Raw genomic sequence first — 57,671 nt, forward strand, 5'->3', positions numbered from 1 at the left:
TGAAGGCTTTCATCGAAAAATGAAACTTATCCAGCGAAGAGCATATGGATTTAGGAATTTTGAAAACTATAGACTACGTGTTAGAGTCCTTTGCGGATGATTAAAGCTGCCCCCGTTATTGGGAAAGACCCATGGTTTTGAGCTAAGTGCTTGATTTAATTGGCGCGCTCGGAGGGACTCGAACCCCCGACACCTTGGTTCGAAGCCAAGTACTCTATCCAGCTGAGCTACGAGCGCCTGGTGAGATTCGGGTAAAACTTGTGCTGATCTATATTAGTGGTCTGAAATGGTGGGTCGTATAGGAATCGAACCTATGACACAAAGGTTAAAAGCCTTCTGCTCTACCGACTGAGCTAACGACCCATTGGTTTGTCACTAATAGTTATTTGCTCTTTGGATTATCCACCAAAAATGGTGGGCCGTATAGGAATCGAACCTATGACACAAAGGTTAAAAGCCTTCTGCTCTACCGACTGAGCTAACGGCCCAAAGAGGCTGGAATAATAACGGATTAGGATAAAATTTCAAGTATTTTTTTGAATTATTTTTTAAATTAACGCCTCTCCGATATATAAATGATCAGTACTGGCAAGAATTACCCAACCCTCATGAGCCAGTTTAATTTTCTGTTCATTCAATTGCTCAGCCGCTACAACAATCAGTAACACATCTGCTCCCAAAGCTCCGCAGCCCTTTGCTGCGAGAACGCTTTTATCAGCTTTTAAGTCCATGATCTGCTGATGGCTATGTTCTGCCACTAATCCCATTTCCGACAAACGTTGATGATAAGTGTTAATCGCATCGATGAGACTTTGACTATCGTTGTGTTCAAAAGCTGTTTTTGCCTGTTCGACTATTGATGGCAGCACGTGAATGGCATCTGGTAAACTCATATCCTGTAAATGGTGATGGGTCGCCAGTTTTTTTCCGCTGTGCAGCAAAAGAAAGGCGATATCCGGAAATGGCCACTGGTAACAGCCCAGGGTATTTTGCTCACGATTGATGTAGACGCAGTGATGATTTGACTGAGCCAGCACATCATAACCGCTGGGGCGAAGTCCCTTGCCGTTCCAGGCGCATTCAAAATAAGCATTTAAAAGATTTTCTTGCGTCGGGCTAATATTTTGTAAATAGCAGCTCGCCAGATAAGCCCCCAGAAACTGAGCACTTGAAGCCCCTAAACCTCCCTGCCCCTGATAAGGGTCAACCCAGCTTAGTCCTGCCCCAGCCTGTTTTTGTCTGCTCCACCATTTTCCTGCCGGAGATTCAGGGTGAATTCCCTGGATTTCTTCCGTTGAATTAATTCTCAACTCAAAGCAGGGCGATGTCGTGAGAATAATAGCTGGTTTACCTATAACAGCCGCATATTCTCCAATCAGAAATGTTTTTGCAGGGATAGACCATTTCATTCTTTATTATCCTTTGCGGATCTCTGCCAATAGCTCCTGCGCATTTTTAAGACTAACGCGCTTATTTAATGATAGCCAGCTTTGCAGCTTATCTTTCAATACAGGCATTTCATCTTCGTTGGCTCCTGCAACTAATAATAGATTATCAATATGCAATTTCATATGTCCCTGAATAATGCCTTCGGTGCAAAGTGCCTTCATGGCCCCAAGGTTCTGTACTAAACCCACCGCCGCGATAACTCTTGCCAAATGATTGGCGGAGTCAATTCCCATCATGCGCAAACACATGCTGGCAGTGGGATGAAGCGCCGTCACTCCGCCGACCGTTCCTACTATAAGCGGCGCCGTTAATTGCCCGGTTAATTGACCATTATTGTAACGCCAGCGGGTAATAGCGCGATATTGGCCACTGTGAGCTGCATAGGCGTGAATCCCTGCCTCGACAGCTCTCCAGTCATTTCCCGTTGCAATTAAAACCGGATCGATGCCGTTCATAACCCCTTTATTATGAGTCGCAGCGCGGTAAGGATCCTTTTCAGCAAACAAAGACGCTTCCTGCAGGCGCTCGCCTAATTCGTCATCTACCTCATTAATTACGACACGAGCGGTCGTTAATTTCTGATCATTAAGATTGGACAAAATGCACATGGAAACTTGTTCACCGCTTAAGTTCTCAAGCGGCGTTTTCAGATATTCCAGTACCTGATTAATAATATTAGCTCCCATTGCGTCACAGCTATTCATCATCAGATGGATAATGGCCATATCAGCCCCGTCATCACGAACCAAATGACGCAAATGCAAATCTCTCACTCCGCCGCCGCGTTTTACCATATTGGTGGCAACATCCTCATTGGCTTTTTGGATTAGCATCTGCTTGTTTTGCTGAAACAAGGCTTCAAAACGGGGAAAATTTTTGACTTTGGCTAACTGAATTTGTCCAATAATGCATTCACCATCGACCCAGGTGGTAATTTCACCCTGTTGTCTTACCCATTTAGCAGTTTTTGATAAAGCCGCAATGATTGAGGTTTCTTCCACCGCGAGTGGAATAATATAATCCTGATGATCAATACGAAAATTGGTAGCGACCCCCAGAGGCAATTGAAAATAGCCAATCACATTCTCAATCAGTTTATCTGCGAGGCTAATGTCATTTATGCCCCCCGCTCTCAGGTAAGACACATCATCGCTAGTTAAAGCGCCTAATTCCAATAATCGATTAAATCGTTCCTCGCGATTCAATCTGGAAAAACCCTGAAATAATTGGCTGGCTTGATTACTAATCGGCATGCCTTCTCCTGTAAATCTGAAATAACTAGCGGTTAAACCAATAACATTAAAAAAAGGCAGACTTTAGCATAAACCCTTAGAAGATAACTATAAGATTAAAGGAATCATTTCTTGACCTTTTCCAATAAGGAATAAATTTCATTCAGGCGTGTATTTAAGCGTGTAAAAAAATACATCAGATTAAAAAATCCCAGGGATTTGCTTTCCAGTGTAGAAAATCGGGCAGGATCTGCTTTAATTGCCTTGGTCAATATATCAATGATGTTAATCGCAGGCAGCATCGGCGCATGAGTTTCTTTTTTCAGACGCTTTTTTAATGTATCCAGATTATTTATTGTGGTATTCACTGCCAGTAGAATTCGTTTTTTATCCTCTTCATTGATATAAGAGGAAAGCCAGGAATAAGCCTCTATCAGCCCCACTACATAGTGAGTACAAAAAGCGGTTTGCGTCAGTAAAAGATGAAAATCCTTGCGGTTAATGCGATGAAAAAGGACTTCATAACTAATAGATAATGCGTTTTTCCGTATCAACTGATACTCAAGATATAATTGCTGAACCGTAACGGGCTCTGAAGTAATTGGCCGATTCAGAAACTCATTGGACAACGAGGCCTGAATTTTTTCTATATAGCGCACAAACAAATCAACCACATTGGTTCTGACCGGCATACAATACGTGGAAACGGTCAATGCGATCGCAGCACCAAGCGCTGTATCCAGAATTCTTTCTCGCAGTAAATACAGATTCCAGTCGCCAAACATGGCAAATAAGTAAACTACAAAGCCCGTCAGGGCAATCATTGCAGCCAGATGAAAAATCTGAAAAAGATACACTGCGAAAAACACAAACAATAGCATGATCCCCAGAATTACATACTGGTTCTGCGGGGTTAGCCAATACAAGAGCGTACCACCCGCCCCGCCAAGAATTGTCATACTGACCCGTTCCAGCGAGCGTTTCAGACTCTCTCCCCAGGATTGGGTAGTCAATGCCATTGCTGTGAGGGTAATCCAATAGCCTCTTTCCAGATTCAGAAAGTAACTTAAAATTTCCGCGATGGTAATTGCTGCTGCAGCCTGCCATGCTATTTTAGTGGTATTGCGAAGCGCCATCTTGAATCCTTACCAGTTCAGCCATGTGCTGATTAAGCAAATTGAATGTTAATTTCAGATTGAGTAAAGCCATCACCAGTGTAGGCTCCGTCAGAAGCTCATGGCTCATGGATTCATCCAGCTGCCGCAGGGAAACCTTCACGCGCTCATATCGGATCACAAAATCCTTTCTCATTCGCACCGCATCAAAAAGCGCGGCGAGACGTCGATTAATGACGACTAAGGATAATCGAACGGAGCGAGGCAGTTGATAATCATAAATTTTTATAACATGGTAGGCTTCCACCATCATCGTGTAGGCGCTCACAAAAGCATACTGATGAACGAGAATTTCGCTGACTGTTGATTGGTAGCCATCAAATACATCGCTTTGCTCTATCGTTTGGTTGCTGTCGAGCAAGTGATTCATATTATGTTTCAATCGCACAAAGGACAATTTTTCAAAACTTTGAATAACATCGCGTTTAACCAGATAGTATCGGATTTCCCTCATTCCTCTTGCGAGTAATTTAAATAAACGATTTGAGTTTTTTATATATAATTTGGGATAATTTTCCGGAAAGATGAATATTGCCACCAATGCCGCAACTAAAAGACCAATAATCAAAGCATGCAAATGCATCCAGGCGGCATCCGGTGTATCAAAGGGCAAAATAGTAGCAAAAAAACACAGGATCCACGCCATCATCGGTGCCATACTGTTTTGCAGTCCAAAACGACGACAGTAGTTCACTGCAAATCCTAATCCAATTAAAACCAGTGCCGTCAGGTTGTGCGAATCCCTGACTTTCAATCCCAGAATGAAAACCATAAAATAAACCAGATCAAACACGATGACCTGAATAACCCGCAAAGCAAAAGACTTGGCAATGATTCCCTGCAGTGAGAATCCGCAGGCGATTCCGGCCATTAATTTTCCGAATAAAGGTTCTTTTATGCTCAGCGTCAAGGTAATCAAAATCGCCATGACCGTTTTTAATGCATGTTTGAGACGGAAATAGCCCGGATCTACCCCCCAAAGAAATAATCTTAACTTCCTGATCGGCGTCATTATTTAATTTTACATCCTTACTGCTGTACCGGCCTGACCTACAAGCAGGGTTCTTAATTAAAAGTCATCTCACAAATTCTCCAATTTCTCAAGTCTTCAGATCTGAATTTTGGAGAGTGTTCATTAAACTGTCATGCCATCTCAGATTTGGGAGATTTCTCACTACGTTCGAGATGACGGTGTGCCTGCGAGTAATGACACAGTTTAATGAACACTCTCGAATTTTATGATTGAAAAAAAATGCGCGCCTAGATACTCTACGTAAATAGTTTATTCGAGATAATTAAATGGCTGGCAGAACGCTTGTATTCTCTGCGTTAAACAATTCTTATAGCCAATGCAATCATGACTAAAGTACTCTCAGACGCCGGGCTTAAATATGACGAAGAGCATCAGCGATATGAATGCACAGGATCCTGGACCGTCTCCACTCTGAATGGCTTCATTGAGGCAGTGCAAAAAGAAAAGCTGCCAGAATCGGATAGCCTGCGTATCAATGGAAAGCAGCTTAAGCATTTTGATAGTGCAGGCGCATTAGCGCTGCATAATTTTATTTTATTTCTGAAACAGCACCACAAAAAAGCGGAGCTGGAAGACTTTAATACCCAGCAATCGGAACTGCTTAAACTGATTGCTGAAAAACAGGAAGTGCTTGATTTTCATGTGCCCCCAGCAAAACCTCAGCCCATTCTTGAGATGATTGGTCAGGAAACCATTCATAAAATTAATCAGGCTGACGGCTTTATTATTTTGCTTGGCGATCTGAGCACCAAACTGTTTGAAGCATTTGGGCAATGGCGGCGCTTTCAGTTCCCGAGCATTGTTTCCATTATAGATTCAGCTGGTATCAAAGCCCTTCCAATCGTGGCACTGCTTTCTTTTTTAATTGGTGTTGTACTGGCTTATCAGATGGGGCTTCAGCTGCAAACTTATGGAGCCAACATCTTTATCGCTTATTTATCAGGAATGGCGATTTTCAGAGAGTTCGCCCCGCTGATTACCGCCATTATCGTAGCGGGCCGCACCAGTTCAGCATTTACTGCCCAGATTGGCAGCATGAAAATCAATGAAGAAATCGATGCCCTTTATACAATGGGCTTATCCCCTACCGAGTTACTGGTCATGCCCAAAGTCATTGGCCTGCTGATTGTTTTTCCCTTACTGATTTTCTGGTCTGATGTATTCAGTGTGTTTGGAGCGATGTTCATGTCAAAATGGATGCTTGGCGTCAACCATTTCGACTATCTGGCCCGCCTGAAAGATTCAGTTGGCTTATCTCAATTGATGTTAGGCCTTTATAAAGCACCGGCCTTCGCCTTTCTGATTGCTTTGGTAGGCTGTTTCCAGGGATTTCAAGTGGAATCCAGTGCTGACAGCGTCGGAAGTCAAACGACCAAAAGCGTTGTTCAGGCCTTGTTCCTGATTATTATTGCCGATGCGGTGTTCTCAGTGGTTTACAGCTGGATGGATTTATAATGGCTGCCCCTGTAATTGAAGTAACTGGTTTAAAAAACAAACTGGGCGGGCATTGGGTCCATACGGATGTCAATTTAACTGTCAATCAGGGAGAAATTCTTGCGATTATCGGAGGGAGCGGCAGCGGTAAAACCACAATATTGCGCAGTTTGTTGATGCTTTTAAAGCCAACTGAAGGCGAGATTAAGATTTTTGGTCAGGATATATCGACCCTTTCTGTGCGTAAAGCCAATACCTTGCGTCAACGTTGGGGCATGTTATTTCAACATAGCGCCTTGTTTTCGGCCATGACTGTTTTGGAAAATATAACGTTTCCTATGCGTGAATTTACGGCCATGGATAAGCAGTTTATGGAAAAACTGGCCATGCTCAAGCTGTCGCTGGTCGGATTGCCGGAAGAATCAGCGAGCAAGTATCCTTCCGAGTTAAGCGGCGGTATGCAGCGAAGAGCAGCCGCGGCAAGAGCCATCGCTATGGATCCGGAATTATTATTTCTGGATGAACCAACAACCGGTCTTGATCCGCGAGGGGCGCGTCAGTTCGATGAACTGATTCTTTTTTTACGTAAAACATTAAACTTAACCGTTGTGATGATAAGTCACGACCTTGAATCCTTAAAATCAACCGATCGGGTTGCTTTTATAGGGAATGGAGAAGTGTTGGCAGTGGAGCCTTTAAAAGAATTAATGAAAAATCCGCATCCACTGATTGCTGAATACTTTAGTAAATTTTAAACTACTGGCATTTGCCATCGGAGCTAAAATTCCTTGGAAGCTAAAACAAATTACACTATCGTTGGGTTAACTGTTGTCATTCTTACTGCGGCTCTGCTGGCGTCAGCCCTGTGGCTATCAGTAGGTTTTGATCAAAAGAAATACAAAATATATGCAGTATATATCCATGAAGCAGTTTCAGGACTCAGTGAAGACTCGCCGGTGAAATACAATGGCGTGCCGGTGGGTTCAGTGGCTAAAATCGAATTAAGCCAGATCGATCCTCAGCAAGTTAAAATTTTATTGAATATTGAGGAGGGCACCCCCATAACCACCAGTACCACCGCCACATTAATTTCGCAGGGTATTACCGGTACAACTTACGTGGGTTTATCCGCCTCCTCCTCTGAACTCACTCCCTTGAAAAAAATTCCCAAAGAACCTTATCCCATTATTCCAGCCAAGCCTTCTCTTTTTTATCAGTTGGATAGCGTATTAAAAGAAGTCGCTGAGAATGTAAATGGCGTTACGGTCAAGATTAATAAAATTTTTGATGATGAAAATGCCCTGTACATTAAAAACACCTTAAAAAACCTGGAGGGCTTTTCTGATGTGGTGGCTAAAAATAACGAAACCATTAACAATACCCTGAAAAGCACAGACGTTCTGACCCGCAATCTCGCCCAAGCGAGTAAAGATTTGCCGGCGATTATCCGCGATGTGAAACAAGGGGTGGAAAAACTGAGTGTAATGACAGAACGAATTAGTGAAGCAGGGGAAAAAGTGAGCAGCGCTATGGATGCCGGCAAAACCACCCTGGATAAAATTTCACAACAAACCATACCGCCTGCCGTTGTTCTGATTCGCCGTTTAAATACGATTGCAGCTAATCTGGAACAAGTCAGTAACTTAATGCGCCAAAATCCTGCTGTGGTGGTTCGGGGAACTGCGACGCCCAAAGCCGGACCGGGAGAGTGACTTGAATAGATTAATCGGAAGCTTTGGCCTGATTGCCAGCATACTGTTTTTGCAAGGATGTGCGGTTAAACCGACAGTTACCAATGAATATAAACTGGAAAGCTTCAGCAGCGAGAAAGCTGCCAGTAAGCCGGTCCATGCTTCCATTCTGATAACCCATCCGGATGCTGCAACCGGCTATGACACCGAAGAGATGCTGTATACCGATAAGCCCTTTGAAATCAGCAATTTTGTCCATAATGCCTGGATGGGGCCACCCGCCGATATGCTATTACCTCTCATGGTGCAGAGCTTGCAGAAAAGCGGCTATTTCTATGCAGTCGCCTCGACTGCAACTTCGGAATTAACCGATTATCGTCTCGATACACAGCTATTGGAATTACAGCAGAGTTTTCTCAAAAAGCCCAGCCAGCTTGATTTCACGGCCAAAATTGTTTTAACACATGTTAGTGATAATCGTATTATCGCTTCAAGAATAATTGAATTGCATATTCCGTGTCCAAGCGATACACCCTACGGCGGTGTTATTGCCGCGAACCAGGCCACAGGATTATTTACAGCCGGGGTTACAAAGTTTGTATTAAATCATGTTAAAAATGACTCCCATTGAGCTTAAGCAATGTTTCTATCTTCCACCGGGGCTGCTGGCTTTTGCTGATTCAGCTCTCAAATCAGGAGCGCCGTCACCCACAGGAGCTTGTTGCTGCGATTTAATACCGTCAACTGCTACCTTATAATCCGTACAGGAAGGTATGCTCTTAACCTCTTCAGGGGGTAAACTATCCCTTAACTTGTCCAACACTGCTTTAGTCCTGCTTCCCTTACCCTTTTCTATATCAGGATATTTCTCCAACACTTTAACAAGCGCCCCACGCAATCCATATTCTGGTATCAGAGTAAGTAACAGATTAAGCCCTGCTTGTTTCTCGGCCTTAAGCCCCTTACTGGCTTTAAAAAATCGCGCTCTCTCGTCTCTCAAAATATCAATTTGTGCTTTAACGGCTGATAATAAAGGATCATCCAGACTCATTTCTGGTGGCACCCACTGTTTAGGGTAATTTTCCTCGTCAAAAAAATGCTCTATTTTACAGGAAATATGCTCTGCAGGGTGATTGTTGCGCAGCCCCTGAATCAATTCCTGATAAGCACTTATACTGGATGACTCCAACTGCTTAAACTCATTATACATCGCATTGAGGTTCATCAGAGCTGGCGAGTCGGCAGGCAATTCAATGCGCATAGTTTGAACATAGCGAACGATTGAGTTTTTAAAATTGTCGTGAACCGTATTCCTGACATTTTCAAATACATTATCAAGATACCAATTGGCATATGATTCGCTGCTTCTTGTGGCAAACGCCATAAAGTCTCGCGGGATCTCCATTGTTCTGACGTTTCCAAGATCAACATCTTTGGCCTGAGCTATTGAGAGAATTATCCACTCAGCCAAAGCCGCTGAACCTAATCGAATAGGCAGTATGCGGTACAACTCCCGATTTAAGACCGCAAGATTTTTATAAAAACCAGCAGGATCTTTTTTCACATCCCATTTAAGAAGTGTTTCAAAGAGCTCCTGAAGCTTTTGAATCTGCTCTGAAAGGGGCTTGGCATCCATCATAGGATAGGTAAAACTTACATACTGGGTATTTTTATATTCGAAGATGTGGACATTGAACTGATCACTCAGTTCCGGCTTTTGATCCCGACAGGTAGTCTTATACTTTACAGTTTCACCTTTTCCAAGTTCTAATTTTTGAGCTACGTAGTGTAAGGAAGGGGATATCAATTGGCGCCCGGTCTCTGCTTCCAATTCTCTGGAAATAAAATCCTGTGGGGCGAAGTCCTGCGCTAAACGCTGCATTATTGGATTGTAAAATTTACTATACGCAGTGTTTTTGGGCCCTATAAACTCAAGACAAATTTCCGTTGGTGATGATTCTTCGCCTCTTATTTTTCCATATTTTGGACGCTCGTCATCCGTTCCATGCTTCAATAAATCAGCCATAAAGGCTCGATGTTGACCCATTTCTTTTATCATATCGAGTAATTTGGTGTCTCTCCTCATGTTCATGGCAAAATGTTTGGCCACTAACATGGTATAGACATTCCAAATAGTTTGATTAGAACTTGTATGCCTGTCCACTAATTTATTTGAGTAGGTATTGTCAGCAATTTTGCTAAAGAAATCCTGAAGAACCCTTTCACTTGTTCCGAGCAACTCGTCCACAATCCAGTCAAAATGAGGCTCACCCGGCTTGAGACGGCGATTCTCCTGATGAACCATTTGTAGAAACCCGTCAATAAGTTCATTTTTGCTTGGCATCTTAAACTCTGCACTTTATTTTTAATTTTAGACCAGAGAGATTAATCTGCAGAGACTTAGCATTTGCTTACTGCAATACCTAAAGGAAAAATTGGCGACAGTTTGTAAAGTCTTGACGCACTTGGATTATAGTACACTTCAATCCACTCTTAAAATCATGGCGAAAATACAAAAACAATTGTACAATGGCTCGCCATTAGGGCGAATTAAATTTTGATCCCCCGAATAATATTTGTAACCAAGAATAAGAAGGAGAGAAAAGGATGAGAGCTAAGTCATTTTTAAAACTGGGACTGGTCGCAGCAAGCATCGTCCTGCTGGCATCCTGTTCAAAAACCCCAGGCAGCGCTGGTGATTACTCCGGCATGGGTGATACTGATGCTTCGGCACACGGTCTGGGCCAGTTTACTCGTTTTGCGGGTCAGGAACCAGGTGAATCCTATACCACTCAGGCGCCCCATAATCAGTTATACTTATTCTCTTACGATGACTCCACATTTGCACCTAAATACATGGCCTCTTTAAATGCGCAATCCGATTATTTAAAATCTCATCCAGGTGCACGCGTGCTTTTGGCGGGTCATACTGATGAGCGCGGCAGCCGTGAATACAATATTGCGCTGGGTGAGCGCCGTGCAAACACCGTCGCTGAGTTAATGCGTATGGCTGGGGTTAGCAGACAGCAAATTCGCGTGGTCAGTTATGGTAAGGAGCGTCCAGCTAATTTTGGCCACGACGATGCGTCTCACATGCAAAATCGTCGTGTAGAATTTATTTATGAGGCGACAAGATGATTCAAATGAAGCATCGCTTTCTCGCGTTGTGTTTCGCTGGTTTACTTCCATTACAGGCTGCTGCAGAAGCGCCTGTAGTGGATGACAGCGAAAACTTTGCGATTCTCGATGAACAGCAGGCTGATATGGAACAGCAGCCTGTTGCCAAGGCACAGCTTGACGATAGTTATCCTGAAGAAGAGATTGCTCTGGTCCAGGATAATGAGCTGACTCACAGTGAAAATGCAGAATTGCTGGATAAACTTCAGGGAATGAGGCAGGAAATACAGGAGCTTCGCGGTCAACTGGAAGTGCAGTCCCATGAATTAAAACAGCTTCAGCAACAGCAACTGTCTTTCTATAAAGATCTCGATTCAAGACTAAGCAACACGCTTCAGACCAAATCCATTGCCCGAAATGAAAATCCAGCTGAATTAAAGCTGGAAACCAAAACACCGCCGACTGCAAGCGTCAATCAAGCACCTTCTGCAGCCCCGACTGCAGTTAAATCAGTTCAGCAAAGCAATACGGCATTAACCGAAATAAATACTGCGGTAATCCCTTCCGCTAAAAACAATCCTGCCGATGAACAATTAAGCTATCTTGCCGCTTATGAATTAGTAAAGAACAAGCATTTTGACAATGCTTTGGCCGCAATGAATACTTTTGTTGCTCAGTATCCACATGGAGGCTACACAGCCAATGCGCATTACTGGCTGGGCGAATTATACATGGTCAAGAAAAATTACGCCGAAGCGATTAGCCATTTTGACCTGGTACTCAAACAATTCCCTTCATCCAGCAAAGCGGCAGCCTGCACCCTGAAAATGGGCTATGCGCTGGCGGCATCAGGCAGAGAAACCGAAGCCAAACAAAGCTTGCAGCAAGTATTAAAAAATTATCCTGACACTCCCACGGCACAGCTCGCTCTGGCTAAATTACATACTCTTAGTACCTCATGACCAAATTAAACAACCAGTTGCGTATCACTGAAATATTTCATTCATTACAAGGCGAATCAACCACTGTCGGCCTGCCGACAGTTTTCATACGGCTTACCGGCTGTCCTCTTCGCTGTCAGTATTGCGATACAGCCTATGCCTTTAATGGCGGGGAAAACACCGAAATTGCAGCTATTCTTGAAAAAGTGGCCAGTTTTGAATGCAGCCATGTCTGCGTTACCGGTGGAGAACCTCTGGCTCAGCCAGGATGTTTAACCCTAATGCAGCAACTTTGTGATGCGGGTTATCAGGTTTCCCTGGAAACCAGCGGCGCACGCAACATAGAAAACGTTGACAAGCGGGTCATGATCGTAATGGATTTAAAAACACCGGACTCCGGTGAATGTGCTAAAAATTTATTTAGCAACATTGACTACTTAAAACCTACTGACCAGATAAAGTTTGTATTATGCAGTCGTAAAGATTACGAATGGGCCAATCAGCTTTTGCGAGAACAACGTTTACATGAACGCACCCAGATTCTTTATTCTCCAAGCTGGAACCAATTGCCTGCGACCACTCTGGCGGACTGGATAGTAGCCGATCGACTGCCGGTCAGATTTCAGATTCAGCTGCATAAAATACTTTGGAATGACGCCCCCGGTCATTAACTGCGAGGAGAATAATTAATGCAATGGTTTGCTCAGGCCCCGTCAAATATAGCCCTGATAAAATACATGGGAAAAAAGGATGATAACAGCAATTTGCCCGCGAATCCGTCCCTATCCTATACGCTTCCCAATTTATTGAGCAATGTCACTCTCGATAGTCATTCTGGCAGACAGGATTTCTGGGAGCCACTGCATTTACCAGGCGCGATGCCCTTTGAATTATCGCTGGCTTCTCAGCAGCGCTTCTTAAAGCACCTGGCCTTTCTAAAAAATCATTTTGATTATCAGGGCTCTTTTTTAGTGCGTTCATCGAATAACTTTCCGCATGGCAGTGGCCTGGCAAGCTCTGCATCCAGTTTTGCAGCCCTGACCAAATGCGCCATCCGTGCAATTTGTGAACTGAAAAACATTCCTTTGCCGCCTATTGCACAAGCAGCAAATCTCAGCCGGCAAGGCTCGGGTTCCTCCTGCCGTTCTTTTTTTGCTCCCTGGGCTCTTTGGCAGGATGACAGCGTGCAGGCCATTGACCTGCCCTATCAGCAATTACTGCATCAGGTTGTGGTTATTAGCCGGGAAGAAAAACAAATCTCCTCAAGTGAAGCACATCGTCTGGTTAAAACCAGCAAGCACTATGCAACACGCACACAAAGAGCAGTAGAAAATCTCAAAGTATTGCTAAACGCCTTACAAGCAAAAAACTGGGCCGATGCCTATCAGATTTGCTGGCGCGAGTTTCATGATATGCATCAATTATTTGCTACCTGTGAAAAACCATTCACTTATATGACACCGAATAGCAAATCCCTGCTAAAATCTTTACAGATACTATGGGAAAAAGAAGGTGACGGTCCTATTGTCACTATGGACGCTGGCCCTAACATTCATTTGCTTTACCGACCCGATCAGGAAGAGCTGTCCCAGCGCTTTAAACAACAACACTTGGTTGGAAATTATGATGTTTTATGAATTTCAAACAACAACATATGGCAAATGGATTTTAGCGGGTGAACACGCTGTATTAAGAGGCCATGACGCACTGGTATTTCCAATTAAGGAAAAAAAGCTGATATTCAGTTATAAACCCTCGGATTCAGAGCTAAGCGCCAATTATGAAGGTCCCAATGGCGCTGACATGCACCTTTTATTCTGGAGCGTACTCGAACAGGGTCAGCAATTGCTGGGCCAATCTTTAAATCGTTTAACCGGACATTTTCACCTGCATTGCAACATTCCGGTTGGCGTGGGGATGGGGGCATCCGCAGCTCTTTGTGTGGCAATGGCACGCTGGTTCGCGGCTCAAAAGTTGATCACTCCTGAAACCACTTCCCTTTTTGCAAAAAATCTCGAAAATCTCTTTCATGGCAAAAGCAGCGGTTTGGATATCGCTGGGGTTTCGGCTGAATCAGGTATTGCCTTTAAACAAGGTCAGGTAAGCCCGATGGTGCAAAAATGGAAACCTGTCTGGTATTTATCATCTTGCGGGCAAATAGGCTTCACTTCGCACTGCATTAACCAGGTTAATCAGTTGTGGCAATCCGATAGCGCTCAGGCAGAAGGCATTGATTTATCCATGCAGGACGCGGTTGATAAATGTCGCAAGGCACTGAAAGAGGAGTACTCACCTGCCAGTTTAACCCTGTTGAGCGATGCGATTCAGCAAGCTGGGCAATGTTTTAAAGACTGGGGGCTGATAAGCGAGAATTTAGGTCATCATATTCAGAATCTTCAAAATCTTGGTGCCTTGGCCGTAAAACCTACCGGTTCAGGCGGCGGTGGTTATGTCATCAGTTTATGGGAAAGTCCTCCTTTGGTTCCTGCTAATCTGGAATGGATTCCTATTAGTTAGTCATGTAATCAGGCAGGAAATTACTCAATGAACTGATAATACACCTCATCATCCTTTACCATACCCAGCTCAAAACGCGCCTGCTCTTCCAAAGCCTGCTCGCCGCTTTTCAATTCGAGAATGTCAGCTTCAATAGCATGATTACGCGCCAGCAACTGCTCGTTCTCGATTGTTTTTTCAGCAATTTTATTATCCAGCTGACGCCATTGGCTAATACTACCCTCCCCGAGCCACAGTTTGTACTGCAGACCGATAAGAGCTACCAGTAATATGACAATAATTGAGCGCATATGCGTGTAATCAAATAAGCGGTTGTTCCAGTATAACTTTGCTTTATGGATTTGTGGAGTCCAGTTCAGCAAAGTTATAGCCCAAGTCCAGAATCGAGGTATTATGAAAATACATTACCAGCATAGGGTAATCCGGATTGCTCCTGGATTCTTATTAATTGATTGTATTTAGCCACGCGATCCGTACGGCAAAGCGAACCTGTTTTAATTTGCCCGCAACCTGTAGCCACCGCCAAATCAGCAATAAAGGTATCTTCGGTTTCACCGGAACGATGAGACATCACGCAGCGGTAGCCATTAGCCTGCGCCAATTGAATAGCCTGACGTGTTTCTGTCAGCGTGCCAATCTGATTTAACTTGATTAAAATCGCATTGGCCATCTTTTGAGAAATTCCCTCTTGTAAAATACGGGGATTGGTAACAAACAAATCATCACCCACCAATTGAATTTTATTTCCCAGCCGACGGGTCAGCTCACGCCATCCATCCCAGTCATTTTCATCCAGCCCGTCTTCAATACTGACGATGGGATAACTGGCAACCAGTTCTTCGTAGTAAGCAATCAAGCCAGCGCTATCGAGGGTCTTATTATCGGAAGCCAAATGATAGGAATTTTCTTTATAGAGTTCGGAAGCCGCAACGTCCAGTGCAAACACCAGATCCTTACCTAATTTATACCCAGCCTGTTCTACAGCCTGGGATAACATATCAAGTGCCTGACGGTTTGATTTCAGATCAGGTGCAAAACCTCCCTCATCACCTACTGCCGTATTCAAACCCTGCTTTTTCAAAACCGCTTTCAAAACGTGAAACACTTCGGTTCCCATTTGCAAGGCGCTGTAGAAATCCGAAGCCCCTACCGGCATCAGCATAAATTCCTGGATATCGACATTATTATCCGCATGCGCCCCGCCGTTTAAGACATTCATCATCGGAACCGGCATTGACATCCGCTGGCCTTGGTTAAGGCTCATGTAAAGAGGCTCTTTACGGGCACTGGCGAAAGCGCGTGCTGAAGCCAGAGACACCGCCAGTATCGCATTGGCTCCCAGGCGTGATTTATTTTCTGTGCCATCCAGCTGACAAAGTGTTTCATCAATCTGCTCTTGCTTTTCCACTGAAAAGCCTTGCAGTGCCTGATTAATTTCCTGATTAATAAAATTAACTGCCTTGCTGACACCTTTACCCGCATAGCGTGCTTTATCGCCATCCCGGAGTTCACAGGCCTCTCGACTACCCGTAGAGGCACCGGAAGGAACAGCAGCACGCCCCATTTCACCGCTCGCTAGTATTACGTCAGCCTCTACAGTAGGATTACCGCGGGAATCCAGAATCTCACGGCCTTTTATACTGATAATTTGCATGAATTTAACCTGATAATGTCAAATAATCCGCTATTGTTTGGTCAATCTCATGGATTGTCAAGGTATTAAATTTCCTGGCAATGACTTTGCTACTATACTGAATGAAGAACAAAAAACTGAAGATGACCACTTGGCAATCCCAATAAAACTAAAATCGGCCTGATACTATGAATGGATTCAAAAATGACTATTCACCTCTGATTAAGCTGGCCATCCCGCTGGCTTTGACCGGTATTCTGCAATCCGGGGTTTTCTTTTTTGAAACGGTTTTTCTTTCCCGCTTAGGTCCCGACATTCTGGCCGCCGGATCATTAGTCAGCTGGCTCTTTGGAACCTTTGTGGTCATTCTCTTTGGAACATTAAGTTCCATTAATATCCTGGTGGCTCATAAATTTGGCGCCAAAGATCATCAGGGGATTACGCGAGTGGTAAGAGACGGCCTTTGGCTTGCACTTATTCTGGTTATCCCCAGTTTTTTGATTTTCAGGAATATGGCGCCGGTTTTTCTGGTTTTGGGACAAAGTCCGGCGGTGGTTTCTTCAGCACAAGCCTATCTGCATGCCATCAGCTGGGGGCTTTTACCCACTTTTATTATGACCGCATTATTTGAAATCATTATTGGCCTTGGCCATGCCAGAGTCATTCTAAAATTCAGTGTGGTCTATGTCGCCATGAATATCCTTTTCAGTTATCTGCTGATATTTGGAAAATGGGGGCTGCCGGCACTGGGAATCGCCGGAGCTGGCTGGGGAATGACTATTGGTTACTGGATTACGGTAGTTTTGCTGGCATTTTATTTATTAATGGATAAATCCTACCATCCCTACTTTAAAAAACTGTTTAATGCCAGCAAGCCATCCTATGTGTTCGAGCTGCTGCGTATCGGTTGCCCAATCGGGTTTATGTACTGCATTGAAGTCGGCTTCTTTTTCACTCTGACCCTGATTATGGGCTTTTTTGGCAGTCAACTATTAGCCGCTAACCAGATTGCAATGCAATATCTTGGCACCCTGATGTCGGTTATTTTTTCAATTGCCCAAGCCATAACGGTTCGCATGGGCCATTTACTGGGCGCGGGAGAGACGCAAGCCGCTAAAAAAGCAGCAAATGCCGGGATAAACCTTTCTTTTGCTTTTATGTTTCTGGTGGCACTTTGTTACTGGTTCTTACCCTACATACTTATTTCTGTCGACTTTGACCTCAGCAAACCGGAAAATTACTCCATTATTCACGATGCTGCCAGAATCCTTGCCGTCGGTGCTTTGTTCCAAATGGCGGAGTCAGTGCGGATAGCCCTCTTTGGCGCCTTAAGAAGCTTAAAAGACACGCGGTTCACCTTGCTGATTTCAATCTTCAGCTTCTGGCTGCTTGCCTTACCCATCGGCTATGTTTTCGCTATGCAATTCAGTATGAAAACCACAGGACTTTGGTGGGGAATGATGATTGGAGCTTTAAGCAGCGTATTTCTTCTCTATTGGCGGTTTCAATACAAAATACAGCGCTACAATCATGGGGAAGATATTAAGTACAACAGTAAAACTGAACTGAAATAGTGCTATCAGGCAGGAGCGTACAGCAGTGGACGATTAATTTCTTCGATTTTATCGAGGCACGCTTTATTTAGATGACCAAGCGCTTCAATAGAGAAAACCCTCTGTAATTTATTCGCTTTCTCACTTAATCGGGTCAAGTCTATGATGTAATCCTCTTTATTTGGATAACCTCCCTCGGTCTCGATTCGTTTAATTGCTTCCATTGCCAAGTGATTTAATAAATCAGCTTTTGTAGTAGTCTCTATTGTAGAATAGATAGTCCACTCAGACGGGCGATTGCTATCGTAGTTCATTATGCAATAGAACAGAACTGTAAATAGCATATTTTCTATAGGAATTTCGCCATATACATTTAATGCAGAACCCAGCCCGGAGGACCGGTCCTGTTTTATTGTCTCTGCAAGATAGAGCCTGGATTTGTTCTCTGAGTTATAAATAAAATCTATCATGGAGTAGTTCATTGACGGGGCTGTATGCTCAGATTCAGTCGAAAAAAAACCACAATGACTCATTAAAAATTTAAGCATTTGCAATGTTGATCAGTCTTAAGATTGACCAAAATATTACCACAAAGGCCATTTATTTTCAACAAGCCTTATTTTTCTATCCCTGAACTGGACTTGCCAACCACTTTCACTTTAATGTAGAGCGTTGAATTTTGGGTAAACGGAGTACCGGCACGAATGACTTCGGTATTCTGATCAGCGGCCGGTTCACCTTGAGCAGTTCCCAGGGGCACCCACTCATTTAAAGGCAGCATTACAGTGGTCATGACCTGCTGCTGGTTAAAGCTCTGATCGCTAACTTGCGTATCCTGTTCGCGAATTCGCTTAACAGAGAGTCTGACTTTTTGCCCCTGCAGTAATGGCTCAACCATTAATCCGGTCTGAACAAGACGACGGTCATAGCTGACACCAGCACTCCAGAAACCAATCCCAACATTGCTGATTACTGGCTGATCTTCCCCGGTGCTGATAAATGCGGATTCGCCATTCATTACTTTGACTGACTGATAGCGCTGCTGGTTTTGATTGGACGAGGTACTGATGCTTATCGTATTAGAGTTTTGCGTACTCAGCCAGTCAGGGTCACCCTGGAATACGGCAATTTCAAAAGTCACTGGGGGCTGATCCAGTTTATGAAGCACTTCACGAAGCTGGGTTAAGGTGTCGGGGGTGACTTTAATAATCAAGGTCTGACCGCTGCCGCTTACTGCCTCTCCCTGAGATAATAAGGGCTGAATTAACTGGATTACATTATCGGCCTGCTGATAATGAAGCTCGATAACCTTGGTAACCATCTGAGCGGCAAACAGGCTTCCCGTAAAAAAAAATAATATCCATATCAAGCGTCTCATGTGAACAGCTCTCCCTGATTCATATCACTGACATTTTGAGCATAGCACGAAAATTATAACGAAAAATATGAATCGCAAATTGCATCTTGCATGAGGACAAGTATATAATCGCGGCATCGCGAATAAGGTGATAGCAAATTCATGACACGCATTTTTAATATGTTCGGACCTTCACCTATCCGTCCTATTGAGCAACACATGCGCAAGGTAACTCAATGCGCAAAGCAGCTCCTGCCTTTTTTTGAAGCAGTGCTAACACTTGACTGGCCAAGCGCCAGCGATATCAAGGATAAAATATCAACTCTTGAAAAAGAGGCGGATATGATCAAGCGCGATTTACGGCTTCATCTTCCTACCGGTCTTTTCTTGCCTGTGTCACGCACCGACCTGCTGGAACTCTTGAGTGCTCAGGATAGAATTGCCAATAAAGCGCAAGATATCGCAGGATTAATTGTCAGTCGTCAGATGATTATTCCACCCGCACTGTCTTCTGTGTTCATGCCTTTTCTAAACCGTTGTCTTGATGCAGCCAAACAGGCCTGCAAAGCCATCAATGAACTGGACGAATTGCTCGAAAGCGGTTTTCGTGGAAGCGAAGTTAAAATCGTTGAAGAAATGATAATGACTCTCGATGAGATCGAGCACGACAGTGATGACAAATTGGCGGATATCCGACACCGCATTTTTGACCTGGAAAAGGATTTACCACCAATTGAAGTGGTTTTCCTTTATAAGCTGGTCCAATGGATTGGTGATTTAGCTGATCATGCCCAGATTGTGGGCGGCAAATTACAAATTCTTATCGCCAGGTAGTATATCTTATGGATTATTCTGTATTCTTTTTCTTTGCGGCTATTGCTTTATGTTTTCTGATGACCTGGGGGGTCGGCGCGAACGACCTGGCCAATGTCATGAGTACGACAATGGGTTCCAAGGCGGTCACTGTTCGGCAAGCAATGATTATTGCAATTGTTTTTGAGTTTGCCGGTGCGTTTCTGGGTGGGAGCGGTGTTACTGAAACCATGCGCGATGGGATCATCGTCAGCAGTGAATTATCCGAGCAGCCTTTAATCCTTATTGAGGGCATGCTGAGCGTGCTTCTTGCCTGTACTGTCTGGATGAATCTCGCCAGTTATTTTGGTCTCCCTGTCTCTATTACCAATGCGATTGTGGGTTCAATGGTGGGTTTTGGCAGTGTTGTTCTGGGCTCTGATGCCATTCATTGGTCGCAAGTATACCGCATTGCTGCCGGCTGGGTAACCTCGCCGATGATTGCAGGTATCACCGCATATTTCCTGTTTATCAGTATTCAGCAGACCATCTTTATTAAAAGCGATCCGCTTGAGAAGGCTAAATTATATATTCCTATTTATCTTTTTTTGATTGGTTCCGTTCTGTCATTCATTACTGTTTTTAAGGGTTTAAATCATTTTGATATTCATCTTAATTTCAAGCAGGATCTGGCGGTCACTCTGGCAACCAGCATTGTTATTACGCTTATCGGAATAATTATCATTCGCAGAATTCCCGAAGTTCCTAAAATCAGACGCCGGGAGCGTTTTCTGCAAGTAGAAAAATATTTCGCAGTGCTGATGGCCTTAACCGCCTGCGCTATGGTATTTGCACATGGAGCCAATGATGTTTCCCTGGCTGTGGGTCCATTAACAATTATTCATAGCCTGATAACCCAGGCCAATACACCAATCGCGGTTACTCAATATCCTGCCTGGATTATTTTTCTGGGATGTTTCGGAGTTATTATTGGCTTTTTAATGTATGGGCGCAAAGTAATTGAGACCGTAGGCAGTTCAATCACAGCATTAACGCCCAGCCGGGCTTTCGCGGCCACTCTGGCTGCCGCCACTACAGTGGTCGTAGCAACCAGCACAGGCATTCCGGTTTCAGCGACTCAGACTTTGGTCGGAGCCGTTCTGGGTGTGGGTCTGGCTCGCGGCATTGGCGCATTGAATCTGATAGTAATCCGCAACATTTTCATGTCCTGGATTCTAACCTTGCCAGCCGCATCTTTATTGACAGTTCTGGCTTATAAGGCATTACATTTCTTTTTGGGATGAGAGATGGCGTATAGTGCAAACTAGCGCTTGTGCGCGATACGGAGGTAAATTAAGAGAACTATTGTAGGTTGGGCCCTTGGCCCATAGCCATCAGGCTAAGAAGTAATGTTATCCCCTCTCCACCGCGCGCAGCGTGGGGGAGAGGGCAGGGTGAGGGGGTTAAAAATTTATCACGTTAGTGATTCCATTTTGTTGTGGCAATAAACTATAACCACAGAAATATGATTAATGAATCGCTACGCGACCTTGTTTATAGCCCCCTCTCCCTAACCCTCTCCCCCGCTGCGCGCGGTGGAGAGGGGATCAGATATTCTTAGCCTGACGGCTATGGGCCAAGGGCCCAATCTACAGGTAATGCAAAATTTCCTAACTTAATGGTAGTGGCTAAGACATAGCGGATCTAATTAAAAATTAAAAATCTTCCCAGATCTCTTCTTTGTTATTATCTCTATTTGCATGATCACGAAAATAAAAAATCCGTTTATGCTTTTTAATCTCTTTTTTCTGAGAAGCCGATTTCTCATGCTCCGCATCAAATTGAAACAGGAATTTATCAATAGGACTGACGAAAGCCTTATCAATATCTTTTTTGCTCATAGTACATTCCAACGTAACATAATTAATTAATTTTAGCGCTTTTTATGATAACTTACCAACATTCGTTTCTCAATCAGGAGTTTTGATGACGGCAATTAAACAAGCTGAGTTACACGTTCATTTAGAAGGCACTATTTCCCCACAATTAGCTTTAAAGCTTGCCAAGCGCAATCATATTGATCTGCCGTCTGGCTTATTCGCAGCGGATGGCCAGTCTTATCAATACAAGGATTTTCTGGATTTTCTCAAAGCTTATGATTCAGTCGCGGCAGTGATTAAAAAGCCAATGGATTACTATGACATCACTTTTGATTATCTAAAAGAAAGAGCTGATGCCGGTGGTATTTATGTGGAGTTCATGTATTCTCCGGATCACGCAGAAATGTCCAGCGGGATTCCTTCCTGTGAGCATTTGGCAGCTATACAGCAGGCTATTGATGATGCTGAAGCCAGGCATCAGATTATCGGAAGAATTATTGTTACCGCAGTCAGACATTTTGGCGAAGACTCTGCTATAAAAGTGGCAAAACAGGCTATTAAGGAAAATGTTCCCTGCATCACTGGGTTTGGCCTGGGCGGCGATGAAATTAATTTTCCACCTAAACTATTTACCAAAGCCTATCAGATTGCTGCTGAGGGCGGTTTGGAATGCACCGTTCATGCCGGTGAATTTGCCTCAGCAGAAGGTATGATGGAGGCGATGGACTACCTGCCTGTTAAACGCATAGGACATGGTGTGCGAGCTATCGAGTCCCCGGAAACCATGGCTCGGCTTAAAGACAAAGGGATCGCACTCGAAGTGTGTCCGGGCAGCAACGTCGCTCTGGGCCTCTTTCAAAACCTTGAAAGCCATCCCCTTCCTCAATTATTGGCGGCAGGTATCAGAATCAGCTTAAACTCAGATGATCCGCCTTTTTTCCGTACCAATCTGGCTAATGAATATATACAGGCCCAGAAAATTTACGGTTTTTCCGATCAGCAGATGCTAAATTTCACCCGCATGGCGATTGAGGATGCCTTTGTCGATGAGCAAACCCGCAAGGAATTGCTGCAGCGATTGCAATAATTACACTCGGTCTGTAGCCTGAAAATTACAGACCTTTCTCTCTTGACTTATAGGCTGGATGACCTATTGTCAATACAGAAAGGTTTAATTTTGAAATAGGGAGTGTTTCATGTTTTCAATTAAGAATGTACTGCACGGAATTATCGCAGGGATTATTGCTGGCATCGTATTCAGTTTTTTTCTGTTGATGGGAGGAATGGTTGAAACCCTGGGAGCAATCATCAGAATGCCCACTCTGACAGGCGGACTTCTTGTCCATGCCATTGTCAGTATTATAACTGGTATTGTATTCGCCGTCGTTTTTGGCTATTTCATTCATTCCTGGGGTCTTGCGATATTACTGGGACTACTTTTTGGTTTGGGTATGTGGATAGCTGGTCCAATGACCTTGTTACCATATATGGCTGCTGGAACTCCTCTCTTTTCAAAATGGAATTTAGTTGATTTAAAGGCCAATATCCCTCCGCTGGTAGGGCATTTGGTCTATGGATTCCTTTTGGGTGTTGTTTATTACACACTCAGAATTAACCAATCCCGATTATAAAACATTTAGACAGGTCCAATCCGGCGTTTCTAAATGGTATATAATCTGATTAATCATCAGGGTGATGGAGCACCTATGCAATCTTTAGCAATGATGCAGGCGGTATTGGAAAATATACCGCAACTGGTCTTCTGGAAATCGGCAGATGGATTCTACCTGGGTGCCAACAGGCACTTTCTCGAGTTTGTCGGTCTGCAATCCCCGGAATCTTTAGTTGGTAAAACAGACGCTGAGCTCGCTTTGGCTCATCCAGTCATTCGCTATTTTGCCGAAGCAGATGACCAGGTATTAATGTACAGGATTCCGCATTCGGCAATTACCAGAACTATTCAGCATCATAATCAAACACTCACCCTGCTAATGGATAAATCGCCATTATTATCAGAGACGGGCCAGTTAAAGGGATTGCTTGGAGTGGTTACCGTCAAACAGCCTCAACTTTCAAATCATATTCACTTAAATGAAATCATCGACAATCTCCCTCATCTTATCTTTTGGAAAGATATTCGCTCGGTTTATTTAGGTTGTAACCGGCGGTTTGCAAGTTTACTCAATTCAACTCCACGCGATATCATCGGTAAAACTGATTTTGAGTTGAACTGGAGAAAAGAGGACGCCGAGCTCTTTGTTTCAGGCGATCTGGACGCTATGTCGGGCAATTCTAAAATTAATGTTGAAGAAACCATTGCAAGGGCCGATGGGCGACTAATAACCATGCTTTCCAGCAAAGTACCCATGTATGACGAGCAGGGCGTTTGCATTGGGATCCTGGGACTTTCGATAGACATTACAGAGCGTAAACAACTGGAAATTAATTTGAAAAAAGCGCTTGAAACGTCCCAGGCGGCTAACCTGGTCAAAACCGAATTTATTGCTGATATGAGCCATGATATCCGAACACCAATTACCGGAATCATTGGCATGTCGAAAATGCTTGAGGATAATTCGACTACAGCGGAAAATAAACAATATGCGCAATGGCTTAGTCAAAGCGGAGAGCAATTATTAACCTTGTTAAATGGGGTTCTCAAGACTATCTCTACTGATAGTCCACATGAAGAGATGGACAGCGACTGGTTCAATCTGACCGACTGTCTGAACAGTCTGGCAAAACTGGAACTCCCTGCCATTCAGACAAAACAGTTATCGCTGGTGCTGGTGATTGGACAAAATGTCCCAATCCAGCTATTTGGTGATCAGCATAAACTACACCGTGTTTTATTAAATTTAATCGATAACGCAATCAAATTTACCCATAACGGTTCGATTATATTAAAAGTGGAGCGTATTTCAGAAGGATTCTTACTATTTCAGGTGATTGATACCGGTGCAGGGATCCCCAAAGAGACGCAGCAAAGAATAGTTGAACGCTTCAATTCCCCTCTATCTTCTTTAAACAATGAGGAACAAGAAAAAATAGGGTTTCATATCGTTCAAAAATATCTTCAGTTCATTAAGGGCAAGTTTCAACTAAGCAGCATTGAAGGCGAGGGGACAACAGTGAGCTTAACCATTCCTCTTAAAAAAATCAGCCCGCAAACCGAATGTCTTCCAGCAATGCAAGTTAAAAATGCCTTGTTAACTGATTTGGAGCAACCAGGCAAGCCAGCGCCTGTAGTACCTTTAAAACTGGAATCTCAAGGATCGAGAGTGCTGTTAATAGAGGATAATCTGATTGCACGAAAAATGGCAGAAACCATGCTGGGTAAACTAGGTTGTGAATATATTTCAGCTGACAATGCTGAGGCCGGTTTTGAATTGATACGAAGCCACCCTATCGATATTGTCATTACAGATCTTGAATTGCCGGGCATGGATGGATTTCAGTTTGCGGCTCTAATCAGACAATGGGAAAAAGAACACCACCAGGAAGAGCGGCTTATCTTCGCTTTGACTGCACATTGTGCTAATGAAGTGGATAAGTCTCGGGCAAATATGGTCAATCAGGTCCTTACCAAGCCCTTATCTATGAGCAAGCTTGAGCAAATATTACCTCATATCAGGTTGCATACACCTTTGGCGAATGCAAATGCATCTGCAATCAATGAATTGAATCATTTTCCGATTTTTGACAAGGAACAAGCCCTTTCACAATTGGGCAGCGAAAAAGAAATGCTTGATCTATTAAAAATGCTGATTACAAAAGAGCTCCCTGAAGACCGTGAGGCTTTACAGAATGCATTTAAAGGTCATGAATGGCAAACGCTTGAACGAATCGCACATAAGTTAAAAAGTGGGGCAGCCTATTGTGGCACACAACGTCTTTATTCTGCCTGTGAATCTTTAGAAAAGGCATTAAAGGATGGCTACAACCCTTCCTCAGAGCAATTGTATGAGCAACTACAACAGATCATCGTGCAAACCGAACAGGCGCTGACACCTTATGTGAATAAATTATAACTGGCTCCCTGTATACAATAAACCGTCTTTGCGAGCGGTTGAGAAGTAATCCAGAGCTCCGAACTTTATTCAGGTTTTGATCAGGATTGCTTCTCTTCGTTCGCAAAGACTTAAGGCTAGTTGCTTGTTCTATTTATGCAACAATGAGTGACAACGCAGAAACCTGGAATAAGGTTTAGTTCATCTCTTCCATGTACTGACGAAGTTTTTTCATGGCGTTTTTTTCAAGCTGACGGACTCTCTCCGCAGAAACACTGTATTTTTCAGCTAAATCCTGCAGGGTTGTTTTATCATCCGCAAGCCAGCGTTGCTGAAGAATATCCTGACTTCTGTCATCGAGTCGTTCAAACGCAACCGAGAGATTATCCCGTCCGAGTTCACCGCTTCTTTCCTGCTCAACCAAATAGGCTGGATCATTATGTTCATCGTGTAAGAAATGAGCCGGAGCTTTATAGGCGTCATCATCGTCATCAGTTGCCAGGGCATCATAGGAAGAATCCATCGCGTTGAGCCGCTGCTCCATTAGCAAAACTTCCTCGCGCGAAACCCCCAGGTCTTTAGCTACGTCATCCACTTCCTGACGACTCATCCATCCCAAACGGTTTTTCATCTGCCGTAAATTGAAAAACAATTTACGCTGCGCTTTGGTTGTAGCGACTTTCACAATACGCCAGTTGCGTAATACAAACTCATGAATTTCTGCTTTAATCCAATGGACTGCAAATGAAACCAGACGAACTCCCATTTTGGGGTCAAAGCGTTTTACCGCTTTCATCAGACCAATATTACCTTCCTGGATTAAATCATTTAAGGGCAGGCCGTAGCCTAAATAGCCGCGGGCAACCCGCACTACATAGCGTAGATGGGCCAGGACAAGCTGGCGTGCGCTTTCGAGATCGTTTTCATTTTGAAAACGCTCAGCATAATCATGTTCTTCTTCAGCAGATAGCATTGGAATAAGATTGACTCGATGGATGTAGGCATCGAGACTTCCAATCGGTAAATTGATTGATGCTAGTTGTAACTGCCGATTCATACTACTCCTCCAGTTATTCCATCACCAAAAATCAAAACTAAGACGCTGTCTTCCTGTTTGATGTAATTTATAAGTAAGGGACAGCAGGAAATTACCAGAAAACACTGCTTTAAGTGCTCAATACCATATTATACACCCCCTGTAAAGAAAATTACAATACAGAGACTCCTTCACAGAGGGTCAGAAACTGAGCCTGTTAGTGATAAGGTCCTATCGAAGCCAACTGCCGTCTGACCGATAAACGGGCTCCCAGCCATCCCAGTAAAATTGCAGCAAGAACAATTGAATAAGCTTGTTTCACTGATAAGCCCTGCAAAGGGTAATTCATATGATAAACAGAGGCCAGTTCCTGAACAGCAACGGCAATACTCAGCATAAAAATATTAACAAAAAGAACTGCAAAAATTGCGCCCAGCAATCCATACCAAATGCCAGAGTATAGAAAAGGACGAAGAATAAAGGATTCGGTAGCGCCAATTAATTTTAATACCTGGATTTCCTCATGACGATGATGAATTGCCAGGCGCAAAGTATTACCGACAATTAACACTACAGCAGAAGCCAGCAAAGCCATCAGTGCATGAGCAATCTTTCCGGCAAAACCTAATATGGCATGCAGGCGCGTTATCCACTCCATATCCAGTTTAGCCTGCTCGACCTGGGGCATGGATTGCAGGCGTTCAAACAGCTGTCTGACCTGCAGGGGATTATTAACTGAAACCGCAGGAATCACGTCAATCACCGCCGGCAAGGGATTTTCCGGCAGATATTTCATAATATCATGCATGCCTTCCTGCTGCTGCAGTTCCTGCATGCCCTCATTTGCGGTTTTCAAAGAAGCCTGGCCGACTCCTCCCACTGCGCGCACTTCTTGCAGCAGGGCGGTTTCCTCATCTGAGGATACATTGGACTTTAAATAAAGAGAAATATGACCGCCCTGCTGCCAGTCAATCGTTAACTGATTCAAATTGTCCGAAAAAACCCAGAATAAGGTAGGTAAAGTCAACGCTATTGCAATCACAATCACAGTCATCATTGTCGCTAAAGGTTTGCGGCAAAGGTGATTAAAACTATTGGTAGCTGCCTGCAGATGATAGGCTCCTGCCTGCTTTAAATTATTCAGCATATCCGGCCTCCTTTAAGCATGATAATCCGATGCTTCATTCCTGCAATCAAGGCCAAATCATGTGTGGCAATCAGAACGCTTACCCCTACCTGATTAAACAGTGCGAACAATTTCATGATTTCCGCAGACAAGCCAGGATCAAGATTTCCTGTGGGTTCATCAGCAAGTAATAAATCCGGTTTATGCACTACGGCTCTGGCTATCCCTACTCGCTGCTGCTCTCCTCCCGATAAATGCACGGGCAGCATTTTTTCCTTGCTGAGTAAACCCACCATGTCCAGAGCCGCATGCACACGCTTGGCTATCTGAACAGGGGGAATGGCCTGAATTTGCAAAGGTAAAGCCACATTGTCAAAGATGCTTCGATCGCTCAAGAGATGCGGCGACTGGAAGGTGATTCCCAAGCTGCTGCGATATCTGGCAATATCATTATTGCGCAGCTGATTTAAACGGACGTTATTCACAATCACCTGACCGGAAGAAGGGTCTTCCAGCTTTGAAATTAATTTTAGCAAGGTACTTTTGCCAGCTCCTGAATGGCCGGTAAGAAAAGCCATTTCGCCTCTTTCAAGGGAAAAATCGATTTGGCTTAAAGCTTCAAATCCACCTGGATAACGTTTACTGACCTGTTCAAATTTAATTATCATTAAACAATGCCTTGACAAATTGTGACGGTTCAAAGGGACGCAGATCGTCTATTCCCTCACCAACTCCCAAATAACGGAATGGTATCGCCAACTCATTGGCAATAGCAAATAAAATTCCACCTCGCGCAGTGCCGTCAAGCTTGGTCATGGTTATACCTGACAAACCAACCGCCTGATGAAATTCACGCGCCTGATTCAAAGCATTTTGCCCAATACTGGCATCGAGTACCAGCATCGTTTCATGGGGTGCCTCAGGATTTATTTTTTGCATCACCCGCTTCACTTTTTTCAGCTCTTCCATCAGATTATTTTGAGTGTGCAGGCGACCCGCAGTATCTGCAATCAGAATATCTATGCCGCGTGCAGTAGCCGCCTGTAGGGCGTCATAAATCACTGAGGCACTGTCAGCACCTGTATGCTGAGCGATCACCGGGATTTCATTTCTGGCCCCCCAAACCTGCAACTGCTGCACAGCGGCCGCCCGGAAAGTATCTCCCGCCGCCAGCATAACTTTTTTGCCTTGCTGCTGAAATTGTTTGGCCAGCTTGCCAATGGTCGTGGTTTTCCCGGCTCCATTTACCCCAACCGCCAGAATTACGAAAGGCTTGTGGACCTGATTATCAACAAGCAGGGGCTGTGAGCAGGGACTGAGAATTGATTCCAGTTTATCTTTTAGACTACGAAATACAGCATCCCCATCATTAAGCTGCTTTCGAGCCATTCCCTCGCTTAACTGCTTTAATACCTCCTGACTGGTGTCAATTCCCAAATCGGCACTAATCAGCACAGTTTCCAGTTCCTCCAGTAAACCAGCATCAATTTGTTTTTTTCCAAGCAGTAAGCGCCCAACGCTATCACCAAATTGCTGGCGTGTTTTGGCCAGTCCGCGTTTCAGGCGGGTATAAAAGCTTAATCGTGATTCTTCTTGCGGCTGTACTTCAGGCAGGGGCTGCTCGGCAGCCAGGGCCGTTTCGGGTGTTTCAATCGTCACGGCCTCTCGCTGAGGCTGATTAGTATCAGTTTCAGGCACTGGAGGTGAGTTTTTTGTAGAAACATCCTGATTTTTTTTAAACCATTTAATCATAAGGTATACAAAAGAGAGGAAATATGGAATTCTATCACCTTTTTTCGCCGGGAGTTAATCCATGCGTCTTGTATTTGCAATTTTCTTTACCTTGCTATCCACTCTTGCCATGAGCGGCGTGCAAAAATTTACTTTGGACAATGGATTGAAGGTAATTGTTAAGGAAGATCATCGCGCGCCTGTGGCCGTCGTGATGGTTTGGTATAATGTGGGTTCCGCAGATGAGCCCGGGGGTATTACCGGCGTCTCTCACGCATTGGAACATCTGATGTTCAAAGGCACCAAAAAGTATCCTATTGGCATGTTTTCAAAAACAATCGCGGGTATTGGAGGCCAGGAAAATGCCTTCACCAATACCGATTATACGGCTTATTTTGAAAAAATTTCGGCCTCTCAGCTTCCTATTGCCTTTGAGCTGGAAGCCGATCGCATGCAGAATCTGGTCCTGGACCCCAATGAATTTTCCAAAGAAATCAAGGTCATTCAGGAAGAGCGGCGCATGCGCACTGACGACAATCCGCAGGCGCTGACCTTTGAGCGTTATCTGGCGACCGCTCATCTGGCTGCCCCCTACCATCATCCGGTTATTGGCTGGATGACTGATTTGCAGCAAATGAACGTCAATGATGCCCGCGCCTGGTATCAAAGCTTTTACACTCCAAACAATGCGACGCTGGTGGTGGTCGGGGATGTCAATCCTGAAAAAGTGCATGAACTTGCGAAATTATATTTCGGCCAGTTAAAGAAAAAACCCAGTTTTGTCAGAAAATCACAACTGGAACCGCCCAATTTAGGAGCTAAATCAGTGGCCATTCATGCACCCGCCAAACTGCCAATGCTTATGTTCGGATATTCGGTACCCACTGTAAAAACAGCCAAAACTAACTGGGAACCTTATGCCCTGGAAGTCATAGCCGGTATTCTGGACGCGGGAGAAAGCTCAAGATTTGCCAAAAACCTGGTTCGTGGCAGCCACCTCGCCAGCAATGTAGATATCTATTACAATTTATACAACCGATATCAAACGCAATTCGTCCTTTTTGGAATACCCACTCAAAACCATACTATGGATGAATTAAAAACCGCTTTGCTGCGTGAAATTCACCGTCTGCAAACCGAACCCGTCAATGAAGTCGAATTAAATCGTATTAAAACGCAAATTATCGCCCAGAAAACATTCGAGAAAGATTCTATCTTCGGCCAGGCGATGGAATTGGGTTTACTGGAAACGATTGGATTGGGTTCAGAAACAGCCGAGAGTTATACATCCAAAATACAAGCAATAACACCCGCTCAGATTCAGGAAGCAGCTCAACGTTATTTAAATGAGAATACGATTACGGAAGCCCGTTTGTATCCCTTATTGCAGTCCAAGGAATTACAATGAAAACAATTTATTTTTTAGCCGCTTTACTCATCAGCAGTTTAAGTTTGTGTGCACAGGCCGCCTCATTCAAAACTGAAAAATGGAATACCAGCAACGGAGCTCGTGTGGTCTTTTATCAGGCTAACGAGGTTCCCATGCTGGATATCAGCATCGCTTTTGCAGCGGGCTCTGCCTATGACAATAATTTTTTTGGTCTGGCAGCCCTGACCAATCGCTTGCTGGATCAGGGAAACAGTAATCTGGACGCCAATCAGATCGCTGAGAAAATAGCAAATACCGGCGCCCAGTTTGATAGTGAAGTCAGCCGCGACATGGCTATCGTACGTCTGAAAACCCTGACCAGCCTGCCTGCTCTAAATGAAGCACTGGACACATTTAACCTCATCGTTAATAAGCCCAACTTCAGACAAGATGCTTTCAACAGAGAAAAAAATCAGCAGATTATTGCAATCACCCAGGCCCAGGAGTCACCAGCGGATATTGCCAATAATCTGTTTTTCAGCAAGCTTTATAAAAACCATCCCTATGGGCATCCCGTGAACGGCACCGTTGAATCAGTGAAGAAAATTTCTAACTGGCAAGTAAGGGATTTTTATAAAAAAAATTATGTCGCCAATAATGCAGTCATTGTGATGGTGGGAGCTATCAGCAGCCAGCAAGCGCATGAAATTGCGGATAATCTGGTTAAAAATATCCCTGCCGGAGTTAAAAACCCCGCAATCTCTAAATCTGCGCCGCTCGCAGGAGCAGAACAAGTCAATTTTGATTTTTCATCTTCGCAGACAGTTTTGAAATTAGGGCAAATCGGTATCCAGCACGACAACCCTGATTATTTTCCATTAATGGTAGGAAACTATATTCTAGGTGGCGGCTCGCTTGTTTCACGCTTGTCGACCGAGATCCGTGAGAAGAATGGTTTAACTTATGGAATTAGCAGTCAATTTATGCCGATGCCGGGCAATGGTCCGTTCATGATTAGTTTTTCAACGCAGAATAATCAGGCAAAACAAGCGCTGAAGATGACTCAGGATACATTAAATGATTTTCTGAAGTCCGGCCCGACTGATGATGAGCTAAATGCTGCCAAACAATATCTGACAGGCAGCTTCCCCTTATCCCTGTCAAGTAATTCCAATATCGCCGGCATGCTTTTGCGTATGACATTTTATAATCTCCCTGATAACTATCTGGATACCTATGTGGCACACATCGAAGCGGTAACAGCGGAAGATATCAAGAAAGCCTTTGATATGACCATTCATCCAGAGCGCATGTTGCTAGTCAGTGTAGGGAAAATGTGAAAAATACGGTAAGAATTATCGGCGGTTACTACCGCGGAAAGAAAATCAGCTTCCCGGATGTGGAAGGTTTAAGGCCAACCCCTGATCGGGTAAAGGAAACGCTGTTTAACTGGTTAATGAATTCCCTGCACGGTAAACGCTGTCTGGATGCGTTTGCCGGCAGTGGTTCACTGGGGTTTGAGGCTTTGTCCCGCGGGGCGGCGCATGTTGTTTTCGTAGAGTCGGCCAAGCCTGTATTTGAGCAACTCAGAAAAACCGCAGCCAGTATTTCGGCAAAGGGAGTTGAGATTATTCATGGTGATACCCTTCACTATCTCAAACATTGCAAGGAACCGTTTGATCTCATTTTTCTTGATCCGCCTTTTGCCAGTCGCCTCCAGGAAGAATGCATTGATATTATTGCAAAAAACAGGATATTAGCTTCAGGAGGCTTGCTTTATGTAGAGTCTTCTGAGCCCCTGAATCTGGACAATACTCAATGGGAAGTCTTAAAAAATAAACAGGCCGGGCAGGTCATTTTCTCGCTTTATGAACGACTATGATCATAGTTTATACTCATAGAATTCATCTTAAGCAAACTGCTGCACTCGCAGGAAACTACCAGAGTTCTATTTTACATTTGAAAATGTACGGTAATTCTTGACAAGGTGACAGCCTCCTGTTTCAATCATTACAGTACTGATCCATTAAATAGCCGAACAAATAATGAACAAAAAATTGGCACTATTGATTGCAACTGCTATCTTGCTGCAGGCCTGTAAAGGAACAGGCATTTATAAAAAGCCGCCTCTAAATGATCCAAGCGATGATGCAACGATCAAACTTGCTGAAGCCGCTTCGTCCATAAGCGATTCCATGCTTCAGATGACCAGAGTTGAAAAGAGCATCGTTCCGCCGCATGGGGATAATACTCTCACTATTCCCAATGCCTATAATCTGCAAGCCAGAGCTTCAGTGGACTGGTCTGGCCCCATTGAGGAATTGACCGCACGTATTGCGAAAGCCGCTCACTATCGTTTAAGAGTACTGGGTCCTGAACCCGCTATTCCAGTACTTATAAGTCTGAATGCCAAAGATCAGAGCCTTGCCGAAATATTACGAAACATTGATTATCAGGCCAAACACAAGGCGAACATACATGTTTATCCAAACAGTCAGGTAGTTGAATTACGATATGTCAAAATTTATTCCTAGTTTAAGTGTTTGCTGTTTGACCATTTTGGTAGCAGCATGCGCACATCGATCCACAGTAACGGTAATTGATACCAGCACACTGCCAGGGCTTATTGCGATGGGAAACACAGGCCCTGCAAATGCCCGTGGCACGCAAAGCGTTGGTAAAATCAGGGAAATGGCTCTCAAGGAAACGGCTTTGAGCCTTGGCGCTCAATCAGGACTTGCCTGGAGAGCCTGTCAGATTAATGACGAATTAACCCGACAACAGCGAACTCTGGACGCAGTCTATGATTTTAACTCTTTGATTCTTGAAAACAATATCCTGCCTCCTGTCCTGCTGGAAGGCCGTAATACTTTAAATCTTGCTGATCTGCAAACTATCCGTGTTTCCGATAGAGTATATAAAGTCTCAAAACAAGCCCATTTCGTAACAACGCCTCCCACCTGGCGCCAATACTTGTGGATGGATTACAAAAAACCAGAAACACCGCATGTCAGCCTGCTGCCTAAATGCAGAGAAGAAAGGGCTATCTGGGTGGCGTATATAGAAAAAGGTTGGAAAAACGGCGTTGATCAGGCAAATACCATTCTTGAAGAAAGCGTGGCCCGTATCAAGGAAGATTTTAGCGGAATGATTCTTTACCGAAAACTGCTGGCAATGAACATGGTTTCACCTCCTTTCGTATCCCATACCGAACTAGGGGTTACCGGAGATGCTTCAGAAATTCATATTGATGATCGCGTATTGCGTATCACAGCACTACCCGGCCTTAATATAAACAGCAAAGAGTGGCGTGCAGCTGTAGAGAAAGACGAAAATGCTTTGGAGCAATTCAAAAATATGGATAAGCTCGCACAAAACACTAATATCACAGTGACAAGCAAAGCATGGCAGCCGGTTATTGCTCCGGTAAATTAATTACAAGCTTAGCCTTGGCACATACTTTAGCACGTCATCCCGAACGTAGTGAGGGATCTCCTTAATAGTGCACTGCTCTACGCATGGGAGATCCCTCACTACGTTCGGGATGACAAGCAAAGTTGAGACCCCGGGCTGGAATGTCTACAATTAACTACAATAGCTTTGTAATAATTAAAAGCAGCTAGCTGCGCACACTGTACCAGGCTATTCGTGCAAAAATTAGCGCAAACGCTGCCAATACAGCTCAACAGAGCAACAAAAACGTCCACTTTTCAATTTCAGGATTTGCATATGAGTAACATTAGTCTGATGCCAGATGAACCTACCCGATTCACGCCCATTTTTATGGACAAAATGTTAGAGCATGCGGAAAGCCTGCATGCCTCAGATATCACTATTCAGACCGGTTCGCCTATCTTTGCTGAGGTCTATGGCCGGCTTTTAAAAATTACCAACCGCACCTTATCCAATACCGAGCTGGGTGACCTGATTAATTCCATATATGGCCCTAACGCTACCACCCAGTTATTATCAGGTAAGGATATCGATACCCATTATGAATTCCGACCTAACCGCGGCGTGCGTTATCGTTACCGGGTCAATGCCACAGCTTGTCTGGTCGAGGGGCATGATGCTATCCAAATCACCTTGCGGACCATTCCGACTACCCCGCCAAGACTGGAAACAATGGGGCTTCCTGATAACATTCTCGAGTCTATAGCACCACAGGAAGGGATTGTCTTTATCACTGGCGCAACCGGCTCTGGTAAATCCACCCTGCTTGCCTCAATTATTCGCGAACTTATTGAGAATCAGGATTCCAATCGAAAAGTTCTCACGTATGAGTCGCCTATCGAGTTTGTGTTTGATGAGATTGAAACAATTTCGGCTGTGGTCAGCCAGTCTGAAATTCCCCGCCACTTACCCGATTTCGCTGATGGCGTTCGTAATGCGCTTCGTAGGAAACCACGTCTGATTATGGTGGGAGAGTGTCGTGATGCGGCAACAATCAGTGCGGCTTTAGAGGCGGCATTGACCGGTCACCCTGTGTATACCACCCTGCATACCTCCGGCGTTGCTGAAACCATGCGCCGACTGGTAACCTCATTTAGCGGTGAGGAGCGTTTAGGACGAACCATCGATATTCTTGAAACCATTCGGCTCTGTATCTGGCAGAAACTGGTTCCTACCGTAGATGAAAAACGGGTGGCCTTGAGAGAATATTTAGTTTTCGATGAAGAAGTCCGCGATACTCTGCTGGAAGGAGATCCCAATGAGGTCACTTCCCTGACACGAAAACTGGTTCGTCAGAAAGGACAATTAATGACGGTTGATGCCCGTAACAAGTTTGAACAAGGAATTATCAGTGAACGGGTATATAAGCTGATTATTGCTGGAACCAAAGAATACCAAAGGGAATAACAGGAGCACGTCATCCCGAGCGTTCGGGATGACAAGTGAGTATTTTCTCCTTAAGAGTGCCATTCGGCAGAGGCTCAACCTGCCTGTAATTCGAGACTTCCTTCCAGGGCGGAAATTATTATTCTCCGCCTTGAGTTGCTTCCACATTCGCTCCAGGCGAACTGACCGCACTGGCGGCTTTTTTGACGCCCTTCATCGCGTAACCGCTGAGTTGTTTATCAATCTGCTGAGCCGCTTTAGCCGTGCTCGAACCCGCGTCACTTACCTGCTTCTTGGGTTCTTCAGCCCATTGTGAGGTTTCCTGACCAATGCCTTCAGGCTGACCACCAATCCATCGTAACACCTTATCGGGAAGATAAGTAATCAGAGTAAAGGATTTGGTCACTGCCGTCACATACATCATGGTATAAACAAGAATCGAGAAGAAGAATCCATAAATACCCGCCCAACCCGTATATCCCGTGCTGGTATTAATTGCACCCGCCTGTTTACTGGGATCACCGGAAGTGCTGCTGTAACTAAATGCCGAACCGCTTGGATCCCCTTGAATAAAGGTCACCACATTGTAGAAACCGGCATTAATAATCCAGACGACTACATAGGAGAGCGCAATTGCAGCGATATAGCCAATAATCATCATCGCCGGCCGTAAGAAGACATTCATAAGAATCATGATGGCCTGCTCGCCTTTACCAAAGGCGCCCTCGCCTTCAGGATGGGTGATTCCAAGAGCAACAATCGGTGCCGCCACCATGGCCTCAATCACCGCAATCAACCATCCCATCGTACCGAAGGTGAAGATCATATACGGCAGGAAAGGAATAAAATAGGCAGTCGTGAATCCTATACTGACCATCGTGCCCAGCCAGGCAATCAGTAAAGGCATTACCATTGCAATCAACGGGAATATGAACACACCAAACCAGGGAATCAATATACTGGTAATTGCCATCATCAGCAGATAAATCCACAGCTCATTGGCAAAATTGATATAGTTCACCCCCATATTAGCCAGCGCAATGACCGGATTCACCGTGGGCTGCTGAATAAAAGATACGCCATAGGTAAAAATCTGCGCCATTCCCTGTAGCGGAACCGAGAGGAAGGTCAACACGACCATATTAATAATCTGTGCCATCATGGAGAGGAACAAATTAAACAGCGTCACAAAGATGACGTTGTAAAGCAGAACACCGAACATTTCACCCAAACAGAATACGAAGAACAGGATCTGCACTTTTCCGCAGCTAAAACTCATCGGCTTTAAGTAGAACGGCGTGAAAGTGATATTAATTTTCATAGCGAATTTGGGTGCTGTCACAATCCCTGGCTGACCCGGTAATTGCACCATAGACGCATTGCTAATATAACCGTAGGTTGTAGACGACCCTAATCCGGTTACCGCCTTATGGCTTATTGAATTAAAGGTGGGAACGTCCAATCCTGAGTTCAATACAGTGGAACCGTCAATCAATCCGGCAATATGTTTTACATATTTATCATCACCCTGATACCACTGACATAATTCAGAGTATTGCCCTTTACAGGTGCCATCGCCTCCAAACGCATTGGTCATGGTACTAATATCCGCGGAACTGCTGTCCAGTCCGGAATCTGAATCCGTTTGGTTCGACAACTTGATATCGGAAGAGTTAATCTTGGCCAGGTCAATAAAATAACTGCCAGCCATTAACCAGCCCTGTGCCTCTGCCTTGGCAATAAAATCCCTTACATTGTCCTTGGTTTTACTTTCGGTAGCCTGCGTGTAGAGATTTAAAGTCGGCAGCATGATGCCATTATAATCCGATACCGCGCCCTGAAACTCAGTGCCGTTAAACAGGGGTGCGCTTTGAGCAGACGAATCGCTGCCCCAGGAGATACAATCCTTGTCAGGACTGCTGCAGGGAACTCCTGTGGACATATAGGCAACACCATATTGCTGAACAGCCACCTTGGAGAACTCATTATCCTTATTAATTTTGGCATAGGTTGATGAGTTCAACTTGGGATCATTATTCACCATCACCGTGGCCACCTGCGACAAATCCTGATACATCTGCTGGATGGCAATGGCTCGAGACATTTTTACGGTATCAATTTCATTTTTGTCGAGAGTAGAGATATTTTTTTGAATGGTGGTAATTTTATCGGCAGGATAGGCATTCCACTCTATCTTTCCGCAAATACCGTTTAAAAAGGAATAGGCTGAATCCGAGTCGAAATTCGGCATTGGAACACTTTGTTTTGAATTATTCGGATTATTATTCTGCTGGGTTACCACATTGACTGTATTAAGGAAATCAGGGACATTGGCCTGACAAAAATCCTGCATTTCCTTACTGGGTCCATTGACACAGGGACCAGAATTTTTACTTGCCTGATTTTTGTAGCCCTGTTGCACACTCGTCAGAGTATTCTGCAGCCCGAGCATACAAACCTGACCTGCAAGAATCGCGGTAGCCCCTGTTGCGATACTGCCATTGTCTCCAAGAATCGATTTCATCGGATCCATCTGGGCCTGCACTATCACGCCTCCGCGGTTCAGATAACTTAACGCAGCCTGCCAGACTTTATCAGCCGCACCCACCCCCTGCACGACCACCCACATAACGAAAATCTGCATCAGGCAGTAACCAGACGCCTTGGGTATTAAAAGTGCCAGACCAAAGGTTGATCGCAACGGAACCCATATGGACGACCATTTCTGTCCGAGCATTTGCCCTTCATGGGCTGTATTAACAGTCGACACCAGGAGGGTGTACATGATTATAATACCGCCCAGAGCCAGTACCGCCGAGTTGAATACGCTAAACATCGTCCCCATAATCTGGCTGCCGGTACCATGCAGCACCCCATCGACGATACCAAAAATATTTCCCAGAAAAACAACCGAATAATCACTGGGCGGGGGAGCAAAACTGATAGAACTACTTCCGCCGCTGCCACTGTCTTGTGCAAGGGCTAACAGGGGAAAGAATGCAGAAAGCAAACCAAATACTATTTTATTCATGTTTTTCACCTAACAAACCCTGCCGATACCATTCCTTAATAGAAACTCCCAGTTTACGATGTTTAATCTGGTAATACCAAAAGTGATAGCGGAAAGATAAAGCAAGCGCGATGAACATCACCACAACGCTCAGTAATATCGATCTCCAGGTACCATATAAAACATGGTAGCCGGTATATCCAAGCATGAATATGGCAATCAGCACCATCAGAATACTTAATCGATATAACCCTTTCTGGCGGGCAAGCAATTCGGCGTCATCGAGATGCAATTCACGTACAGCCTGTTTAAAGGATTCACCCGTTGTGCTTTGCTGGGGAACAAACATTTTTTTAAACCCATTACCCAGATAAGCGGTAAAGGATTTTAAACGATCGTAGTCCACCCAATAACGAATATTGAAGATACTTCTGATAATCGTACCTATCCGCGAGTCACTTACTTTTTTCATAAAATTTACTTTCTATGTATTAGATTTTTCTACCACTTACTATACTATAGTAGTTACATAGCCCCCAGTCTATCAATTAGTTTGACAGTAAAAAAAGAGTAAATGTATGCCTGATCTAAGTCATGAAGCTTCAGCCCAATATTGGTTTGAATATGTGGATCCAATGATCTACCGCGTTATTACCTTTATGGAAAGCGTGGAAGACTGGACAATGGATGGAAATCCGGAATTGGAAGCAGCTATCAAAAAGCTCGGTGAAGAGCTTGATGACATCGATAAAATCGATATGGGAATGCTGGGCCAGGAGGATGCATTCATTCGATTGGCAGGAAATATCAAGTCAGGACGCGGCCTGAGACTTTTACAAGCCATTGATACTGTACATCCAGGCAGTGCATCGCGTATTCTGATCCATGCGGAAGAAACCAGCCTGGGCAGCCATGATCCAGCTGGATTCTTTCTGAAAAGAAATATTACATTTGAACGCCTGCGCCTGCTGGGACGCGTTTTTTCAGAATATCGCTTAAAACTAGTTGCTCGTGCTCTTGAAGGGGAAGAATAAATGCTATTGAAACCGAAACAGGCTTTACCCGTGTTACTGTTACTCTGCTCATCGACTGTGATTGCTGATGTTCCAACAGGAGGCCTTGATGACGCCGGTGGCGGCGGCCAAAGTGATTTGCCTACCTATCTGCAAAATCTTGGAAAATATTTTGGTTATGACATCACCCAGTATTGTACTACCGGAGGAACTTGCAGTCAGGGCGGGGGCGGCTCGGATACTTTCAGTAATTTGCTGATTAACTCTCAAAATAATTTAGCTCCTCAACTATCCAGCTATTACAGCTTTCTCGGTGCTCTGCTTTCACCAGGTGCATCCAGCAATGGCAGTAGTGGACAAGGCGCTCCCATTGTGAACGGCGGTTCACAGGGCAACAGCACTATTAACAGTCTGGCTGCAACTACCTTTCCTTCCTATGGCAGCACCTCAGGAAGCGGCGTCAGTGCCTCCGCTCTGATTGATCAGACAGCCAATAAGCAATATATGTCAGATCCGGTTAGCCAGGCAGTTTTTAACATTCTCACAACCCCTAACAGCAGTTATTGTGTTAACAATGACGGCTCCTGGAAGCAGCAATGTAAATATCTGTACCGTAGCCTGGTAATGTCAAACGTGATAGGCACACTGCCCTCCACCGATGATTTTTTTAATAGCTCTTATACGCAGGGGCTGGTTTCACAGTTAAACAGCAACGCTCTCCTTTCTCCAATGCTGTTCAGCACGAATTCTGGCGGTCAGACAACAACTTCTTCCCCGCTCGTCTCCGATGACTCACAGAACCAGGGCTTAACGGCCAATAATCAGGTACAGGAGGCCGCCAACTTTATTCGCTATGCCAGCGGACAGGTCAACCCGGTCGCTCTACCAGATAGAAATACTTATGATTCACTTTATAATAAGGCTTTGAATCTGAGTAAAAATACAGAAGCCTCGGATCAGATTCAAGCTCAGACTACACTGACTGATTATCTCACGCGTCTTCGCACTTACGCGGCGCAAGTATCGGTAGGAATTGGTAATCTGTATTATATTTTGTCCAAACGCCTGCCACAAAATCTTAGTGGAACCTCAGGTAACACGACCAGTCAGGCCTTAAGTGAATATACGATGGCTACCTGGCGATTATTTAATAGCAATCAAAGCAGCAGCGGCGGACAAACTCAGCAACAATGGGTGGAGCAAATCAATACCGCTAACTCAGCCACAGTGCAAAAAGAAATTGCGGTTTTACTAGCCGAGATCAACTATCAGATGTATTTAAGCAGACAGCAGCAAGAGCGTCTTTTGTTAACAGAAACTATTCTGCTACTGCAAAATTCACACGCTGCAGAACCCGATGCAGGTCTGGCTGCAGGCAGTAATAATTCTGATTATCAAAATCCGGCCTCTTCTTCCTAAAATATCTTTCTATGGCGTGTCCCTCGACACGCCAGTTTCACTGGTAACTGCTCACGAATTCACTAGTTACTCAGTGGCGGCTTTATTCGAGTAAATATTTCATCAATCAATTGATACACCACAGTCTTTTTCTCCTGCCATTTATTCACTACATTGTTTTGCAGTGTTTCACAGTTATCAGACAGCCAGGAACCATATTTGACCAATAAAAGAGCGCCATTTGCAGTGAGGCAAGTACTCACTTCTTTTTGAATTTTTGCATCGCAGAGATCACCTTCACTATAACAGCTAAGTATTAACAGCTTACTCATGTTCTGCCAATCCGCTGGCGGTTCAACACCCAGAAACTGCTTGTTAATCAGCTTCGGTAATTCCTGGTCCATCACCCAGTTGATATCAGAGGATTTCAAGTTTAATGGACAGGATAACTGTTTAGTATATTGTTTTATATCCTTTCCTATACTGGAAAGCTGATGAGCATCAATACACTGCTTGGCAAAGGGTGAGCTAGAACAAACACTCAGCAGTGAAAACAAAAGGATTGAATATCTTTTCATAATTCCTCCCGAACAAAGATTCATTATATCCTGATAAGGCTGACGTTGATTATTTTACCAGTCTTGCATGTTTAGCCGGATGAATCGTTTTATTTTTTTCATGAAAATACACTTTAGTAAATTCCGCTCCAGTGAACAAGATTTGCGCGGAATAATAAATCCAGACCAGAATGAGAATCAACGCGCCCGATGCGCCAAATCCTTCTGCCAAATTGGAATGGGAAAGGTATAGTCCCAATAATAATTTGCCTATTGTAAACATTAAAGCAGTCAAAAAAGCACCCAGCCAGACGTCTCTCCACTGCAATAATACGTCGGGGATGATTTTAAATATCATTGCAAAAAGAATGGTTATTCCAGCCATAGAAATAATGATGTTTAATCCGTAACCCAGAATGACTAACTGAGGTAAAAGCTGTAATAAGCCAGCACTGATCATTGATAAAAGAAGAGAGATTATCAATGAAACCAGAAGAAGAAACCCTACACCAAGCACTAAAGTGAATGATAAAAACCGATCGCTGACCAGTCCCCAAAATCCTCTATCCGCACGGGGAGTCACCCCCCATATATTGTTCAAGCCAGTTTGTAAGGCACCAAAAAAACCGGATGCACCAAATAGCAGAATAATGATTGAGACCAGTTTTGCGATAAGATGAGTGGAGGGTTTGACTGTTGAGATCATAAGTCTGATTTGCTCAGCCGGCGCGTCTCCGAAGGTTTCACCCAATTGGGCCAGCAGGTTTTGCTGGACAATCCTGGGGTCAAACACAAGACCCGCTATTGCAATCGAAATAATCAACAATGGCGCTATTGAAAATATAGTGTAATAGGATAATGCTGCAGACAAAGTAGCCACTTTGTCTTCATTCCAATTATCCCATACTTTTTTTAATATTTTTCTGAAGTCCATTTTCACTAGGATTGCTCCCTGGTTTAAAAATCAACCCTCACCCTAACCCTCTCCCAGCTTGGGAGAGGGGATTTTTTTTCTTAAATCCTCTCTCCCCTCAGGGGAGAGAGTTAGAGAGAGGGGTTAAAATTCACCCTAACCTCTCCCAGCTTGGGAGAGAGGACTTCCACTTAGTCTAGTAGAGTGTGGTCTTTTATGCAGCTAACTAACGCCCCGCAAAAGTATGATTAAGCTCTGGCCTGACTGCGCCATTAAGGGGCTGCGGACGAATTGGACCACCGAAAAATCTCGCCCCCTGATTCAGAAGATTCATTGTTTCCTGTGGAACTATCGAGCCCGGTTTTAACCCATTCAGCGCCGTTTGCAAAGGCAGGTCTTTAACCTGTGCTGCTTTTGCCGTTGCTTTAAGACTATCAATAACCTGAGGGGTTGGCTGCAATTTCATTAATCTAAGCATATGTACATAGCTTGCCTTCATTTCCTCCTGAAAAGCAGGCTGAGGCCTTGGAATGTAATTATTGGATGTGTAGGCAGCGACTCTCTCTCTCGCAAATAATTTGGCGTCATGGATATCAATCAGTGCTTTACTGAATTTCGCAACATCCTCAAGCACGTCTAACCGCTTTTCTTCAGCCACATTCCTTCTTTTTTCCAGCCGGCTCATATCCTGAGCCTGTTTCATTAACAGCAATTGCTGAGTACCCAGCATATCACGATGCTGATGCAATCCAATTTTATGAGCTCGATCTATCAAATGAGGTGTCCTGACGGGACGATTCGTAAGCTCATTTTCATGCTCGAAGAGATAAATATGCTGGTCTTGCATACGCAATTGACAATGAGAAGGCACAAAGAAGGCGGCCTGTCTGAAATCAATTACTTTGTTACCAGAGGCGTCATACATCCGTTTTTCATTTTTCAGAACACCCAGTATATTCTCCAACTGCTGCCTGTGTATTTCAGCCGCTTGCTGATGAATGCGTTTTCCGACTAATTTATTCTGAGGAACTGGATTAAAGGACTCAAGTCGTTGATTAATTAGCTGTATACTTTGTTCAGGATTGGCTTGCTGATAAATAATTTCCAGATAGGCATCGTGTTCATTAAGCAAAGTCTGTAAGCTATTATATTTCTGCGTCAGTTTGAGCTGTTTGCGGTCAATTTCCGCAATTTCTTCCTCAACTTTCTCAGCAGCGAGGAGGCTGTGTTGCAATGCAACATGGATAATCTCTTCCGATATTTCATAAGCCTCCAGCATTAGTTCCCATTCTCTGCCAGCAGGTAATTCCAGTTTAACCGCTCCCTGTTCATGAACTACTTTGTTACGCGCTAAATCCTTCTGTATTTGTCTATCAAGTTCTGCGTTATAGTCTTTTCGCGCTTTTGCTTTTTTGGCAGAGAGCTGCATTAAAAGATAGGCCAAAGCACGGTGGGCCTTGATTAAATCATCTTGCGCCTTTAAACGCATGGCATCCATAATCGCTTCATGAGCAGCGATTTCCTTGTAAATTCTGACTCTTACTTCTTTGCCTTCAGGGGATTCGAGGAACTCATGGACATGCTGGGCAGTTTTTAGACCATATAATCCTAACACTCGTTTCACATCACTACCGGGAACTCTGTGTGCTTTCTCATCTTCTTGAAGATGGTCAAAGGAATTAAGCCATTGGCTGATAGTCTCAGGAGAAGATGAAAGAGAAGGCATCCAGAACCCCGCTTTGTATAGGAATGAGTAATATTGCTAATTTTATACTTTTTGGAGTTTTTATGCAATTCGCTTCGAATCTCATTTAGACATAATGGCTATATTAAAATCACTTCAAGCGAATATTAACTCGGTAATGCATCGACAATGCTAACATCACTGCGAGTCATAGCAGCGGACTGAAACACCTCATCCAACCTTTTAATAACTGCTTCCACTGTAATAAGCTTCATGGTATCCGGCCCATGGGCATGCGTTCCCCAGACATTTTCGCTGGCGGACTTATTCAAAACGGAAGTAACCGCCTCTGGATAACAATCTACTGCCAAATGACGAAACGTGTAAGGTCCTGAAACATCTGCACTGGTCACTGCATGTAAAGCGATCACCGGTGTACCTACAGCTGCAGCCATATGAGAGGGTCCTGTATCCGGGCAAACCAGTAAACTGGCTTTACTGATTACGGCAAGAAGCTGCTTGGGTTTTGTTTTACCGACGAGGTCGACACAGTCAACTTCCTGTAAAATCTGATTTGCCAGATCCCTGTCACAGGATCCTGGCCCACCCGTCAGTACTACCTGAGCATTCCATTTATGCTGTGCATATCGAATCATTGTGATGTAGCGCTCAACCAGCCAGCTTCTTTCCGGTTTGCTGGCAGCAGGATTGACCAATAGGAGAGGCCCTTGTTTCGGTAAATGATCCTCAGCCCATTCATAGTCCGCTGCGGCAATTGGCAAATCCCAACGCGGGGCTAACTCAGGAATGTCCAGCACATCTGCAAATTTTAAAAATCCGTCCAGAGTATGATCATTTCCCGGGGCAATCGATTCCCTGACAAACCAGGCATGCCCATCTTTGGCACGCAAGGCGTCATAGCCAATTTTTCGTTTTGCTTTGATTAACGGGTAAAGCAAATTAGCGCGAAAACTTGCCTGAGGCGCCAGTAAGACATCAAAACTTCTGCCCCGCATTTGTTTGTAAAAGCGCCAATAATCAGCAATAGAGTCGGGTTTATTGATTACAAGGAATTCCACACCATCCATTCCCTCAACCAAATCATAAGCTGGCCGGGAAATAACCCAGGTGATTGAAACATTCGGTAAGCAGTCCTGCAGACGTCTGACCAGAGGTACCAGCATCAATACATCGCCTAAAGCAGACAGGCGAACAATACATATCGATTTAATCATGACATCAGCCAGAAATTGAATTAAGCAGATTCATTTTGCAATACAAAGATGGAGCCGCAGTAAGGACATACTTCCTTGCCTGTTTTCTCGATAGGCAGATATACCTTGGGATGAGCATTCCACAGTATCATTTCATGGGTAGGACAACTTAAAGGCAAATCTTCAGGATGAACGATATAAATTTTTTCAGTACTTGCCGGAATATTGCTAGTCTCAGACATGAAATTCTCCATTAATCACACTAGGGTAGATAAGTTAATTCAGGAATTATCCATTATTTTATGAATGTTGGCTATGACCTTCTGCATGGTATTACTTTCTTCAGGCGGGAAATAGTCTATTTGCGCCCAGCTTCTTAGCCAGGTCAACTGCCGTTTGGCGAGCTGCCGGGTTGAAGCAATTCCTTTCATGCGAAACTCCTCAAACGAGGAGTACTCTCCGGCCAGATAGCTCAGGGCCTGACGATAGCCGACACAACGCATTGAGGGATAATCCATTGTCAAAGACCATTTACTTTGTAACTGCTTCACTTCCTCCAGAAAACCCTGATCCAGCATGAGGTCAAAACGCATCGCAATCCGTTCATGCAACCAGGCTCGATTATCAGGAAAAAGACCCCAATTGATAAACGAAAACTGATGTTTTTTATCCTGTTGCTGCAGAAATGCTGATAAGGGTTTTCCCGTTGTGTAATAAACTTCCAGAGCGCGCTGAATCCGCTGGCTGTCATTAGCATGGATGCGTGAGGCAGAGGCGGCATCAACAGTCAATAACTCTGCGTACAGCGACTCTAATCCCTCGCTTACAATGCGTTGGGATAATTCGCTGCGTAAACTGTCATCAGCAACAGGAAGTTCCGAAAGCCCTTGCTGAAGCGCATTGAAATACATCATCGTTCCACCCACCAGCAAAGGCCAGTTACCGCGTGCCCGTATTGCATTAATGAGCGGTATCACATCGTCACAAAATCGGGCGGCTGAGTAGCTCTCATTGGGATTGAGAATATCAATTAAATGGTGCGGTGCTCCAGCAAGTTCGTCCTCGTCTGGCTTTGCTGTGCCAATGTTCATCTCACGATAAATCATTGCAGAATCCACACTGACAATTTCAAATGGAAACTGCTGAACCAGCTGACTGGCTAAAGCAGTTTTACCTGAGGCGGTTGGCCCCATAAGACAGAACACCCGATTATGCATGTAATAAATCTCGACAACGCTGCTCGCTCAGGTGAGTTGCAATCCCGCTTAAATCACCTGATTCCATTAATTGGTTTTTTAAATAGAAAAATAATTCCTGCTTCATTTCATCGGAAGTGAACGACAGGGAAAATTCATAGGCTGACATTAGATAATCGACCATTTCGCTAAAACTGGAAGGACAATCTGTGCAAAATAAATCAAGAAACTGCTTAATATTCAAATCGGGCAGCATTAGCGGAATAGAGCTGATCATTATTTCCGATTCAGACAGGAAGACAAGCTGGATACCTGCATGCTCGAGTAGTTCTTTCGCCTCTGCTATTTTAGTAAAGCGGTCTGATTCCACAGTATATTTTACCGGGACCAGCAGCGGACGAGCAGGCAAAGGAAGATTGCTTTGCAGCAATTGCCTTTTCAGGTTTTGTTTCTGTAAAGCAGAGCCATGCACAAGATATGGCTTTTCATCAACAAGAATAATCGCATGGGCAGGGTCTAAAATATACCATCTTTCAGCGCCAGACTGTTTTAATAACCTATCGTCTTTTTCTATCACGGGAAAAATCAGACTTTCCCTGACGTAAGTGGCGGCCGGAGCCGCCAGGCTGATGGCAGGAATTGCCTGGTTCGTGGATTTTTTCAGGACAGCAGCAATTTGTGAGCTGATAAAATCATGAATGAGGCGAGGCTGCTGAAAACGTACTTCATGCTTTGTAGGATGAACATTCACGTCGACCTGATTGGCTGCAATGTTTAAATACAGTAAACAGGATGGATGCCTGCCGGCATAAAGATATTCCTCGTATGCCTGACGGATGGCATTGTTTAAAAGCTTATCCTTGATTATTCGCCCGTTCAGATAAATCCATAATTTATCCACCTGGCTGCGTTGATAATCGACATTACTAATGAAACCTTCCAGGCTTATGCCATTGATTTCACTATCGAGATGAATGGATTGATCGAGAAAAGATTTGCCTAAAATTTTTTGAATACGCTGCATGCGGCCTGCTTCATCAACTGCCGGCATCAGATTTAACAGCAATTTGCCATTATGACTAAACTGTATTGCAATCTCAGGAGCGGCCAGCGCAAAACGTCTCAGAACCGTATCAATTGCCTGGAATTCAATGCGTTCGGGCTTTAAGAATTTTTTACGAACCGGGGCATTATAAAATATATCTCGCACATCAACCGTTGTTCCCTGGTTTCTTGCGCAGGGAACCAGCGTATTGCTCTCCCAACGCATGGCATGCGCCTGCTTAGGCGGCTTTGAACTGATACTCAGTCTGGAAACTGAAGCGATACTGGCTAAAGCTTCGCCTCTAAAGCCCATACTGGTTATGGAATACAAGTCATTTAAACAGGAAATTTTACTGGTGGCATGCGGTGCAATGGCCAAAGGTAAATCCTCTGCGAGAATACCCATCCCGTTGTCACTGATTTTGATGTGATTTAGGCCGCCACAGCCAATATCAACAGCAATTTGTGTGGCTTTGGCATCCAGGGCATTTTCCAGCAGCTCCTTTACGATAGAAGCAGGCCGCTCAACAACCTCTCCTGCCGCAATCTGGTTCGCGACATCAACAGGTAACTGCTGAATTCTCATGATACGGCGGAAGGAATGGTCAAACGCTGTCCTGTTTTGATGGATCCATTATTCAGATGATTAGCCGCCTGCAACGCGGCTACAGACACTTTATAGCGGGCAGCAATTTTGGGCAGTGACTCGCCTGCCTGGACCAGGTGAAATTGCCCTTTGCTATTGGCCAAGGCCTCAATCTGTGTACCATGCGGCGGGTAATCCCAGAAATAGCCTTTTATTCCCTGGAAAATGGCCTGGGTTAGCCTGGCCTGATAGTTTCCATTGGTTAAATTACTTTCTTCCTGAGGATTGGAAATAAAACCGGTTTCTATCAGAATCGAAGGAATATCCGGGGACTTTAATACCATAAAACGGGCCTGCTCCACTCTTCGATTATGCAAACGGGTAATCGTATCAAGATTTCGTAATACTCTTTCTCCCATATGAAGACTTGCACCAATGGTCGCAGTTTGCGATAAATCAATTAATACTGTTCGGACCAGACCACTCTGGTCATCAAGATCCTTCAGATTAACACCGCCAAGCTCTGAATAGTTTTCTTTCTCCGCCAGCCAGCGAGCGGCTTCACTAGTGGCACCGCGCTGAGATAACGCAAATACCGAGGCCCCATTGGATTGCTGATTGATAAAGGCATCGGCATGAATGGAGATAAATACGTCGCCATTATATTTTCTGGCGATATTAAGGCGTTCGCGCAGCCCGACATAATAATCCCCTTTGCGCGTTAATACAGCACTCATACCTGGCTGGCGATCAATAATATGCTTTAATTTACTGGCGATAGCCAATGTCACATTCTTTTCCCAATTATGGTGCGGCCCCTTGGCCCCTGGATCTTTTCCTCCATGCCCAGGATCAAGCACAATCACTACATTTCTGAGAGAACGGCCGGGTAACTGACGCACCGGCGGGGCTGGCGGCGTTAAATTAGTACTCGTCTTAACCGGTTTGGCAACCTGCGCATGACCATTATTGGTAGATAAGTCAAGGGTGAATGCGTGTTTGGATTTTGAAGAAGCCCAGGGACTGGTTCTTAACATAACTACATCAGTCACTTCAAATACCAGACGTAAGGTTTGCGGATTTGGACGACCGCTTCGCACCCGTTTGATGAGCTGATTCCCTTTCAGTTGATTCAGATTGAACACCAGATCGGTTGACTCAAAATCGACTACCACTCGATCGGGATTGGTAAGAGTGAAGACTTTGTGTGCAATGGGAGTGTCAAGACTAAAAAAAAGCGACATTTTGCCGTTTTGCTCTTTTATTTCAATTGATTGTAATCTGGCAGCAAAACAGCTTGCTGATACAAGCGTTAATAATCCAAGGATAAATACCCGAATTTTCATTCTTTACCTTCAAAGCAGAACAAAACCTTATCACCAGCAGCACTTAACGATTCGATGATCATTTCACGGCTGCTCCCAGTTATCATGAGTGTTATCCAGAGATCCAGGCTTTTAATACTATGCCTTGCCCGCTCTGGCCATTCCACACAAATTATCGCATTGTCATCAAAATAATCGCGAAAACCAATAAACTCAAGCTCATCTTCATCGTGGATACGATATAAATCAAAATGATGTATTGGCCAGGAATTGCAATTATAACTTTCTACCAAAGAAAAAGTAGGACTTTTTATAATCGATTTTACACCCAGCTCAGTCAGCAAGGCGCGGATAAATGTGGTTTTACCAGCCCCGATTTCCCCACTGAAGCTAATCACTAAAGGGGAGTGAATGCAGGCAGCTAATAAAGAAGCAGTCTCTTGCGTCGCACTTTCATCAATCAACTCTATGTGAAGTATTTTTTTCTGCATGAACCGGTCTTCTCAACTATTAAACTACTATATCGTAATAACTGCGTTGCAACTATATTCCGACCTTTGGATTTAGGCGGAGCTTATTATTCACCAGCAGACGGACAAAAGGCATGATATCGCTGGCCAGCAGGCCTTTCTCCCCTTCTTCCTCTGCCGCTAAATCCGCTGCCGCCGCATGCAGCCACACGCCAAGACGGGCAGCGTCTGCCAGACTGAATTTCTGCGCAATAAGCCCTGCGATGATACCGCTTAGGGCATCACCCATACCAGCGCTTGCCATCCCCGGATTTCCCTGGGCGCAAAGATAGGTTTGCGCCGCATCAGTGCGTATTAGCGATCCCACGCCCTTCAATACAATTTGACCGCCATATTGCTGTTGTAATTGGCATACGGCTTCAAAGCGGTTCTTTTGAATATCTTTCACCTTACAATGCAAGAGGCCGGCTGCTTCACCGGGATGCGGTGTTAAAATCCAGTTGTCATCATGCTGCGGATTGTCAGCGAGAATGCGCAGCGCCGACGCATCAATGACCATAGGCAATTGGGAGGCAATCACCTCGTTGAACAGGTCTATCGCCCAGTTGTCACTACCCAGTCCAGGCCCAATTATACAAACGCTGGCCTTTTTAATTAATGGCTCTATGTCTTTAATCGAGCTGATGCCATGAATCATCGCTTCCGGCAAGCCTATCACCGGACGCCCGGCATGCTCAGGTTTGGTAGCCACCGTCACCAGACCCGCTCCCGATCTGGCCGCGGCCAGTGCAGCAAGGCAAACGGAGCCAGGCATGCCTTCTCCACCACCAATAATCAATACATGGCCAAAATCGCCTTTATGCGTATTTTTCCGTCGAGGAACCAGCTGGTTAAAGGATTCTCTTTCATCAATTAAAATTGCTGCAGGGGAAATTAGCGATAGACAGGGAGCACCATCCAGCTCGTCAAGAAACAAATGTCCGCGGTAATCCGGACCATCCATTGTCATTAATCCGGTTTTAATACCAATAAAAGTAATAGTGCAGGAAGCCCTGACACAATGTCCAAGGGCAACCCCGGTATCGGCGTGTAAGCCTGAAGGCAAATCCAGAGATAAAACGGGTAAGCCACTGTCATTAATTAAGTCAATTGCCGACTGCAAAGGCTCTTTTACATCATTTTCCAGGCCAATACCCAGTAGTGCGTCAACAATCAGTTCAGCATCATTATCCAGCGTATCTTCCATAAATTGAAAAATCACACCAGCCTGTTGAGCACGTTCAGCCATTAAACGAGCAACCGGAGGCAGCTGATCCGTGAGCTTAAACTGATTAATCAACACGGCATAGCCCTGCTCATGAGCGAGCTTAGCCAGTACATAGCCATCACCGGCATTATTGCCGCCACCGCAAAACACAACCAGCTTTTTTACAGCAGGGTATTGCATTTGTAAAAGTTTAAATGCGCCAGATCCTGCCTTCAACATCAGGTCTTCTTCAGAAAACCTCAAGTGCTGTTGCATTAATTGTTCACAGTTGCGAATTTGTCGGGTACTGAACAGCGATGTGGTTGATTTGACCATGATATTTACCAAGCATTGCCTGGATACCGCGAACAAGCCGCGGTATGGGCGAATAAAGTTATGAATAACAAAGCTTTCAATACTGGCATCAAACTTGAGACTCAATGCCAATCGCAGATCAGCGATCAGTCAGAATCTTTCTTAACCAGCTTTAAGGCCGGTTTGGGCCGCTTGGGTTCTTCCCTGGGAGCTGGTGGCGGCTCATGGTATTCCTCGCCAAATTCCATGCCCCGACCATTTTCCTTTGCATAAATTGCAAGTACTGCAGCTGGAATGACAAAGATTTGCATGGTTTCACCCGAAAATCGGGCTGTAAATACAATCCGATCATTTTCAAGATGCAAACCTCTGCAAGCCTGAGGCGAAATATTCAGTACAATTCTTCCATTATTCACATGAGCCTCTGGAACCTGTACACCAGGATAATTCGCATTGACCAGAATGTAGGGGGTCATATGATTATCAACAATCCAGTCATAGATAGCCCGAATCAGATAAGGCTTGTTCGATGTCATACTCATATCAGGCAGCCCGTAATTGTTTCTCAACTTCAGACAAACTGGTTTGGAATGAATCCCGCTTGAACAGTCTTTGCATATAAGTATGCAAGGCCTTTGCTTTCGCAGGAACTTCAATGCCTAATTGCGGTAGACGCCATAATAAGGGGGCCATCGCGCAGTCCAGTAAAGAAAATTCATCGCTTAGAAAATAGGGTTTATCAGCGAAGACCGGCTCAAGGCTAATCAGACTTTCCAAGAGATGCTGCCGAGCCTCTTCAGCCTGCTCATTCTTTTTAATTTGCATTAAAAGGTAATACCAGTCATGCTCGATACGATGCATCATTTTCCTGGCTTCGGCTCTTGCAACTGGATATACAGGCAGCAAAGGCGGATGTGGAAAACGCTCATCGAGATATTCCATTATAATTCTGGCCTCATAAAGAACCAGTTCACGATCAAGCAGGGTTGGAACCGTTCCATATGGATTGATAGAGAGTAAATCGTTCGAGGCTTCGCCTTGTTTGGCGGGCAGAATTTCTACATTAACCCCTTTTTCTGCAAGTACAATTCTCACCTGGTGACTGTAAACATCATCACTGTCAGAATATAAAGACATAATCGTGCGCTTTGTCACAATAGCCATCGCAACTCCTCGTCATACGTTAACTCAGCATATAGCATGCAAAAGAGTGCATTTTAGCACAAATTAGCAAGCAATGTTTAAGAATAGGCAAATTTATCATTAACGATCGGTCTAATGCTCAATCTTTTCCCAGTATGCTTTTTTTAGTCTGTAGACAACCAGCAAAAATATAAACAGGAAAGCGATGACAAATCCGCCTGCACGATAACGCACAAGCTTGGCCGGCTCTCCAACATATACCAGAAAATTAACCAAATCAGTAACCGCACTGTCAAATTCAGGCTGAGTCATTTCACCTGGCTCAGACAGTAATAAATGGGACAGGAATAAATATCCGGCCTCATCTTTATTCTCAATTGCGACCACTCTGCCTGCCAATGGTTCAAGTACATTTGGCATTGCCACCCCAGGAATTAAAATATTATTCGCGCCAAAGGGTCTCGTTTTATCTACGTAAAATCCCTTGAGATAGGTATAAAGCCAGGATGCGCCTCTTTGTCTGGCACTTAAAGAAAGATCAGGCGGCACTTTTCCGAACCATTCCTGGGCATCCGCTGGGGGCATACTAATCCTGATGGGATCGTAAATTGGAGCGCGGGTAAAAATCAGATTGTTAATCAACAAATCACTATCCAGCTCCCCGTCAAAAGTCGTTAAACCCAAATCATGAGCCATGCGGTTATAGCGCATGTATTTCAGGGAATGGCAACCTGAACAATAATTCATATACATTTTGGCCCCGCGCTGCAAACGGGCCTTATCCTGCAAATCAATATCAACAGGTAATAATTTGACATTATCTTCTGCAGCAGCATGCAGAACACCAGCCAGGAAAATGGAAGAAAGTCCAAGACACAGCTTTTTTGAAATCATCGGCTTATCCTCTCTGGTACTTCAAGATGCTGCTCATAACGTGTATAAAATGGCATCAGGATAAAATAGGCGAAGTATATAAACGTACAAATCTGGGCGAGATATTGCCGTACGGGGGTTACCACCACGGTTCCCAAATACCCCAGGGTTACAAAGCTTATTAAAAAGATAAGCAATGCCCAGCGTGACAGATATCCCTTGTACCGCATTGAACGAACCGGACTTCTGTCCAGCCAGGGCATGAAAAACAGAAGTAGAATAGAGGAAAGCATTGCGATAACGCCGATTAATTTGTTCGGAATCGCTCTTAATATGGTGTAAAAAGGCGTCATATACCAGACTGGCGCAATATGATCCGGGGTCACCATCGGGTCGGCAGGAACAAAATTGGCATGCTCCAGAAAATATCCGCCCATCTCCGGGGTGAAGAAGATAATGGCAAAAAACAAAATAAGAAATACCATTATTCCCAGCGCATCTTTTACAGTGTAATAAGGATGAAAAGGGATTCCGTCCAGTGGGATGCCGCGGGGATCCAGATTTTTTTTAATCTCAATCCCTTCAGGATTATTAGAGCCTACCTTGTGCAGAGCAACAATATGCAAAAATACCAGAACTAATAGCAATAATGGGATACCAATAACGTGCAGAGCAAAAAAACGCTGCAGTGTAGCATTGGCCACATTGTAGTCGCCACGCAGCCAGGTAACCAGCGTATCGCCCACAAAGGGAATTGCTCCAAACAGCGAAGTAATCACCTGCGCTCCCCAGTAGGACATTTGTCCCCAGGGCAGCAAATACCCAAAAAAGGCCTCTGCCAGAAGCAATAAAAATATCACCATTCCAATCAGCCAGATGAGTTCTCTCGGCTTTTGATAGGACCCATACAATACGCTGCGAAACATATGCAGATAAATCACAATAAAAAAAGCAGATGCACCAGTGGAATGCATATACCGCAGAAACCAGCCATAATTGACATCGCGCATTATGTATTCAACGGAATCAAATGCCCCATCTGCAGTGGGGGTATAAAACATCGTTAGCCAAAGACCTGTTACCAGCTGATTTATTAAAACAATCGTGGCCAAAGATCCAAAGAAGTAGAAAAAATTAAAATTCTTTGGTGCATAGTATTCACTGATATGCTTTTTCCAGGTTGTCATCAGAGGAAAACGAGCATCAATCCAATTCAGTAATCCGCTCATGCTTGACCATCCTTTTCATCTTCGCCAATTATAATCAGGTGTTTATTAACAAAACGGTAGGGGGGAACTTCCAGATTAATTGGTGCAGGAACTCCTTTGAAAACCCTTCCAGCCAGATCAAAAGTGGAACCGTGGCAAGGACAGAAAAAGCCTCCCGGCCAGTCAGGCCGTAATTCTCTTTCATTGGGAGTATATTTAGGCGAACAACCCAGATGGGTACAAATTCCCACCAATACCAAATACTCGGGATTTATCGAGCGGAATTTATTTTGTGCATATTCAGGCTGCTGGTCAACCAGTGAATCAGGATCGCGCAAATCATCGTTATGCCCATTTAAATGTTTGAGCATTTCAGGTGTGCGCCTGATAATCCAAACAGGCTTCCCCCGCCACTCAACAGTAACCTGCTGGCCAGGCTCAATTTTACTGATATCAACTTCTACAGGGGCACCAGCGGCCTGTGCCTTAGCACTGGGCAGCCATGAGGAAACAAAAGGAGTTAAGGCACATACAGCCCCTATTCCACCTAATACTCCAGTGGTTCGTAATAAAAATTGACGCTTCTGTTCATCAATCACTTCCGATGGATACAGCTCACCCTGCTCAGGCTTGATTTCATCATTCACGGTGCTTTCTTCCTGTCTACTTCCTTTTATACCGTTTCAGACATCACGATTGAAGCATCAAGCTTGCTCTTTCAGTATCAGCTTGAACGCAATCAATTCCAGAATTCTGATAAAGGTGAAATGTACTATTTATATCAAAGATTTAAGCGTTTGCAAATGCAGGAGATCCATTTGCCAGGTATTCAATTGATGCGCTTGATTTTTTCAGGCTAAAAAAAAGAGTCTTCATCAAACTGTGTCATGCCTTGTCCTCTCGAACGCAGTGAGAAATCTCCGAATGCTGGCACAGACCAAGATCCAGGAGATCTCTCACTGCGTTCGAGATGACGGTGCCTGTGAGTTGAGTAATGACGCAGTCTAATAAACACTCTCAAAAAAAAACCCCGCATCGGCGGGGCTTGGTATAAAGATATAATTAGCGTTTTGAGTACTGAGTGGCGCGACGTGCTTTGTGCAAACCCACTTTCTTACGCTCAACTCGACGAGAATCACGAGTCAGCAGACCTTTCGCACGTAATTTGCGTCGGTAAGAATCTGCTTGAGGTTCAGCATCTTCAGCCAAATCAATTTCATCGTACTGAACCAGTGCGCGAGCGATGCCCAGGCGAACAGCACCAGCCTGACCAGAAATACCGCCGCCAACCACAGTTGCGTAGATATCGAAACGCTCAAGAACGTCAACAGTTTCCAAAGGCTGTCTAACCACCATACAGGCAGTTTCGCGACCAAAATATTCTTCCAGTGCACGGTTATTGATTTTGATTTCGCCTTTACCTGGACGGATAAAGACTCTGGCCGTTGAGCTTTTTCTACGACCAGTACCATAGTATTGCTGCAATTCAGCCATATTATTTATTCCTCAATCTCTAGTTGCTTAGGTTGCTGAGCAGCATGTGGATGTTCACTACCAGCGTATACTTTCAGCTTACGGTACATTTCTCTGCCCAATGGGTTTTTAGGAAGCATACCTTTTACAGCTAACTCAATAATTCTTGTAGGATTTTTTGCCTGGAGCTTCTCAAAAGAAGTGGATTTTATGCCACCAGGAAATCCAGAGTGATGATAATACATCTTCTCTTTGAATTTACGGCCTGTAACAGTCACTTTTTCAGCGTTTGTTACAACGATATAATCCCCAGTATCAACATGAGGGGTATATTCTGCCTTGTGCTTGCCGCGTAACCGACGAGCGATTTCAGTAGCCAGACGACCTAAAGTTTTGTCGCTAGCATCAATTATGAACCAATCACGTTTAACTTCGTGAGCTTTGGCGCTGAATGTTTTCATTAAATTAACTCCGTACCGCCTTTTATCATTGGTAATCTTTCAATCTTGGACGGGCGATTTTAACCAAAACTGTAATAACCTACAAGTAAAATAAGTAAAAACTTGAACAGAATCTTAAAAAAAGATTATTTAAGCGTTACTTATCCATTAATAATTGTTCGACAATTTTATTCTTTAATAAATGCTTGTCAACAATTTCATCAATATCTTCAAGCGTGGAGTAAGTATACCATACGCCTTCGGGATAAATTACAATACAAGGGCCTTGGTTGCAACGACCCAAACACCCTGATTTACTAACACGTATTTTTCCAGGACCATGCGCTCCAAGTTCAAGCAAACGCTCTTTCAGATGCTCAAAATACTCGATACCGCCACTGTTGGCACAGCAAACTTTGCCAGCTGCTTTTTGGTTGGTGCATATAAACACATGCCGGATATAATGACTCAACAACTATTTTCCTTTCTGCTCAATTTTAGTTTTTAATTTCAACCCCGCTTTAAAGGTTACCACCCTTCGCGCAACCACTGGGATCTCTTCTCCAGTTTTGGGGTTTCTACCAGGTCTTTGCGGTTTATCTCTCAGATTAAAATTGCCAAAACCTGATAATTTAACATCCTTTCCAT

Annotated in this window: 59 protein-coding genes and 3 tRNA genes (1 of these 62 running past the window's edge); 24 read left to right on the forward strand and 38 right to left on the reverse strand. The window is 44.3% G+C overall.

Annotated elements, in window-relative coordinates; translation table 11 throughout:
- The coding region (locus B1207_RS10895) for a transposase (RefSeq protein WP_146740063.1) at positions 1–100 on the forward strand (100 nt) is incomplete at its 5' end.
- A 60-nt stretch (positions 101–160) separates the two neighbouring features.
- On the opposite strand, the gene B1207_RS10900 is transcribed toward B1207_RS10895, so the two are convergent.
- From B1207_RS10900 to B1207_RS10930, 7 genes are all read right to left on the reverse strand, one after another.
- Positions 161–237 (reverse strand) — tRNA-Arg (locus tag B1207_RS10900).
- Between the two features lie 50 nt (positions 238–287).
- Positions 288–363: transfer RNA gene (locus B1207_RS10905), tRNA-Lys, on the reverse strand.
- Positions 364–412: 49 nt separating this feature from the next.
- Positions 413–488 (reverse strand) — tRNA-Lys (locus B1207_RS10910).
- Positions 489–548: 60 nt separating this feature from the next.
- Positions 549–1,409: a mevalonate kinase family protein gene (locus B1207_RS10915; protein ID WP_112220014.1), complete on the reverse strand. Its 861-nt coding sequence runs from the start codon at positions 1,407–1,409 to the stop codon at positions 549–551.
- A gap of 6 nt (positions 1,410–1,415) precedes the next feature.
- Positions 1,416–2,702, reverse strand: coding sequence for a hydroxymethylglutaryl-CoA reductase, degradative (locus B1207_RS10920; protein ID WP_112220015.1), 1,287 nt, complete (start codon positions 2,700–2,702; stop codon positions 1,416–1,418).
- 104 nt (positions 2,703–2,806) lie between these two features.
- Positions 2,807–3,817, reverse strand: coding sequence for an FUSC family protein (locus B1207_RS10925; RefSeq protein ID WP_112220016.1), 1,011 nt, complete (start codon positions 3,815–3,817; stop codon positions 2,807–2,809).
- Positions 3,795–4,784, reverse strand: coding sequence for a hypothetical protein (locus B1207_RS10930; RefSeq protein ID WP_172458282.1), 990 nt, complete (start codon positions 4,782–4,784; stop codon positions 3,795–3,797). Before B1207_RS10930 ends, B1207_RS10925 begins: the two co-directional genes overlap by 23 nt.
- Before the next feature lie 429 nt (positions 4,785–5,213).
- On the opposite strand from B1207_RS10930, the gene B1207_RS10935 reads away from it, so the two are divergent.
- The 4 genes from B1207_RS10935 to B1207_RS10950 are packed head-to-tail and all read left to right on the forward strand — an operon-like array spanning position 5,214 to position 8,645.
- Positions 5,214–6,344 (forward strand): MlaE family ABC transporter permease, encoded by a 1,131-nt coding sequence (locus B1207_RS10935; protein WP_112220018.1) that lies wholly within the window; start codon positions 5,214–5,216, stop codon positions 6,342–6,344.
- Positions 6,344–7,078 (forward strand): ABC transporter ATP-binding protein, encoded by a 735-nt coding sequence (locus B1207_RS10940; RefSeq protein ID WP_112220019.1) that lies wholly within the window; start codon positions 6,344–6,346, stop codon positions 7,076–7,078. Before B1207_RS10935 ends, B1207_RS10940 begins: the two co-directional genes overlap by 1 nt.
- 33 nt (positions 7,079–7,111) lie before the next feature.
- Positions 7,112–8,035, forward strand: coding sequence for an MlaD family protein (locus tag B1207_RS10945; RefSeq protein WP_112220020.1), 924 nt, complete (start codon positions 7,112–7,114; stop codon positions 8,033–8,035).
- Between the two features lies 1 nt (position 8,036).
- A complete protein-coding gene (locus B1207_RS10950) occupies positions 8,037–8,645 on the forward strand; it encodes an ABC-type transport auxiliary lipoprotein family protein (RefSeq protein ID WP_253255843.1) in 609 nt (202 codons plus the stop codon).
- Positions 8,646–8,660: 15 nt separating this feature from the next.
- Here B1207_RS10950 and B1207_RS10955 read toward each other — a convergent pair whose 3' ends face one another.
- Positions 8,661–10,358 (reverse strand): hypothetical protein, encoded by a 1,698-nt coding sequence (locus B1207_RS10955; protein ID WP_112220021.1) that lies wholly within the window; start codon positions 10,356–10,358, stop codon positions 8,661–8,663.
- A gap of 263 nt (positions 10,359–10,621) precedes the next feature.
- Here B1207_RS10955 and pal point away from each other — a divergent pair, with 263 nt between their 5' ends.
- From pal to B1207_RS10980, 5 genes are read left to right on the forward strand one after another with little or no spacing between them, the layout of a single operon-like run.
- Entirely contained in the window at positions 10,622–11,152 is a 531-nt protein-coding gene (gene pal / locus B1207_RS10960; RefSeq protein ID WP_112220022.1) for a peptidoglycan-associated lipoprotein Pal, read from the forward strand.
- Positions 11,149–12,093 (forward strand): tol-pal system protein YbgF, encoded by a 945-nt coding sequence (ybgF, locus tag B1207_RS10965; RefSeq protein WP_112220023.1) that lies wholly within the window; start codon positions 11,149–11,151, stop codon positions 12,091–12,093. Before pal ends, ybgF begins: the two co-directional genes overlap by 4 nt.
- The gene (gene queE, locus B1207_RS10970; protein ID WP_112220024.1) at positions 12,090–12,743 is read left to right on the forward strand and encodes a 7-carboxy-7-deazaguanine synthase QueE; all 654 of its coding nucleotides are present in this window, start codon (positions 12,090–12,092) and stop codon (positions 12,741–12,743) included. Before ybgF ends, queE begins: the two co-directional genes overlap by 4 nt.
- Positions 12,744–12,761: 18 nt before the next feature.
- A complete protein-coding gene (locus B1207_RS10975) occupies positions 12,762–13,709 on the forward strand; it encodes a diphosphomevalonate/mevalonate 3,5-bisphosphate decarboxylase family protein (RefSeq protein ID WP_112220025.1) in 948 nt (315 codons plus the stop codon).
- Positions 13,699–14,589, forward strand: coding sequence for a mevalonate kinase family protein (locus B1207_RS10980; protein WP_112220026.1), 891 nt, complete (start codon positions 13,699–13,701; stop codon positions 14,587–14,589). The genes B1207_RS10975 and B1207_RS10980 overlap by 11 nt, the downstream gene beginning before the upstream one ends.
- 20 nt (positions 14,590–14,609) lie before the next feature.
- Here B1207_RS10980 and ftsB read toward each other — a convergent pair whose 3' ends face one another.
- Both ftsB and eno read right to left on the reverse strand, forming a co-directional pair.
- Positions 14,610–14,879, reverse strand: a complete 270-nt coding sequence (gene ftsB, locus B1207_RS10985) for a cell division protein FtsB (RefSeq protein WP_112220027.1) — start codon at positions 14,877–14,879, stop codon at positions 14,610–14,612.
- A 101-nt stretch (positions 14,880–14,980) separates the two neighbouring features.
- Entirely contained in the window at positions 14,981–16,243 is a 1,263-nt protein-coding gene (gene eno, locus B1207_RS10990; RefSeq protein WP_112220028.1) for a phosphopyruvate hydratase, read from the reverse strand.
- A 167-nt stretch (positions 16,244–16,410) separates the two neighbouring features.
- Between eno and B1207_RS10995 the strand changes: the two genes are divergently transcribed.
- Positions 16,411–17,796 carry an MATE family efflux transporter gene (locus B1207_RS10995; RefSeq protein ID WP_112220029.1) on the forward strand — a complete coding sequence of 462 codons (1,386 nt, stop codon included), beginning with the start codon at positions 16,411–16,413 and terminating at the stop codon, positions 17,794–17,796.
- A 5-nt stretch (positions 17,797–17,801) separates the two neighbouring features.
- Here B1207_RS10995 and B1207_RS11000 read toward each other — a convergent pair whose 3' ends face one another.
- Entirely contained in the window at positions 17,802–18,245 is a 444-nt protein-coding gene (locus B1207_RS11000; protein WP_112220030.1) for a hypothetical protein, read from the reverse strand.
- Positions 18,246–18,391: 146 nt separating this feature from the next.
- The gene (locus tag B1207_RS11005; RefSeq protein ID WP_112220031.1) at positions 18,392–19,153 is read right to left on the reverse strand and encodes a type II/III secretion system protein; all 762 of its coding nucleotides are present in this window, start codon (positions 19,151–19,153) and stop codon (positions 18,392–18,394) included.
- 141 nt (positions 19,154–19,294) lie between these two features.
- Between B1207_RS11005 and B1207_RS11010 the strand changes: the two genes are divergently transcribed.
- Both B1207_RS11010 and B1207_RS11015 read left to right on the forward strand, forming a co-directional pair.
- Positions 19,295–19,966, forward strand: a complete 672-nt coding sequence (locus B1207_RS11010) for a TIGR00153 family protein (RefSeq protein ID WP_112220032.1) — start codon at positions 19,295–19,297, stop codon at positions 19,964–19,966.
- An 8-nt stretch (positions 19,967–19,974) separates the two neighbouring features.
- Positions 19,975–21,228 (forward strand): inorganic phosphate transporter, encoded by a 1,254-nt coding sequence (locus B1207_RS11015; RefSeq protein ID WP_112220033.1) that lies wholly within the window; start codon positions 19,975–19,977, stop codon positions 21,226–21,228.
- A gap of 411 nt (positions 21,229–21,639) precedes the next feature.
- Here B1207_RS11015 and B1207_RS11020 read toward each other — a convergent pair whose 3' ends face one another.
- Positions 21,640–21,825 carry a CBU_0585 family protein gene (locus tag B1207_RS11020; RefSeq protein WP_058507789.1) on the reverse strand — a complete coding sequence of 62 codons (186 nt, stop codon included), beginning with the start codon at positions 21,823–21,825 and terminating at the stop codon, positions 21,640–21,642.
- A gap of 85 nt (positions 21,826–21,910) precedes the next feature.
- Between B1207_RS11020 and B1207_RS11025 the strand changes: the two genes are divergently transcribed.
- The 3 genes from B1207_RS11025 (at position 21,911) to B1207_RS11035 (ending at position 25,835) form a co-directional block, all read left to right on the forward strand.
- On the forward strand, positions 21,911–22,891 hold the full coding sequence (locus tag B1207_RS11025; protein ID WP_112220034.1) for an adenosine deaminase: 981 nt from the start codon (positions 21,911–21,913) through the stop codon (positions 22,889–22,891).
- 109 nt (positions 22,892–23,000) lie between these two features.
- A complete protein-coding gene (locus tag B1207_RS11030; RefSeq protein WP_112220035.1) occupies positions 23,001–23,435 on the forward strand; it encodes a hypothetical protein in 435 nt (144 codons plus the stop codon).
- A 75-nt stretch (positions 23,436–23,510) separates the two neighbouring features.
- Positions 23,511–25,835 carry a PAS domain-containing hybrid sensor histidine kinase/response regulator gene (locus B1207_RS11035; RefSeq protein ID WP_172458283.1) on the forward strand — a complete coding sequence of 775 codons (2,325 nt, stop codon included), beginning with the start codon at positions 23,511–23,513 and terminating at the stop codon, positions 25,833–25,835.
- Positions 25,836–26,010: 175 nt separating this feature from the next.
- Here the strand turns inward: B1207_RS11035 and rpoH are convergent, their stop codons facing one another.
- From rpoH to ftsY, 4 genes are all read right to left on the reverse strand, one after another.
- Entirely contained in the window at positions 26,011–26,871 is an 861-nt protein-coding gene (rpoH, locus tag B1207_RS11040) for an RNA polymerase sigma factor RpoH (protein WP_112220037.1), read from the reverse strand.
- Positions 26,872–27,067: 196 nt separating this feature from the next.
- Positions 27,068–27,997 (reverse strand): permease-like cell division protein FtsX, encoded by a 930-nt coding sequence (gene ftsX / locus B1207_RS11045; RefSeq protein ID WP_112220038.1) that lies wholly within the window; start codon positions 27,995–27,997, stop codon positions 27,068–27,070.
- The gene (ftsE, locus tag B1207_RS11050; protein WP_058507914.1) at positions 27,991–28,641 is read right to left on the reverse strand and encodes a cell division ATP-binding protein FtsE; all 651 of its coding nucleotides are present in this window, start codon (positions 28,639–28,641) and stop codon (positions 27,991–27,993) included. The genes ftsX and ftsE overlap by 7 nt, the downstream gene beginning before the upstream one ends.
- The gene (gene ftsY / locus B1207_RS11055; protein ID WP_112220039.1) at positions 28,634–29,728 is read right to left on the reverse strand and encodes a signal recognition particle-docking protein FtsY; all 1,095 of its coding nucleotides are present in this window, start codon (positions 29,726–29,728) and stop codon (positions 28,634–28,636) included. The genes ftsE and ftsY overlap by 8 nt, the downstream gene beginning before the upstream one ends.
- 61 nt (positions 29,729–29,789) lie before the next feature.
- Between ftsY and B1207_RS11060 the strand changes: the two genes are divergently transcribed.
- The 6 genes from B1207_RS11060 (at position 29,790) to dotB (ending at position 35,936) form a co-directional block, all read left to right on the forward strand.
- A complete protein-coding gene (locus B1207_RS11060) occupies positions 29,790–31,115 on the forward strand; it encodes a M16 family metallopeptidase (RefSeq protein WP_112220040.1) in 1,326 nt (441 codons plus the stop codon).
- Positions 31,112–32,416: a M16 family metallopeptidase gene (locus tag B1207_RS11065; RefSeq protein WP_112220041.1), complete on the forward strand. Its 1,305-nt coding sequence runs from the start codon at positions 31,112–31,114 to the stop codon at positions 32,414–32,416. The genes B1207_RS11060 and B1207_RS11065 overlap by 4 nt, the downstream gene beginning before the upstream one ends.
- Positions 32,413–32,958, forward strand: a complete 546-nt coding sequence (gene rsmD / locus B1207_RS11070) for a 16S rRNA (guanine(966)-N(2))-methyltransferase RsmD (protein WP_112220042.1) — start codon at positions 32,413–32,415, stop codon at positions 32,956–32,958. The genes B1207_RS11065 and rsmD overlap by 4 nt, the downstream gene beginning before the upstream one ends.
- Positions 32,959–33,121: 163 nt before the next feature.
- Positions 33,122–33,610: a type IVB secretion system lipoprotein DotD gene (dotD, locus tag B1207_RS11075; RefSeq protein WP_058507799.1), complete on the forward strand. Its 489-nt coding sequence runs from the start codon at positions 33,122–33,124 to the stop codon at positions 33,608–33,610.
- Positions 33,591–34,511, forward strand: a complete 921-nt coding sequence (locus tag B1207_RS11080) for a type IV secretion system DotC family protein (protein WP_112220043.1) — start codon at positions 33,591–33,593, stop codon at positions 34,509–34,511. Before dotD ends, B1207_RS11080 begins: the two co-directional genes overlap by 20 nt.
- A gap of 312 nt (positions 34,512–34,823) precedes the next feature.
- Positions 34,824–35,936 carry a Dot/Icm type IV secretion system ATPase DotB gene (gene dotB, locus B1207_RS11085; protein ID WP_172458292.1) on the forward strand — a complete coding sequence of 371 codons (1,113 nt, stop codon included), beginning with the start codon at positions 34,824–34,826 and terminating at the stop codon, positions 35,934–35,936.
- Positions 35,937–36,054: 118 nt separating this feature from the next.
- On the opposite strand, the gene dotA is transcribed toward dotB, so the two are convergent.
- Positions 36,055–38,946 (reverse strand): type IVB secretion system protein DotA, encoded by a 2,892-nt coding sequence (dotA, locus tag B1207_RS11090; RefSeq protein WP_112220044.1) that lies wholly within the window; start codon positions 38,944–38,946, stop codon positions 36,055–36,057.
- Positions 38,939–39,397, reverse strand: a complete 459-nt coding sequence (gene icmV / locus B1207_RS11095) for a type IVB secretion system protein IcmV (RefSeq protein ID WP_112220045.1) — start codon at positions 39,395–39,397, stop codon at positions 38,939–38,941. The genes dotA and icmV overlap by 8 nt, the downstream gene beginning before the upstream one ends.
- Before the next feature lie 106 nt (positions 39,398–39,503).
- On the opposite strand from icmV, the gene icmW reads away from it, so the two are divergent.
- Both icmW and icmX read left to right on the forward strand, forming a co-directional pair.
- On the forward strand, positions 39,504–39,959 hold the full coding sequence (gene icmW, locus B1207_RS11100; protein WP_112220046.1) for a type IVB secretion system protein IcmW: 456 nt from the start codon (positions 39,504–39,506) through the stop codon (positions 39,957–39,959).
- Positions 39,960–41,357, forward strand: coding sequence for a type IVB secretion system protein IcmX (gene icmX, locus B1207_RS11105; RefSeq protein WP_112220047.1), 1,398 nt, complete (start codon positions 39,960–39,962; stop codon positions 41,355–41,357).
- Between the two features lie 62 nt (positions 41,358–41,419).
- On the opposite strand, the gene B1207_RS11110 is transcribed toward icmX, so the two are convergent.
- From B1207_RS11110 to B1207_RS11200, 19 genes are all read right to left on the reverse strand, one after another.
- Complete coding sequence (locus B1207_RS11110) at positions 41,420–41,914, reverse strand: hypothetical protein (RefSeq protein ID WP_112220048.1); 495 nt, start codon at positions 41,912–41,914, stop codon at positions 41,420–41,422.
- A 49-nt stretch (positions 41,915–41,963) separates the two neighbouring features.
- A complete protein-coding gene (locus tag B1207_RS11115) occupies positions 41,964–42,827 on the reverse strand; it encodes a YihY/virulence factor BrkB family protein (protein ID WP_253255857.1) in 864 nt (287 codons plus the stop codon).
- 205 nt (positions 42,828–43,032) lie between these two features.
- On the reverse strand, positions 43,033–44,532 hold the full coding sequence (locus B1207_RS11120; RefSeq protein ID WP_112220050.1) for a hypothetical protein: 1,500 nt from the start codon (positions 44,530–44,532) through the stop codon (positions 43,033–43,035).
- Positions 44,533–44,657: 125 nt separating this feature from the next.
- Positions 44,658–45,725 (reverse strand): glycosyltransferase family 9 protein, encoded by a 1,068-nt coding sequence (locus B1207_RS11125; protein WP_112220051.1) that lies wholly within the window; start codon positions 45,723–45,725, stop codon positions 44,658–44,660.
- A gap of 20 nt (positions 45,726–45,745) precedes the next feature.
- Positions 45,746–45,946, reverse strand: coding sequence for a zinc-finger domain-containing protein (locus B1207_RS11130; protein WP_112220052.1), 201 nt, complete (start codon positions 45,944–45,946; stop codon positions 45,746–45,748).
- 39 nt (positions 45,947–45,985) lie between these two features.
- Entirely contained in the window at positions 45,986–46,921 is a 936-nt protein-coding gene (gene miaA, locus B1207_RS11135; RefSeq protein ID WP_112220053.1) for a tRNA (adenosine(37)-N6)-dimethylallyltransferase MiaA, read from the reverse strand.
- Positions 46,914–48,530, reverse strand: a complete 1,617-nt coding sequence (mutL, locus tag B1207_RS11140; RefSeq protein ID WP_112220054.1) for a DNA mismatch repair endonuclease MutL — start codon at positions 48,528–48,530, stop codon at positions 46,914–46,916. The genes miaA and mutL overlap by 8 nt, the downstream gene beginning before the upstream one ends.
- Complete coding sequence (locus B1207_RS11145) at positions 48,527–49,876, reverse strand: N-acetylmuramoyl-L-alanine amidase (RefSeq protein WP_112220055.1); 1,350 nt, start codon at positions 49,874–49,876, stop codon at positions 48,527–48,529. The genes mutL and B1207_RS11145 overlap by 4 nt, the downstream gene beginning before the upstream one ends.
- The gene (tsaE, locus tag B1207_RS11150; protein WP_112220056.1) at positions 49,873–50,346 is read right to left on the reverse strand and encodes a tRNA (adenosine(37)-N6)-threonylcarbamoyltransferase complex ATPase subunit type 1 TsaE; all 474 of its coding nucleotides are present in this window, start codon (positions 50,344–50,346) and stop codon (positions 49,873–49,875) included. The genes B1207_RS11145 and tsaE overlap by 4 nt, the downstream gene beginning before the upstream one ends.
- Before the next feature lie 52 nt (positions 50,347–50,398).
- Complete coding sequence (locus tag B1207_RS11155) at positions 50,399–51,907, reverse strand: NAD(P)H-hydrate dehydratase (protein ID WP_112220181.1); 1,509 nt, start codon at positions 51,905–51,907, stop codon at positions 50,399–50,401.
- Between the two features lie 125 nt (positions 51,908–52,032).
- Entirely contained in the window at positions 52,033–52,428 is a 396-nt protein-coding gene (locus tag B1207_RS11160) for a ClpXP protease specificity-enhancing factor (RefSeq protein ID WP_058507812.1), read from the reverse strand.
- A 1-nt stretch (position 52,429) separates the two neighbouring features.
- Positions 52,430–53,050: a glutathione S-transferase N-terminal domain-containing protein gene (locus tag B1207_RS11165; protein WP_112220057.1), complete on the reverse strand. Its 621-nt coding sequence runs from the start codon at positions 53,048–53,050 to the stop codon at positions 52,430–52,432.
- Positions 53,051–53,161: 111 nt separating this feature from the next.
- Positions 53,162–53,923 (reverse strand): cytochrome c1, encoded by a 762-nt coding sequence (locus B1207_RS11170; RefSeq protein ID WP_112220058.1) that lies wholly within the window; start codon positions 53,921–53,923, stop codon positions 53,162–53,164.
- The gene (locus B1207_RS11175) at positions 53,920–55,131 is read right to left on the reverse strand and encodes a cytochrome b (RefSeq protein ID WP_112220059.1); all 1,212 of its coding nucleotides are present in this window, start codon (positions 55,129–55,131) and stop codon (positions 53,920–53,922) included. The genes B1207_RS11170 and B1207_RS11175 overlap by 4 nt, the downstream gene beginning before the upstream one ends.
- Positions 55,128–55,757: a ubiquinol-cytochrome c reductase iron-sulfur subunit gene (petA, locus tag B1207_RS11180; protein WP_058507816.1), complete on the reverse strand. Its 630-nt coding sequence runs from the start codon at positions 55,755–55,757 to the stop codon at positions 55,128–55,130. Before petA ends, B1207_RS11175 begins: the two co-directional genes overlap by 4 nt.
- A gap of 415 nt (positions 55,758–56,172) precedes the next feature.
- The gene (gene rpsI / locus B1207_RS11185) at positions 56,173–56,604 is read right to left on the reverse strand and encodes a 30S ribosomal protein S9 (RefSeq protein ID WP_058507817.1); all 432 of its coding nucleotides are present in this window, start codon (positions 56,602–56,604) and stop codon (positions 56,173–56,175) included.
- Between the two features lie 5 nt (positions 56,605–56,609).
- A complete protein-coding gene (gene rplM / locus B1207_RS11190; RefSeq protein WP_058507818.1) occupies positions 56,610–57,044 on the reverse strand; it encodes a 50S ribosomal protein L13 in 435 nt (144 codons plus the stop codon).
- Between the two features lie 136 nt (positions 57,045–57,180).
- Entirely contained in the window at positions 57,181–57,498 is a 318-nt protein-coding gene (locus tag B1207_RS11195; protein WP_172458284.1) for a (2Fe-2S) ferredoxin domain-containing protein, read from the reverse strand.
- Positions 57,499–57,671 carry the 3' portion of an integration host factor subunit alpha gene (locus B1207_RS11200; protein ID WP_058507819.1) on the reverse strand. Its footprint extends 121 nt past the window's final position, so the window shows 173 of its 294 coding nt (coding positions 122–294); its start codon lies beyond the right edge, outside the window — the gene reads right to left on this strand; the stop codon is at positions 57,499–57,501. It abuts the gene before it with no gap.

The organism is Legionella quinlivanii (assembly GCF_003265995.1).
Lineage (GTDB): Bacteria > Pseudomonadota > Gammaproteobacteria > Legionellales > Legionellaceae > Legionella_C > Legionella_C quinlivanii_A.

Excerpts from the sequence above, each read along its gene's own strand:
- B1207_RS10915 (WP_112220014.1), bottom strand. The coding sequence starts at position 1,409 with ATGAAATGGTCTATCCCTGCAAAAACATTTCTGATTGGAGAATATGCG.
- B1207_RS10920 (WP_112220015.1), bottom strand. The coding sequence starts at position 2,702 with ATGCCGATTAGTAATCAAGCCAGCCAATTATTTCAGGGTTTTTCCAGA.
- B1207_RS10925 (WP_112220016.1), bottom strand. The coding sequence starts at position 3,817 with ATGGCGCTTCGCAATACCACTAAAATAGCATGGCAGGCTGCAGCAGCA.
- B1207_RS10930 (WP_172458282.1), bottom strand. The coding sequence starts at position 4,784 with ATGGCGATTTTGATTACCTTGACGCTGAGCATAAAAGAACCTTTATTC.
- B1207_RS10935 (WP_112220018.1), top strand. The coding sequence starts at position 5,214 with ATGACTAAAGTACTCTCAGACGCCGGGCTTAAATATGACGAAGAGCAT.
- B1207_RS10940 (WP_112220019.1), top strand. The coding sequence starts at position 6,344 with ATGGCTGCCCCTGTAATTGAAGTAACTGGTTTAAAAAACAAACTGGGC.
- B1207_RS10955 (WP_112220021.1), bottom strand. The coding sequence starts at position 10,358 with ATGCCAAGCAAAAATGAACTTATTGACGGGTTTCTACAAATGGTTCAT.
- pal (WP_112220022.1), top strand. The coding sequence starts at position 10,622 with ATGAGAGCTAAGTCATTTTTAAAACTGGGACTGGTCGCAGCAAGCATC.
- ybgF (WP_112220023.1), top strand. The coding sequence starts at position 11,149 with ATGATTCAAATGAAGCATCGCTTTCTCGCGTTGTGTTTCGCTGGTTTA.
- queE (WP_112220024.1), top strand. The coding sequence starts at position 12,090 with ATGACCAAATTAAACAACCAGTTGCGTATCACTGAAATATTTCATTCA.
- B1207_RS10975 (WP_112220025.1), top strand. The coding sequence starts at position 12,762 with ATGCAATGGTTTGCTCAGGCCCCGTCAAATATAGCCCTGATAAAATAC.
- B1207_RS10980 (WP_112220026.1), top strand. The coding sequence starts at position 13,699 with ATGTTTTATGAATTTCAAACAACAACATATGGCAAATGGATTTTAGCG.
- ftsB (WP_112220027.1), bottom strand. The coding sequence starts at position 14,879 with ATGCGCTCAATTATTGTCATATTACTGGTAGCTCTTATCGGTCTGCAG.
- eno (WP_112220028.1), bottom strand. The coding sequence starts at position 16,243 with ATGCAAATTATCAGTATAAAAGGCCGTGAGATTCTGGATTCCCGCGGT.
- B1207_RS10995 (WP_112220029.1), top strand. The coding sequence starts at position 16,411 with ATGAATGGATTCAAAAATGACTATTCACCTCTGATTAAGCTGGCCATC.
- B1207_RS11000 (WP_112220030.1), bottom strand. The coding sequence starts at position 18,245 with ATGATAGATTTTATTTATAACTCAGAGAACAAATCCAGGCTCTATCTT.
- B1207_RS11005 (WP_112220031.1), bottom strand. The coding sequence starts at position 19,153 with ATGAGACGCTTGATATGGATATTATTTTTTTTTACGGGAAGCCTGTTT.
- B1207_RS11010 (WP_112220032.1), top strand. The coding sequence starts at position 19,295 with ATGACACGCATTTTTAATATGTTCGGACCTTCACCTATCCGTCCTATT.
- B1207_RS11015 (WP_112220033.1), top strand. The coding sequence starts at position 19,975 with ATGGATTATTCTGTATTCTTTTTCTTTGCGGCTATTGCTTTATGTTTT.
- B1207_RS11020 (WP_058507789.1), bottom strand. The coding sequence starts at position 21,825 with ATGAGCAAAAAAGATATTGATAAGGCTTTCGTCAGTCCTATTGATAAA.
- B1207_RS11025 (WP_112220034.1), top strand. The coding sequence starts at position 21,911 with ATGACGGCAATTAAACAAGCTGAGTTACACGTTCATTTAGAAGGCACT.
- B1207_RS11030 (WP_112220035.1), top strand. The coding sequence starts at position 23,001 with ATGTTTTCAATTAAGAATGTACTGCACGGAATTATCGCAGGGATTATT.
- B1207_RS11035 (WP_172458283.1), top strand. The coding sequence starts at position 23,511 with ATGCAATCTTTAGCAATGATGCAGGCGGTATTGGAAAATATACCGCAA.
- rpoH (WP_112220037.1), bottom strand. The coding sequence starts at position 26,871 with ATGAATCGGCAGTTACAACTAGCATCAATCAATTTACCGATTGGAAGT.
- ftsX (WP_112220038.1), bottom strand. The coding sequence starts at position 27,997 with ATGCTGAATAATTTAAAGCAGGCAGGAGCCTATCATCTGCAGGCAGCT.
- ftsY (WP_112220039.1), bottom strand. The coding sequence starts at position 29,728 with ATGATTAAATGGTTTAAAAAAAATCAGGATGTTTCTACAAAAAACTCA.
- B1207_RS11060 (WP_112220040.1), top strand. The coding sequence starts at position 29,790 with ATGCGTCTTGTATTTGCAATTTTCTTTACCTTGCTATCCACTCTTGCC.
- B1207_RS11065 (WP_112220041.1), top strand. The coding sequence starts at position 31,112 with ATGAAAACAATTTATTTTTTAGCCGCTTTACTCATCAGCAGTTTAAGT.
- dotD (WP_058507799.1), top strand. The coding sequence starts at position 33,122 with ATGAACAAAAAATTGGCACTATTGATTGCAACTGCTATCTTGCTGCAG.
- B1207_RS11080 (WP_112220043.1), top strand. The coding sequence starts at position 33,591 with ATGTCAAAATTTATTCCTAGTTTAAGTGTTTGCTGTTTGACCATTTTG.
- dotB (WP_172458292.1), top strand. The coding sequence starts at position 34,824 with ATGCCAGATGAACCTACCCGATTCACGCCCATTTTTATGGACAAAATG.
- dotA (WP_112220044.1), bottom strand. The coding sequence starts at position 38,946 with ATGAATAAAATAGTATTTGGTTTGCTTTCTGCATTCTTTCCCCTGTTA.
- icmV (WP_112220045.1), bottom strand. The coding sequence starts at position 39,397 with ATGAAAAAAGTAAGTGACTCGCGGATAGGTACGATTATCAGAAGTATC.
- icmW (WP_112220046.1), top strand. The coding sequence starts at position 39,504 with ATGCCTGATCTAAGTCATGAAGCTTCAGCCCAATATTGGTTTGAATAT.
- icmX (WP_112220047.1), top strand. The coding sequence starts at position 39,960 with ATGCTATTGAAACCGAAACAGGCTTTACCCGTGTTACTGTTACTCTGC.
- B1207_RS11110 (WP_112220048.1), bottom strand. The coding sequence starts at position 41,914 with ATGAAAAGATATTCAATCCTTTTGTTTTCACTGCTGAGTGTTTGTTCT.
- B1207_RS11115 (WP_253255857.1), bottom strand. The coding sequence starts at position 42,827 with ATGGACTTCAGAAAAATATTAAAAAAAGTATGGGATAATTGGAATGAA.
- B1207_RS11120 (WP_112220050.1), bottom strand. The coding sequence starts at position 44,532 with ATGCCTTCTCTTTCATCTTCTCCTGAGACTATCAGCCAATGGCTTAAT.
- B1207_RS11125 (WP_112220051.1), bottom strand. The coding sequence starts at position 45,725 with ATGATTAAATCGATATGTATTGTTCGCCTGTCTGCTTTAGGCGATGTA.
- B1207_RS11130 (WP_112220052.1), bottom strand. The coding sequence starts at position 45,946 with ATGTCTGAGACTAGCAATATTCCGGCAAGTACTGAAAAAATTTATATC.
- miaA (WP_112220053.1), bottom strand. The coding sequence starts at position 46,921 with ATGCATAATCGGGTGTTCTGTCTTATGGGGCCAACCGCCTCAGGTAAA.
- mutL (WP_112220054.1), bottom strand. The coding sequence starts at position 48,530 with ATGAGAATTCAGCAGTTACCTGTTGATGTCGCGAACCAGATTGCGGCA.
- B1207_RS11145 (WP_112220055.1), bottom strand. The coding sequence starts at position 49,876 with ATGAAAATTCGGGTATTTATCCTTGGATTATTAACGCTTGTATCAGCA.
- tsaE (WP_112220056.1), bottom strand. The coding sequence starts at position 50,346 with ATGCAGAAAAAAATACTTCACATAGAGTTGATTGATGAAAGTGCGACG.
- B1207_RS11155 (WP_112220181.1), bottom strand. The coding sequence starts at position 51,907 with ATGGTCAAATCAACCACATCGCTGTTCAGTACCCGACAAATTCGCAAC.
- B1207_RS11160 (WP_058507812.1), bottom strand. The coding sequence starts at position 52,428 with ATGAGTATGACATCGAACAAGCCTTATCTGATTCGGGCTATCTATGAC.
- B1207_RS11165 (WP_112220057.1), bottom strand. The coding sequence starts at position 53,050 with ATGGCTATTGTGACAAAGCGCACGATTATGTCTTTATATTCTGACAGT.
- B1207_RS11170 (WP_112220058.1), bottom strand. The coding sequence starts at position 53,923 with ATGATTTCAAAAAAGCTGTGTCTTGGACTTTCTTCCATTTTCCTGGCT.
- B1207_RS11175 (WP_112220059.1), bottom strand. The coding sequence starts at position 55,131 with ATGAGCGGATTACTGAATTGGATTGATGCTCGTTTTCCTCTGATGACA.
- rpsI (WP_058507817.1), bottom strand. The coding sequence starts at position 56,604 with ATGGCTGAATTGCAGCAATACTATGGTACTGGTCGTAGAAAAAGCTCA.
- rplM (WP_058507818.1), bottom strand. The coding sequence starts at position 57,044 with ATGAAAACATTCAGCGCCAAAGCTCACGAAGTTAAACGTGATTGGTTC.